The sequence below is a fragment of the Cronobacter sp. HA18006 genome, assembly GCF_011605445.1.
In the GTDB taxonomy this organism is placed as follows: Bacteria; Pseudomonadota; Gammaproteobacteria; order Enterobacterales; family Enterobacteriaceae; genus Cronobacter; species Cronobacter sakazakii.
Genome location: NZ_JAANQB010000020.1, coordinates 57672 through 114083, shown reverse-complemented (window position 1 = coordinate 114083; position 56412 = coordinate 57672). Strand labels below are relative to the sequence as shown.

Below are 56412 nucleotides of genomic sequence, written 5' to 3'. Positions count from 1 at the left end.
TTCATTCATGCTCTCCTGAAGCAGCCGCCAGGCGCTGCGCAGCACCAGGCACGACACCAGAATGGAAAGAATCGGGTCGATTGGCGTCCAGCCTGTCCAGAGAATAACCACCGCCGCCACAATCGCGCCGACGGAGCCCAGCAGATCGCCCAGCACATGCAACGCTGCCGCGCGCACGTTCATGTTTTTCTCATCGCTGCCGCGATGCAAAATCCAGAATGAGAGCAGGTTCGCTACCAGCCCCGCAATGGCGATACCGAGCATCGGCGCGCCCGCGACAGGCTCCGGCGTAATAAAACGCGCGATAGCCTCCCAGACGATAATCACCGTAATCACCAGCAGCGCCAGTGCGTTCACAAACGCGGCAAGGGTGGTTAAACGCAGCAATCCAAAGGTGTGACGCGCATTCGGGCTGCGGCGGGCGAATCGCACCGCCATGAGCGCTACCAGCAGCGCAGCGGCGTCGGTAAACATATGGCCCGCGTCGGCGAGCAGCGCCAGCGAGCCGGAAAGCAGGCCGCCTGCAATCTCCAGCACCATAAAAATGGCAGTGATGAGAAACGCAATCAGCAGGCGTTTACTGTTGGAGTTGTTATGGGAATGCTCGTGGGGCTCGTGTGAATGAGAATGGGTATGGGAATGGGCCATAGCGTGTGTCGCTCAACATTTTTGTGATTATCAATTTCAGTTAATTGCGCGGCCATCGCGCGCTACCACAATAGCAAAAATAAAGGAGAGCCGAAGCTCTCCTTTTGTATTCAGGCTTTAAATGCGATTACTGGGAGGTGCTGCCAGACGTGCTCGGGCAGGCATCGCCAGTACACTGTACGCTGCCGGTAGTACCGGAGGTGCTGCTGCCGGTCGCGCCCGCTTCACCGCTGGTGCTATGCGCGGTGCCGGAAGAGGTGCCGGTCGCGGTACCGGTGCCGGTATTCACGCCGCTGTTTGCGGAGTTAGTGCCGGAAGTGTTGATATTGTTGTTATCCACGCCGTTCGGAGCGACATTCTGTTTAGCGTCCGGCGCTACCTGGCCTGCGTTAGCGGCGGCGTTTGCTGAGCCGGTGTCGCTACCGCCAGTCGATGAGCCGGAATCGGCGGCAAGCGCCGCGCCGCTGGCCAGAGTCAGAGTGGCGGTCAGAAAGAGTGAAGTCAGTTTATTCAGTTTCATAGTCATGCTCCTGTTCTGGTCGTTATTGCTGGATAACTTCTTCCAACAGTGCACTGTGAAAAAGTTGATCAGCGCGTGTGTTGCGGTCGAATAAACCACACCATCGCCCAAAGGCAGCAGGTGATTCGGTAAAATGTATAAAACAGAGTGCTAACAATTAAAAAGTGTAGACTCGATCTCTCTTTACGCTACTTTCTGGCGTTTTTAAGTTAACTTCCAGGAATTTTCCGTGCGAAGTGTAAATGCGTGTTTACACTACTGGCGCGACAAGATAGATTGAGGGGATTGCTTTCCCACAAAACTGCAGGGCCTCCTGGAACCATCATGACTTATCAGAACGACGATTTACGTATTAATGGCATCAATGAGTTACTCCCACCTGTCGCACTCCTGGAAAAATTTCCCGCTACTGAAAAGGCTGCCGAGACGGTTTCTGCGGCGCGCCAGGCGATTCATCAGATTTTGCATGGCGACGACGATCGTCTGCTGGTGGTGATTGGCCCCTGTTCTATTCACGACCCGATGGCGGCGAAGGAGTATGCCTCGCGTCTGCTGCCGCTGCGTAAGGCGTTAAAGAATGAGCTGGAAATCGTTATGCGCGTCTATTTTGAGAAGCCGCGCACCACGGTAGGCTGGAAGGGGCTTATCAACGATCCGCACATGGATAACAGTTTTCAGATTAACGATGGGCTGAAGATTGCGCGTAAATTACTGCTGGATATCAATGACACCGGCCTGCCGGCGGCGGGCGAGTTCCTGGATATGATTACGCCGCAGTATCTGGCGGATTTAATGAGCTGGGGCGCTATCGGCGCGCGTACCACCGAATCCCAGGTGCATCGCGAGCTGGCGTCCGGGCTTTCCTGTCCGGTTGGTTTTAAAAACGGCACCGACGGCACCATTAAAGTGGCGATTGACGCTATCAACGCCGCCAGCGCGCCGCACTGTTTCCTGTCGGTCACCAAGTGGGGCCACTCGGCAATCGTTAACACCAGTGGGAACAGCGATTGCCATATCATCCTGCGCGGCGGTAAAACGCCGAACTACAGCGCGGCGCACGTCGCTGAGGTGAAAACCGGTCTTGAGAAAGCGGGCCTGAAGCCGCAGGTGATGATCGATTTCAGCCATGCTAACTCCAGCAAGCAGTTTAAAAAGCAGATGGAGGTCGGCGCGGATGTCTGCGCGCAAATCGCAGGTGGCGAAAGCGCCATCATGGGCGTGATGATTGAAAGCCATCTGGTGGAAGGCAATCAGAGCCTTGAGAGCGGTGAGCCGCTGGTGTATGGCAAGAGCGTGACCGACGCCTGCATCGGCTGGGAAGATACCGACGCCATCCTGCATCAGCTTGCCGAGGCCGTGAAAGCGCGTCGCAGATAAATTCGTGTTGGTGGGTGCGCTAACGCTTACCCACACTACAGACTTCTCGCACCGTAGTAGGGCGGGTAAGCAAAGCGCACCCGCCATGCCACGTGAAACGCCTTATGCCGTAGGACGGGTAAGCAAAGCGCACCCGTCATGCCACGCGAAACGCCTTATGCCGTAGGGCGGGTAAGCGCAGCGCACCCGCCATATCTGTCTCACGCACTCGCCATGCTAACCCGCTATCACGCCCCAATAAAAAAGGCGTGGTCTTCACCACGCCTTTTGCACATCTTACGGTTGCGAATTACTTCGCTTTACCCTGGTTTGCGACAGCCGCCGCTTTCGCTGCGATCTCGTCAGCGTTACCCAGATAGTAGTGCTTAATCGGTTTGAAGTTTTCGTCGAACTCATACACCAGCGGCACGCCGGTCGGGATATTCAGCTCAAGGATCTCTTCTTCGCTCATGTTATCCAGGTATTTCACCAGCGCGCGCAGGGAGTTACCGTGAGCGGCGATAATTACGCGCTCACCGCTTTTCAGGCGCGGCAGAATGGTTTCATTCCAGTAAGGGATAACGCGATCGATGGTCAGCGCCAGGCTCTCAGTCAGCGGCAGTTCCTGCTCGCTCAGTTTCGCATAACGCGGATCGTGGCCCGGATAGCGCTCGTCATCTTTGGTCAGCGCCGGCGGAGTCACCGCGAAGCCGCGACGCCACTGTTTCACCTGCTCGTCACCGTATTTTTCAGCGGTTTCAGCTTTGTTCAGACCCTGCAGCGCGCCGTAGTGACGCTCGTTCAGTTTCCAGGATTTTTCAACCGGCAGCCAGGCCTGATCCAGCCCGTCCAGGATGTTCCACAGCGTGTGGATGGCACGTTTCAGCACGGAGGTATAAGCAAAGTCAAAGCTGTAGCCTTCGTCTTTCAGCAGCTTGCCTGCGGCTTTCGCTTCGCTGACGCCTTTCTCAGACAGGTCAACGTCGTACCAACCGGTAAAGCGGTTTTCGTTGTTCCACTGGCTTTCGCCGTGACGAACCAGAACCAGCTTAGTAACAGCCATAGTATTACTCCTTCATAAGCCTGATTGAATGATAACAGTTATCATTATATTGCCGTGTTGAAGTTAGCGGCAACGTAAACCTTTAACATAGCGAAAATAGCGGTGCAGTGTAAGGCGCATGTGAATCGGCCGTGATTTTTTTGTCAGTAACTGGCGGTAATAACAGCAAAATGGCGAAAAAAAGCCCTCTTTGAAGAGGGCTTTGCGTTACTGAGGAATAAAGTGGTACTGCGTGATGCTCTGGTATTCCTGGTCCGGGCGCAGAATGCAGTCCGGCTGCGGCCATTCCGGGTGATTAGGGCTGTCCGGCAGAAATTCGCTCTCCAGCGCCAGCCCTTGCCAGGCGCTGTACGTACCCTGTTCGCGCGCAGGCGTGCCTTCCAGATAGTTGCCAGAGTAGAACTGCAACGCAGGGGCGGTGGTATAGACCGTCATTTTGAGCTTTTCATCGCTCGACCAGACATGCGCCGCCGGCTGATTCACATCGCCTTTCGCGTCCAGCAGCCAGGCGTGGTCATAGCCTTTCACGCGCTGCTGGCCTTCGTCTTTCAGGAAATCCTGCGCGATTTTTTTCGGCTCGCGGAAATCAAAACCGGTTCCCGCCACGTCCGCCAGCCCCTCACGCGGAATGCCCTGCTCATCAACCGGCAGATAGCGTTCGGCGAAGAGTTGCAGGCGATGATCGCGCACGTCGTTCTGCTCGCCGTCCAGGTTGAAATAGGCATGGTTCGTGAGGTTGACCGGGCACGGTTTATCCACGCGGGCGCGGTATTCAATGCTGATGCGGTTATCGTCGGTCAGGCGGAAATGCGCGGTGGCGCGCAGCTCGCCAGGATAACCCTGATCGCCATCCTGCGAATCCAGCGTATAAAGCACTTCCTGCCCGTTCTGGCGCACAATGCGCCAGCGGCGTTTATCGAACCCTTCCGGGCCGCCGTGCAGCTGGTTTTCGCCCTGGCTTGGCGTAAGAGAATACGTCTCGCCATCGAGCGTAAAGCGTGACTGCGCGATGCGGTTGGCGTAACGGCCTACCGACGCGCCGAGAAACGCGGTCTGCTCCAGCCAGATTTCCGGGCTCGGACAGCCCAGCAGCGTTTCGCGCACGCTGGCGTCTTTCATCGGGACGCGGGCCGACAGCAGCGTCGCGCCCCAGTCCATCACGGTGACCACCATCCCTGCGGCGTTGCGCAGGGTGGAGATACGATACGGCTGGCCATCCGGGGCCAGTTGTGGCGTCTCTTTTAGCACAGACCTGCTCCTTCTGAAGGTTTGCACACGTAAAACGTTTCTTTAATACCGGTGCGCGCCTCATATTGCGCTTTCACGGCAGCCTGCACTTCCGGCACGAGGGCTTCCGGCACCAGCGCCACGACGCAGCCGCCGAAGCCGCCGCCCGTCATGCGCACGCCGCCTTTGTCACCGATAACCGATTTCACAATTTCCACCAGAGTATCGATCTGCGGAACGGTAATTTCAAAGTCGTCGCGCATGGAGGCGTGAGATTCCGCCATCAGCTCGCCCATGCGGGTCAGATCGCCTTTCGCCAGCGCATCAGCCGCTTCGACGGTGCGGGCGTTTTCAGTCAGCACATGGCGCACACGTTTAGCGACGATCGGGTCAAGCTCATGCGCCACGGCGTTAAACTGATCCAGGCTCACGTCGCGCAGCGCTTTTTGCGTGAAGAAACGCGCGCCGGTTTCGCACTGTTCGCGGCGGGTGTTGTACTCGCTGCCGACCAGCGTACGTTTGAAATTACTGTTGATAATAACGACCGCCACACCCTGCGGCATCGGCACCGCTTTGGTGCCGAGGCTGCGGCAGTCGATAAGCAACGCATGGTCTTTTTTACCGAGCGCGGAGATAAGCTGATCCATGATCCCGCAGTTGCAGCCGACGAACTGGTTTTCTGCTTCCTGACCGTTCAGAGCGATCTGCGCGCCGTCGAGCGAAAGGTGATAGAGGTGGCGGAACACGGTGCCGACCGCCACTTCCAGCGATGCCGAAGAGCTTAAGCCCGCGCCCTGCGGCACATTGCCGCTGATCACCAGATCGGCACCGCCGAAGCCAGGATCGCGCTGTTGCAGATGCTTCACCACGCCGCGCACATAGTTCGACCACTGCTGGCTGTCGTGCGTCAGGATCGGCTCATCGAGAGAAAACTCATCGGTTTCGTTATCGTAATCGGCGGCAACGACGCGCACGCGGCGGTCGTCACGCTTTGCGCAGCTGATCACCGTCTGGTAATCGATAGCGCACGGCAGCACGAAACCGTCGTTATAGTCGGTGTGCTCGCCAATAAGATTAACGCGGCCCGGTGCCTGAATGTGGGTGGTCGCAGGGTAGCCGAATTTTTCGGCAAACAGGGCGTGTGTCTTTTCTTTCAGGCTCATTGTTATTCTCCGGATTCGCGAAAATGGACGTCGCTGACGGCGCGCAGACGCTCTGCCGCCTGTTCGGCGGTTAAATCGCGCTGGGTTTCCGCCAGCATTTCATACCCCACCATAAATTTACGTACCGTGGCGCTGCGCAGCAGCGGCGGGTAGAAGTGGGCGTGAAGCTGCCAGTGCGTGTTCTCTTCACCATTGAACGGCGCGCCGTGCCAGCCCATCGAGTAGGGGAATGAGGTCTGGAACAGGTTGTCGTAGCGGCTGGTGAGTTTTTTCAGCGCCACCGCAAGGCAACTGCGCTGCGCGTCAGTCAGGTCGGTCATGCGCAGAATGTGCGTCTTCGGCAGCAGCAGCGTTTCAAACGGCCAGGCCGCCCAGTATGGCACTACCGCCAGCCAGTGTTCGGTTTCAACTACCGTGCGGCTGCCGTCTGCCAGTTCACGCTGTGCGTAATCCACCAGCATCGGCGAGCCTTGCTGTTCGAAATACTCGCGCTGCAGCCGGTCTTCACGCTCGGCTTCATTCGGCAAAAAGCTGTTAGCCCAGATCTGACCGTGCGGATGCGGGTTGGAGCAGCCCATCGCCGCGCCTTTGTTTTCAAACACCTGTACCCACGGGTAGGTTTTGCCAAGTTCGGCGGTCTGCGTCTGCCAGGTGTTCACCACCTCTTCGAGCGCGGGCAGCGTCAGCTCCGGCAGCGTTTTGCTGTGATCCGGCGAGAAGCAGATCACGCGGCTGGTGCCGCGGGCGCTCTCAAGACGCATCAGCGGATCGGCGCTTTGCGGCGCGTCCGGCGTATCGGTCATCAGCGCGGCGAAATCGTTGGTAAACACATAGGTGCCGGTGTACTGCGGGTTTTTATCCCCGGTAACACGGGTGTTGCCGGGGCAGAGAAAACAATCGGGATCGTGCTGCGGCAGCGTCTGTTTCGCAGGCGTTTCCTGCGCCCCCTGCCAGGGGCGCTTGGCGCGATGCGGCGAAACCAGAATCCATTGTCCGGTCAGCGGGTTATAACGACGGTGCGGATGATCCACGGGGTTAAACTGTTCCATCTGACTTCCTTTAATCGGGATAACCTTGGGGATGACGTGACTGCCAGCGCCAGGTGTCGTCCGCCATTTCCTGTAATGAACGCGTCACGCGCCAGTTCAGATCCTGGTCTGCTTTGGTGGCGTCCGCCCAGTACGCGGGCAGGTCGCCGTCGCGGCGCGGCGCGAAGTGATAATTGATAGGCTTGCCGCAGGCTTTGCTGAACGCGTTCACGACATCCAGCACGCTGCTGCCGACGCCCGCGCCGAGGTTGTAGATATGCACGCCCGGCTTGTCGGCCAGTTGTTGCATTGCGGCCACGTGGCCGTCGGCAAGATCCATCACGTGGATATAGTCGCGCACGCCGGTGCCGTCTTTGGTCGGGTAATCATTACCGAAAACCGCCAGCGATTCGCGACGACCCACCGCCACCTGCGCGATATACGGCATCAGGTTATTCGGGATGCCTTGCGGATCTTCGCCCATATCGCCCGACGGATGCGCGCCGACCGGGTTGAAATAACGCAGCAGCGCGATGCTCCACTCCGGGCAGGCTTTTTGCAGGTCGGTCAGGATCTGCTCGACCATCAGCTTGCTTTTGCCATACGGGCTTTGCGGCGTGCCGGTCGGGAAACTTTCGACATAAGGGATTTTCGGCTGGTCGCCGTAAACGGTCGCGGAGGAGCTGAAAATAAAATTGGTAACGCCCGCGGCGCGCATCGCAGAGATCAGGCGCAGCGTACCGTTGACGTTGTTGTCGTAATACTCAAGCGGTTTCGCGACGGATTCGCCGACCGCCTTCAGACCGGCGAAATGGATCACCGTGTCGATGGCGTAGTCGTGGAAAATCTCGCGCAGCAGCGCTTCATCGCGGATATCGCCATCGATAAACGTCGCGGCTTTACCGCCCAGACGCTCAATCACCGGCAGAACGCTGCGCTTACTGTTGCAGAGGTTATCAAGGATGACCACATCATGATTGTTTTGCAGCAGTTGCACACAGGTATGACTTCCGATGTAACCGCTACCACCCGTTACCAGAACTCGCATATTTGGCTCCATTACGCTTATGGTATGTATTAACCATAGCATAACAGAGCGCTAAAAAGTGTGACATGGGATAAATTAGTGGAATCGTTTACACTGCTTTTCACTCCGTTAGCTGACAACGCTAAGCCATTGTAAAACAAAACGCGAAGCGCGCATTTGCAGCTAATCTGAAAGTGAAAGCGGGGAGTATGGGCCGGAAAACGTCCGGCCCGTCTGAATGCGCTGTGTTAACGCAGCGTATCGAACTGATAACGATAGCTGTCGCCGTCAGGAATGAAGGTTAAACGGTGGGTCATGCACTGCGGCGCGTCTTCGGCGTGGTGCGAGACAAACAGCAACTGCGTTTCGCCTTCGCTAATCAACACATCCACAAAACGGCGCACCAGCTGGCGGTTCAGCGGGTCGAGCCCCTGCAACGGTTCATCAAGGATAAGCAGCGTCGGGTGTTTCACCAGCGCGCGTACAATCAGCGCCAGCCGCTGCTGACCCCAGGAGAGGCTGTGAAACGGCGCGTCGGCGGTGGCGTCGTCCATGCCGAGAATATCGAGCCACTCGCGCGTCAGCTGCTGCTGGCGGTCCGAGACGGCCTGATAAATCCCGATGGAGTCGAAATAACCGGAAAGGATCACGCTGCGCACCGAGGCACTGACGCGGTAATCAAGATGCAAACTGCTGCTCACATAACCGATATGCTTTTTGATATCCCAGATGGTTTCGCCGCTGCCGCGACGACGGCCAAAGAGCGTAAGGTCATTGCTGTAGCCCTGCGGATGATCGCCTGTCACCAGACTTAAGAGCGTCGATTTCCCCGCGCCGTTGGGGCCGACAATCTGCCAGTGTTCGCCGGGGTTGACCGTCCAGCTCAGGTTGTTAAGGACAGGGCGATCGTTGTACGAAACCACGCCGTTTCGCAGCACAATGCGCGGCTCGCTGGCATTGAGCGTGTGGCGCGCCGCGGGGGCGTCCGCCTCCGGCAGTTTCACGCCGGATAATCGCTCGCTGTGGGCCAACTGCGCCACCAGCGCCTGGTTCAGCAGTGTGGCTTTATCGCCCGTCTCCACCAGCGTGCAGTCCGCCACTACGCCTGCGTGCTGCACAAAATCGGGAATTTCATCAAAGCGGTTCAGGATCAGCACCAGCGTCAGGCCTTGCGCGCTCAGCTCGCCAAGCAGCTGCGCGAGCTGTTCGCGTGAGGCGACGTCGAGGCCGTCAAACGGCTCATCGAGGATCAATAAATCGGGCTGCGACATCAGCGCCTGACAGAGCAGCGTTTTGCGGGTTTCGCCGGTGGAGAGATATTTAAAGCGCCGCGCCAGCAGCGCATCGATGCCGAAGCGCGCCGCGAGTGCTGCACATCGCGCCGGATCATGGATTTCATCCTGAATAATCTGCGCGGTGGTGCGCCCGGTGTCGTCTTCGTCGGGGCTCAGCATATCGGTGTTATTGCGCTGCCACTCGGCGCTGACCAGCTTTTGCAGCTGTTCAAACGAGAGCAGGGCGATGCGGGAGAAGTGACAAACGCGCTCGCCTTTCTCTGTGGTGAGCTCGCCCGCCAGCGCCCGCGCGAGGGACGATTTGCCGCTGCCGTTAGCGCCGACAAACGCCCAGCTTTCGCCTGCGTGGACAGTCAGATCCTCAATATGAAGCGCGCGCGTATCGCTAATGCGAAACGTGCCTTGCATAATTTGCAACGTTGTCATCCCGTATCCCATTTTTTGCAGCGTAAAACCACAGGGATACGTTTTTCACGGCGCAATGTCAACGACGCGCGTTAACAGAGGGTGGCGAGGATCACGCTGTCGGCGTTAAACCAGGCCGTCACCGCCAGGCCTTCCTGCGGGTCTAACGCCTGCGCGGCTTCCGGCGTCAGCGTGGCGCAGAGCGTCTGGCCGTCATTAAGCGTCAGGAGAATTTCGCAGTGCTGCGGGGTACGGGCGATATGGCTGATGGTGCCGGCGAGCTGGTTATCGGCGTGAGCGGCCTCCTGCGGATCGCGGGCGAGATGCACCCACGGCGCTTTGACGAGCGCCAGCACCTCTTTACCCGGCGAAAGCGCCAGCCGCTCGGCGCTCTGCGTGGTGACCGCGGCGTTGATTCGCGTGCCGCTCCCGGCGAGTGCAATCTCAATAGTTTCCTGAACCGGGCAGGCGTCGCGGCTGACGACTTCGCCGAACCACTGGTTACGGGCGCTGGTTTGCAGCGAGAAGCGGGCGATGGCGGCCAGCAGGCTGTCCAGCGGCAGCGCGTCGTCAGAAAGCGCGTCAAACGCCTTTTGCTGGATCTGCCCCAGCAGATCGTAGAGCGCGATAAGCCGCTCACCGTAAGGCGTCACCTGCGCACCGCCGCCACCTTTACCGCCGGTGGCGCGTTCCACCAGCAGTTTATCACCAAGCTGATTCATCTCATTGATGGCGTCCCACGCGCTTTTATAGCTGATGCCCGCGAGCTTCGCGCCCTGGCTGATAGAGCCCGTCAGCGCCACCTGTTTCAGCAGGTTGATACGCCGTGGGTCGGCAAAAATTTTGTCGTGCAGTTTAAGCGTAAGGAGAATATCGGCCTGCATGGTGGCCTCCAGCCGGGCAAAAGGCTATTGTGAAGGAAAGCGGCGGGTCGGCGCAAATGGCACAAAAGGGCAGGATGTTTCGCGCGGATCCCGCTAGAATGACGGTTTACTGTTTTCAGGAGGCAACCATGTTCGAGTTGTTGAAAAGTCTGGCATTTGCCGTGATTATGGTGCCGGTGGTGATGGCCGTGATCCTGGGGTTAATCTGGGGCCTCGGTGAAGTGTTCAATATCTTCTCCGGCATCGGTCACAAAGACCAGTCTAAACAGCACCGCTGATTCCCCCCGCGCCCGGCTTTGCCGGGCGTTTTCCTTTCTCTACCCTCAAGCCGCCGTTTTTTTTGCCGATAGATAATTGCTGGGAAAACCCTGCCCACAGCGTTATATTGTCTTATATATAACGAAACGGTAAGGAATGTCTCATGGCACAATTATGGTTAAAACTGGCGCTCGGCGTCACCTTAAGCGCGGGCGCGGTGGGCGCTTCTCTGGCGCAGGACAACACGGTCACCGTGTTCGCCGCCGCGTCGCTGACCAACGCGCTGCAGGATATCGCTAAAGACTATGCCAAAGGGCATCAGGTGAAAGTGGTCTCGTCGTTCGCGTCCTCTTCCACGCTCGCACGCCAGATTGAAGCGGGGGCGCCGGCGGATATTTTTATCTCCGCCGATCAGAAGTGGATGGATTACGCCGCCGATAAAAAAGCGATTGACGCGCCGAGCCGTAAAACGCTGCTCGGCAATAGTCTTGTGGTGGTGGCAGCGGCGAAAAGCACGCAGGGCGATATCGTGATTAACCGCAGCACCGACTGGAAAAGCCTGCTGAAAGGCGGCCGTCTGGCGGTGGGCGATCCGGCGCACGTGCCTGCCGGAATTTACGCCAAAGAGGCATTGCAAAAACTCGGCGCGTGGGAGACGCTCTCCGCACAGCTTGCGCCTGCGGAAGATGTGCGCGGCGCGCTGGCGCTGGTGGAGCGCGACGAAGCGCCGCTGGGCATCGTGTATGGTTCTGACGCCGTGGCGAGCCACGGTGTGAAAGTGGTTGGCACCTTCCCGGAGGATTCCCATCAGAAAGTGGAATATCCGCTGGCGATCATCGACGGGCATAACAACCCGACGGTCAGCGCGTTTTACCGCTATCTGCAGGGCCCGGAAGCTGCCGCAGTGTTTAAACGATACGGATTTACAACCAGCCAATGATGTTGACGGAACCCGAATGGCAGGCGGTACTGCTTAGCCTGAAAGTCTCTACGCTTGCGGTACTTATCAGTTTGCCCTTCGGGGTTCTTCTCGCCTGGGTGCTGGTGCGCTGCACCTTCCCGGGCAAAACGCTGCTGGACGGCGTGGTTCATCTGCCGCTGGTGCTGCCGCCCGTGGTGGTCGGTTATCTGCTGCTGGTGGTGTTTGGCCGCCGCGGTCTGATAGGCGAATGGCTCTACGATCTCTTTGGCATCACGCTCGCGTTTACCTGGCGCGGAGCTGTGCTCGCCTCGGCGGTAATGGCGTTTCCGTTGATGGTGCGCGCCATTCGCCTGGCGCTGGAGGCGGTGGATATTCGTCTCGAGGCGGCGGCACGCACGCTGGGTGCCAGCCGCTGGCGTGTTTTTTTCACTATCACGCTGCCGCTGACGCTGCCGGGCATTATCGTCGGCACCGTGCTGGCCTTTGCGCGTTCGCTCGGCGAATTCGGCGCTACCATTACCTTTGTTTCCAATATTCCGGGCGAAACCCGCACGCTGCCGTCGGCGATGTATACGCTTATCCAGACGCCGGGCGGCGAGGGCGCCGCTGCGCGCCTGTGCGTTATCGCCATTGTGCTGGCACTCTGTTCGCTGATGTTTTCTGAATGGCTGGCGCGCCAGAGCCGCCGCCGTCTGGGGGCGTCCTGATGCTGGAACTCAATTTCACCCAAGTGCTCGGCAAGCATCGCCTGACGGTTAACGAAACTCTGCCGGGGAGCGGCATTACCGCCGTGTTTGGCGTGTCGGGCGCGGGCAAAACCTCGCTGATTAACGCGATAAGCGGACTGACCCGCCCGCAGCACGGACGCATTGTGTTAAACGATCGCGTGCTGAGCGACACCGAAACCGACACTTTTCTGCCGCCCGAGAAACGCCGCGTCGGCTATGTCTTTCAGGATGCGCGCCTCTTTCCGCACTATAAAGTGCGCGGCAACCTGAAATATGGCATGGCGAAAGAGATGGCGTCGCAGTTTGACAAACTGGTGACGCTGCTTGGCATTGAGCCACTGCTCGATCGCTTGCCGGGGACGCTTTCGGGCGGTGAAAAACAGCGCGTGGCGATTGGCCGCGCGCTGCTGACGGCGCCGGAATTGCTGCTGCTTGACGAACCGCTCGCCTCGCTCGACGTGCCGCGCAAGCGCGAACTGTTGCCGTACCTGCAACGGCTGGCGCGCGAAATCAATATCCCGATGCTCTACGTCAGCCATTCGCTGGAGGAGATCCTGCATCTGGCCGATAAAGTGCTGGTGCTGGAGCAGGGCGAGGTGAAAGCGTTCGGCAGCCTGGAGGATATCTGGGGCAGCAGCGTGATGCACCCCTGGCTGCCGCCCGAGCAGCAGAGCAGCGTGCTGAAAGTCACGGTGCTTGAGCATCATCCGCACTACGCGATGACGGCGCTGGCGCTGGGCGATCAGCACCTGTGGGTTAACCGTATCGAAAAACCGCTCCAGACGGCGCTGCGCATTCGCATTCAGGCGTCTGACGTGTCGCTGGTGCTACAGCCGCCGCTGCAAAGCAGCATCCGCAACATTCTGCGCGCCCGCGTCGCGCAGTGTTACGACGACAACGGGCAGGTGGAAGTGCAACTGGAGGTGGGCTCGCGCACCCTCTGGGCGCGCATCAGCCCGTGGGCGCGCGATGAGCTGGCCATCAAGCCTGGCCTGTGGCTCTACGCCCAGATAAAAAGCGTGTCGATAACGACTTAAAGCACCCACTGACGCAGCGCGTCGGCAATGCTGGCCTCGCTATTGGGGCCAATGACTTTGTCGGCGTGCGATTTCACGATGTCGTCGGCGTTGCCCATGGCGATGCCAAGCCCCGCGCGCTCCAGCATGGAAATGTCGTTATGGTTATCCCCGAACGCCACCACCTGATCCATCGATAATCCCTGCGATTCCACCCACTGCGCCAGGCGTTTGCCTTTGCTGTTGCCGGGGGCGGCCACATCCACCTGATCGTGCCATGACCACTCGCAGGCGAGGCCCAGCTCGCGCTCAATGGTCAGCGCGAGGTTTTGCAGGCGCGGAATGTCTTCTCCGGTGAGCGCGAATTTCCAGATATTTTCCACCGAGCGGGCCGCTTCGCGCAGCGAATCAACCTGACGGAACACCGGGCGCTGCGCTTCGGGCAGGCGCAGCGCCCAGTTCTGAGTGCGCTCGATATGGCCGCAGGCGTGTTCATACAGCATCGCGTCATCCATATACATCAGCGCCGGAATCCCCGCGTCGCTCAGTAATTCCAGCAGCCTTTCAGCCTGTTGCGGGCTCATTGGATCGGCCGTAATGACCTTTTCCGCTTGATAATCATACAAATAAGTGCCATTACAACAAATGGCAGGTGTATCGAGCGCCAGTGCCTGATAAAAAGGGTGGATGGCATTATGGTGGCGCCCGGTGACGATCACCGGTTTCAGCCCGGCGGCTTTCGCGCGCGCCAGCGCATCGAGGGATTCCGGGAGGATGGTTTTTTGAGCGGTTAACAATGTGCCGTCTAAGTCGAGAGCGATTACGCGAAAAGTCATGCAGGTTTCCAGAGTCGTCAGTCAGAATATTCGGTTGATGGTACACCGCGACAGACATCGCGCGAAACCCGCAAGGCCTGCGTCGGCACAGGAAGATAAAACGCGCTACCCTTGAAACAGTCTTTCAGGCTCAGTGAAGCAAGGAGTATTCATGAAACAAACCGTTTATACCGCAAGCCCGGAGAGCCAGCAGATCCACGTCTGGCGTCTGGAGCCGCAGGGCACGCTGACGCTATTGCAGGTGGTGGATGCGCCAGGGCAGGTTCAGCCGATGGTCATCAGCCCTGACAAGCGTTTCCTGTACGTTGGCGTGCGCCCGGAGTTTCGCGTTATCGCGTATCGCATCGCCGCCCATGACGGCACGCTCAGCGAGGCGGGCGAAGCGCCGCTGCCGGGCAGCCCGACGCATATTTCGACCGATCATACCGGCCGTTTTCTGTTCAGCGGCTCCTATAACGCGGGCAGTGTAAGCGTGGTGCGCCTGAACGATGGCCTGCCGGGCGAGACTGTCACGGTGGTAGAAGGGCTGGAAGGCTGCCACTCGGCGAATATCTCTCCGGATAACCGCACGCTGTGGGTGCCTGCGCTGAAGCAGGATCGCATCTGCCTGTTCACGTTGACCGACGATGGCCACCTTGAGTCGCAAACGCCAGCGGAAGTCACCACCGTCGCGGGTGCCGGGCCGCGCCATATGGTCTTCCACCCGAGCAAACCGTTTGCCTACTGTGTGAATGAGCTGAACAGCTCGGTGGATGTGTGGGCGCTGAGCGATCCGCACGGCAATATCGAATGCGTACAGACGCTGGATATGATGCCGGCCGATTTCTCCGACACCCGCTGGGCGGCGGATATTCACATTACGCCGGATGGCCGTCATCTCTACGCCTGCGATCGCACCGCCAGCGTCATTACGGTCTTCACCGTTTCTGAAGATGGCAGCGTCCTGGCGGTGCAGGGGCACCAGCCAACCGAAACCCAGCCGCGCGGTTTTAACATCGACAACAGCGGGCAGTATCTGATTGCCGCCGGCCAGAAATCGCATCACATTGCGGTTTACGGCATTGAAGGCGAACAGGGGCTGCTCGCGGAGAAAGGCCGTTACGCGGTAGGCCAGGGGCCGATGTGGGTCGTGATTAACGCCTTCGATGCGTAAAAATAAAAAACCTCGCCGCGGCGAGGTTTTTTATGGGCGGTGGTGAGCCACCCTGCACGTCTGTTGTTCTCAACGCCCTTATCATACGGGCCGTAACCGTCAGGCGATTGCCTTACGTCAACAAACGGGCAAAGAAAAAGGGGGATTGCTCCCCCTTTTTTCTGATGCCTGACAGATGCCGTGCGATTACGTTTTCGGTTCGGCAACCACTTTGCTGCCCAGCCCGCGGTTGTTGTATTCCCACAGACGGTTGGCGTTCGCGTCGTTCAGATCGCGCTGGATATTGCCTTTGTCGTCCTGCGCGCCGGTGTTGCCGGTGAACGGACGCTGTGAGCCCAGCGCCGGGCCCCACGGCTGCGCGGTGTTGAAGCCGGCGTCAATCACGCTGTCGCGGATAACAACCTGACCGTTTGGCGTCTGGCCTGGGGTATAACCGTTGGCGCTCGCGTCCATATCCCATGCGCGGCCAAGCTGCGCCACGCCTTCACCGGCCGCGACAAAGCGGCTGTTCACGGCGAGGAAGCCGTAATAGAAGTTCGGCATGGTCGCTGGCGCAAACACATAACCTTCTTTCTGGGTACGGGTGTTCACTACGCGGAATTCGGTGTTATCAAACACCACCGCGCCGCGGCCCGCGACCAGATCCACATCGCCTTCCACGTAGCTGTTCGTCACCTGCGTGCGGGTGAGACGATCCGGCGTGAAGCGGTTGCGGATATCGCTGTTGGTCACCAGGAACGGATTCTGGCGGCCCAGAACATTCACTTTGTTGATCTGCACGCGGTCGCCGTCGGTGCGCAGCGCGACAGCCTGGTGCTGACCTTCGCCCGCGGCGTCGCCGAGGCTGTTTTCAATGGTCAGGTTTTGCAGTTGCAGGCCATTATTCTGCGACCAGAACACCGCGGAGCACATCAGGCCGACACTGCCGTTGCGGCGGTTCTGGCAGTTATCGAACATATACCAGGCCGGTTTGCCGGGCATATATTTGCCGGACGGGTTCACGGTACGACGCCAGGTGTTGGCATCCATTTCGCTGTCCAGCGCGGCGCTGATTTTCACATCCAGCGGTTTTTCGCCGGTGCCGTAAATCGTCACGCTGCCCGGTGCCGCAGGCACATAAACGGTGCCTTCGTAAGTGCCGGGGAGTACAGCGATGTACTGACGTGCCGTCGCGTGACGCGCAATCGCGGCGTCAACGGCGGCCTGAATGCTGGTGTGGGTCACGCCCTGCTCGCCCGCCTGGCCGACCACGAAGTCCGCTTTTTCAGGCAGTCGAATCGGGGAGGGTGACCACGGCGCGGCATTCGGATCGATATTGGCGAAATAGCGGGCCGGGACGAAATTTTTCGCTTCATCCGCAGACAGCACCGGGCGAGCCGACGTACCCGGCGCGCGTTGTTCAGAAGGACGTTGGTCCGGTGGCGTTGAGCTGCATGCAGTCAGTGTCACGCCAAAAGCGAACGCCAGCGCCAGACGGGAAACCGAAAATGTGTTCAAGGGTTGCTCCTTGCTAAGCCTGTTTAAAATGGGGGAACGCACAAGAGCCTGCTTTTTTATACTAAGTTGAGCGAAACGGGAAGCCGATTGTGATAACCGGCTTCAAAATGATTCAGATGTAGTGCGCCGTCAGCGAGGCGCTGGCGAGCCGGTGGAAGTGCACATTAAACCCGACCATCGCGCCGCTGGCGTTTTCATCAACGTCAATGCGCTCTACATCCAGCGCGTGCACGGTGAAAATATAGCGGTGTGTTTCCCCTTTTGGCGGGGCCGCGCCGCCGTAGCCTGCAGTGCCAAAATCGGTGCGCGTCTGGATGGCACCGTCCGGCAGGTCAGCCTGACCAGACCCCGCGCCCTGCGGCAGCACGCGGGTATCGGCGGGCAAATTCGCCACAACCCAGTGCCACCAGCCGGAGCCGGTGGGCGCATCCGGATCGTAACAGGTCACCACAAAACTTTTGGTGCCGGGCGGCACGTCATCCCAGGTGAGATGGGGCGAAATATTATCGCCCTCGTAACCCATGCCGTTAAACACGTGGCGTGCGGGGAGCTTATCCCCGTCGTTAAAATTCACACTGATTAACTTCATGCTGTTTCCCCGCTTACAGATGAAGCAATTTTAACAGCGCTTCGGCGGTGGCGGCGGAAGACGCCGGGTTCTGGCCGGTCACCAGATGGCCGTCAACAACCACATGCACGCCCCAGTCATCGGTGCGCTCAAACTGGCCGCCCGCCTCTTTGAGCGCATCTTCCACGAGGAACGGCACGACATCGGTCAGCCCGACCGCCTCTTCTTCGCTGTTGGTAAAGCCCGTGACGCGTTTGCCTTCTACCAGCGGGCTGCCGTCGGGCTTTTTCACATGACGCAGCACGCCCGGCGCGTGGCACACCGCTGCGACGGGCTTGCCGCTGCCCCAGTAATGTTCGATAAGCGCGATAGAAATCGGGTGATCGGCGAGATCCCACAGCGGGCCGTGGCCGCCCGGATAAAACAGCGCGTCATACTCGTCGGCGTTGATTTCATCGAGCCGCACGGTATTCGCAAGCGTGGCCTGAGCCTCATGATCTTCACGAAAGCGCCGGGTGTCGGCGGTTTGCGCGTCCGGCGCATCGCTTTTCGGATCGAGCGGCGGCTGGCCGCCCTGCGGCGTGGCGAGCGTCACGTCAATCCCCGCGTCGCGAAACACAAAGTAAGGCGCTGCAAACTCTTCCAGCCAGAAGCCGGTTTTTTTCCCGGTATCACCCAGTTTGTCGTGGGAAGTCAGTACCATCAGAATCTTCATCGCGCTCTCCTGGTTGTTTATCGCAAATCCTGAAAGTGTAGTGCATCCCTCACGGCTTGCCGGGCGCTCACTGTCTGAAAAACGGCGGGTTTTTCACAGCCTCGCACACCGCGCGGGTGAGCCGCGTGAGCTGTTCTGGCGTGATGATATAGGGCGGCATCAGGTAGATCAGGCGGCCAAACGGGCGCACCCAGACGCCCTGTTCCACGAAAAAGCGCTGAAGCGCGGCCATCTCGACCGGCGCGGTGGTTTCCACCACGCCGATAGCGCCGAGCACGCGCACATCGGCGACCTGCGGCAGCTCACGACACGGCGCCAGCTCGTCACGCAACTGCCGCTCTATGGTCGCCACCTGCGCGCGCCACTCGCCGGTTTCCAGCAGCGCCAGGCTCTCGGCTGCCACTGCGCAGGCAAGCGGATTGCCCATAAACGTCGGGCCGTGCATAAAACAGCCCGCCTCGCCGTTGCTGATGGTGTCGGCGACATGCCGCGTGGTGAGGGTGGCGGAAAGCGTCATCGTGCCGCCGGTCAGCGCCTTGCCGAGGCAGAGAATATCCGGCGTCACGCCCGCGTGCTCGCAGGCGAACAGCTTGCCGGTGCGGCCAAAGCCGGTCGCTATCTCATCGGCGATAAGCAAAATGCCTTCGCGATCGCACATGCGGCGGATGCGCTTAAGCCACTCCGGGTGATACATCCGCATGCCGCCCGCGCCCTGCACAATCGGCTCAAGAATGACGGCGGCTATCTCCTGGCGGTGCGCGGCCAAAAGACGGGCGAACGGCGCGAGATCGCGCTCATCCCACTCGCCGTCAAAGCGGCTCTGCGGCGCGGGCGCGAAGAGGTTTTCCGGCAGGTACCCCTTCCAGAGACTGTGCATTGAGTTATCCGGATCGCACACCGACATCGCGCCGAAGGTGTCGCCGTGGTAGCCGTGGCGGAAGGTCAGGAAGCGCTGACGCGGCTCGCCGCGGGCGTGCCAGTACTGCAACGCCATCTTCATCGCCACTTCCACCGCCACCGAGCCGGAGTCGGCAAGAAACACGCACTCGAGCTTCTCCGGGGTCATTGCCACCAGCTTGCGGCACAGGGCTATCGCGGCGGGGTGGGTAATGCCGCCGAACATGACGTGCGACATCGCGTCAATCTGGGTTTTCATCGCCGCGTTGAGGCGCGGATGGTTATAGCCGTGAATTGCCGCCCACCACGACGACATGCCATCCACCAGCCGTTCGCCGCTCGCCAGATGCAGTTCGCAGCCGGCGGCATGCGTCACCGGGTAGACCGGCAGCGGCGCGCTCATGGAGGTGTAAGGGTGCCAGATATGGTCACGATCGAAGGCGAGATCGGCAGGAGTTATCATGACTTGTAAACCAATTTAAAAAGATTTAGGTTTACAAGTATATCCATAACCCAGATAAATAAAACCCTTTGGAGACGCCCGATGGCTTACCTTTCACGCTGGACTTTGTCGCAAGTCACTGAACTATTTGAAAAACCGCTGCTGGATCTGCTGTTTGAAGCGCAGCAGGTGCATCGCCAGCACTTCGATCCGCGCCAGGTGCAGGTCAGCACGTTGTTGTCGATCAAAACCGGCGCCTGCCCGGAAGACTGCAAATACTGCCCGCAGAGCGCGCGCTACAAAACCGGCCTTGAGGCCGAGCGCCTGATGGAAGTGGAGCAGGTGCTCGATTCCGCGCGCAAGGCCAAAGCGGCGGGTTCGACGCGTTTCTGCATGGGTGCTGCCTGGAAAAACCCGAACGATCGCGATATGCCGTATCTGGAGCAGATGGTGCAGGGCGTTAAAGCGCTGGGCCTCGAAACCTGCATGACGCTTGGCACGCTGAGCGACGATCAGGCGCAGCGCCTCGGCGAAGCGGGCCTTGATTACTACAACCACAACCTCGATACCTCGCCGGAGTTTTACGGCAACATCATCACCACTCGCACCTATCAGGAGCGTCTCGATACGCTGGAAAAAGTGCGCGAGGCGGGTATTAAAGTCTGCTCCGGCGGCATTGTGGGGCTTGGCGAAACCGTCACCGACCGCGCCGGGCTGCTGCTGCAACTCGCTAACCTGCCAACGCCGCCGGAAAGCGTGCCGATCAACATGCTGGTGAAGGTCAAGGGCACGCCGCTTGCCGATAACGAGGATGTCGACGCGTTTGATTTTATCCGCACTATCGCAGTGGCGCGCATCATGATGCCGACGTCCTACGTGCGCCTCTCCGCTGGCCGCGAGCAGATGAACGAGCAGACCCAGGCGATGTGCTTTATGGCCGGGGCTAACTCAATTTTCTACGGCTGCAAACTGCTGACCACGCCGAACCCGGAAGAGGACAAAGATTTGCAGCTGTTCCGCAAGCTGGGTCTCAACCCGCAGCAGACAGCGGTGCTGGCGGGCGATAACGAGCAGCAGGAACGCCTGGAGCATGCGCTGCGCGACGCGGACAACCAGCAATACTACAACGCGGCGGCGGTATGACCTGGCAGGCGAGAATCGATGCCGCGCTGAGCGCGCGCGAAGCCAGCCACAGCCTGCGCCGCCGTGTCGTTTGCACGCCAGCGCCCGGCGGCGCGCTGGTGCATCAGGGCGTGCGCTACCGTAACTTTTCCGGCAACGACTATCTGGGCTTAAGCCAGCACCCGGCGCTTATCGCGGCCTGGCAACAGGGCGCACAGACGTATGGCGTAGGGAGCGGCGCGTCCGGCCACGTCAGCGGCTACAGCGACGCGCATCAGTCGCTGGAAAACGCGCTGGCGCAGTGGCTCGGCTTTGACCGCGCGCTGCTGTTTATCTCCGGCTTCGCCGCCAATCAGGCGGTGGTCGCCGCGCTGATGCAGCAGTCTGACCGCATTCTCGCCGACCGCTTAAGCCACGCCTCGCTGCTCGAAGCCGCAAGCCACAGCCCGGCGACGCTGCGCCGCTTCGCGCATAACGATTCGGGCGCGCTCGCAGCCCTGCTGGGCAAACCCTGCGACGGGCTGACGCTCGTCTTTACCGAAGGGGTGTTCAGCATGGATGGCGACAGCGCGCCGCTGGCGGATATCGCGGGCATCGCGCAGGGCGGGCAGACGCTGCTGATGGTGGATGACGCCCACGGCGTCGGCGTACAGGGGCGCGAAGGGCGGGGCAGTTGCGATGTGGCGGGCATCCGGCCCGATCTGCTGCTGGTGACGTTTGGCAAAGCCTTCGGGCTCAGCGGCGCGGCGCTCTTGTGCAGCGCGCCGATGGCCGACTATCTGCTGCAAACCGCACGCCACCTCATCTACAGCACCGCGATGCCCGCCGCCCAGGCCTGTGCGCTGAACGCGGCCTTAACGGTTATTCGCGAGGGCGACGACTTACGCGCGCGGCTTGCACGCAACACTGCGCGGTTTCGTGCGGGCGCGGCGTCGCTGCCGCTGACGCTTGCCGATTCACAGACCGCCATTCAGCCACTGATTGTCGGTGAAAACAGTGCCGCGCTGACGCTTGCGGAAAAACTGCGTGAACGCGGCTGCTGGGTGACGGCCATTCGCCCGCCGACCGTGCCTGCGGGTACGGCGCGCCTGCGCCTGACGCTCAGCGCCGCGCATCAGGATGACGACATCGACGCGCTGCTGGAGGCGTTATATGACGGTTGCCGTTGATAAACGCGCGGTGGCGGCGGCGTTTGGTCGCGCGGCGCAAACCTATGACGATTTCGCGGCGCTTCAGCGCCAGAGCGCGCAGTTGCTGGCCGAACACTGCGGCGCGCAGGGCATTAACACGGTGCTGGACGCGGGCTGCGGCACCGGCGCGGGCAGTCTCGACTGGCGCGCGCGCGGCTGCGACGTAACGGCCTTTGATTTAAGCCCGGCCATGCTGGCGCGCGCCCGCGAACGCGGCGCGGCGCACCGCTACGTGCAGGGCGATATCGAGGCGCTGCCGTTTGCCGACGGCAGTTTTGATCTCGTGTGGAGCAATCTGGCGGTGCAGTGGTGCCAGAGCCTGTCAGAGGCGCTCGCCGGGATGCTGCGCGTGGCGCGCCCTGGCGGACGCGTGGCGTTCAGCACGCTGGCGCACGGCTCGCTTGATGAGCTGCATCAGGCGTGGGCGGCGGTGGATGACCGCCCGCACGCCAACCGTTTCGCCAGCGCCGAAGCGGTTCATGCAGCGGCTCCGGCGGCGCGCATGACGTTGCGCCAGCATCCGGTGACGCTGCTCTTTGGCGATGCGCTCAGCGCCATGCAGTCGCTCAAGGGCATCGGTGCCACGCATCTGCACGCCGGGCGCGACAGCCGCACGCTCACGCGCCGCGAGCTTCGCAGGCTCGAAGACGCCTGGCCGCGTCAGGACGGGCATTTCCCGCTGACTTACCAACTGATTTCTGGAGTAATTGAACGTGACTGAACGCTGGTTTATTACCGGAACTGACACTGAAGTGGGTAAAACTATCGCAAGCTGCGCGTTGCTTGAAGCCGCGAAAGCCGCAGGCTTTAGCACGGCAGGCTACAAGCCGGTCGCCTCCGGCAGCGATATCACGCCGCAAGGGCTTCGCAACAGCGATGCGCTGGCGCTGCAGCGACACAGCAGCGTGGCACTGAGCTACGAACAGGTGAATCCGCTGACGTTCGAAGAGCCCACCTCGCCGCATATCGTCAGCCAGGAGCAAGGGCTGCCGATTGACTTCACGGTGATGTCCGCTGGCCTGCGCGCGCTGGAGCCGCTCGCCGACTGGGTGCAGGTGGAAGGCGCAGGCGGCTGGTTTACGCCGCTCTCTGACGACGCGACGTTCGCCGACTGGGTGCAGCAGGAGCGCCTGCCGGTGATTTTAGTGGTCGGCGTTAAGCTTGGCTGCATCAATCACGCGCTGCTGACCGCGCAGGCGGTCCAGGCCGCGGGCCTGCGTCTCGCGGGCTGGGTGGCAAATGACGTGCAGCCGCCAGGCCGCCGTCATCAGGAGTATCTCGCCACGCTTGAGCGTCTGTTACCGGCCCCGATGCTCGGCGAAATTCCATGGCTGGGGGCCGAGCCTGACGTGACGCCTGCCGCGCAGTGGATCGATCTCAGCAAACTGGCGCGCTAGGGCGCTATCCAGTGCATAAGACGCGCATCGGTTAACTGCGCCGCGCTACCGCGGGCCACGGCGCGCCCGCGGTGCAGCAGGCAGAAGCGATCCGCCACCCGGCGGATAAACGACAGATGGCGCTCCACTACTAACAGGCTCATTCCCCATTCGCGGCTAAGCCGTGTGAGCAGATCCGCAAGCCTCGGAATGAACGCCTGCCCGAGGCCGCGCGTCGGTTCATCGAGGATCAGCAGACGAGGCCGCGTGACCAGCGCCTGGGCGAGCGACAGCTGCAGCGCCAGCTCCGGCTCAAGCCCCGCGGCCTGCGTGTGGCGGTTCGTCCAGAGCGTCGGGAACAGATCAAACACCGGCTCCGGGCTGGCCGCATTTTCAGGCTGCGCGCGCAGCGCGATATGCAGATTTTCTTCCACCGTCAGCTGTGAAAAATAGCGCCGCTCCTGGGGCACGTAGCGGATGCCGAGCGCCGCGCGGGCGTCCGGGCCGACGCGCATTAACTCCTGCGGCGCGGTGCCAGCCTCGTGCCAGAGCATGCTGCCGCTCTTAACCGGCAGATAGCCTGCCACGCAGTTCAGCAGCGTGGTTTTTCCCATGCCCGGCGCGCCGATAACGCAGGTGCACTCGCCGGGCAGAAGATCGAGGCTGACATCCCACAGCGTGTGCTGCGTGCCGTAAAAGTGGTTAACCGCGTGCAGACTTAACATGGCGCTTCTCCTTCAGACAGGGTATCGGAATACAGCATGGGTATATGCGCTCTGACGCCCGCATATACAGTGACTTCCCCGGCCTGCCCGCGCGTCCTGCTGTCGCTTCCCGCCAATGACGGGAAGAGGGTGTAGTTCCGGTAAACGGGATACTGCAATTCTCTTGCCAGCCAGTGAAATACCCTTCGATCGCGCCTGAAATTGAGACTAAACCTGAAAGCCTGCGTCAGGCGCAGTGGGTTATCCTGGAAAAAGCCGGGCGGCGTGCACATTTTGAGTGCTGGTCAGGGCGTGGTTTTGGTGCAACGTTGCGCAAAAGTAAAGCAAAAATGTGTGAAAAGGATCGCGCAAAGCGCCGCGCGGAAAGCAAGGGAAATTCTTCAAAACCGGCCGGGAAAATTTTTTTCTGAGCCAGACGAGGGCACATCGAGCCAGGCGGCGACGCGGCGCGCTTTCAGGGCTGGACGCAGTTATCCACTATTCCTGTGGATAACCTTGTGTATTAGAGTTAGAAAACGCGCCGTAAGCGAGAGCCGATGCGGCTTGCACCCGATCTGGCGCGAAAGCCGTCTTTTCAGGAAAACACTTTAAAATTAACAGGTTAATTAAAATCAAGCACTGAAGAAAAAGTGTCATCTGCTGCAACAAAAGTATCACAGCGTCGCTTGACAAATGTTAAAGGATAAAAAATTTTGGGGATAACCGCCCTTGTATAGTGTTTTATCCGGCGCAGGGGCAAATTTACTTCATACCAGATGGTAAAAATGCGCTGTGAACAAAATCCGCTAACCTGCCACTGATTTTATATCCAGTATTTATCGCTGGCAAAAATCGCTGTGACGAGTAAAATTAACGCTCTGTCCGCGCAAATCTTCATCAGGTGTTTCTTCATGAGCAAACCGTTCAAACTCAATTCCGCTTTCAAACCTTCCGGCGACCAGCCTGAGGCTATCCGCCGCATCAAGGAAGGGCTGGAGGACGGGCTGGCGCACCAGACGCTGCTGGGTGTGACGGGCTCGGGGAAAACGTTCACCATGGCGAACGTCATCGCCGATTTGCAGCGCCCGACGATGGTGCTGGCGCCTAACAAAACGCTGGCGGCGCAGCTCTATGGCGAGATGAAAGAGTTCTTCCCGGAAAACGCCGTGGAATATTTCGTCTCGTACTACGACTACTACCAGCCGGAAGCCTATGTGCCGAGCTCCGATACCTTTATCGAGAAGGACGCGTCGGTAAACGAGCACATTGAGCAGATGCGTCTGTCAGCCACCAAAGCGCTGCTGGAGCGGCGCGATGTAGTCGTGGTGGCGTCGGTCTCCGCTATCTATGGTCTGGGCGACCCGGATCTCTACCTGAAGATGATGCTGCATCTCACCAAAGGGATGATCATCGACCAGCGCGCCATTCTGCGTCGCCTGACGGAGCTGCAATATACCCGCAACGATCAGGCGTTCCAGCGCGGCACCTTTCGCGTGCGCGGCGAGGTGATTGACATCTTCCCGGCGGAATCGGACGAGCTGGCGCTGCGCGTTGAGCTGTTCGACGAAGAGGTGGAGCGGCTGTCGCTGTTCGATCCACTCACCGGCACCGTTGATTCCATTATCCAGCGTTTCACCGTCTACCCGAAAACGCACTACGTCACCCCGCGTGAGCGCATTGTGCAGGCGATGGAAGAGATCAAAGTAGAGCTGGCGGAGCGCCGCAAAGTGCTGCTGGAAAATAACAAACTGCTGGAAGAACAGCGCCTGACCCAGCGTACCCAGTTCGATCTCGAAATGATGAACGAGCTGGGGTATTGCTCCGGCATTGAAAACTACTCGCGCTATCTCTCTGGCCGTGGCCCTGGCGAAGCGCCGCCGACGCTGTTTGACTATCTTCCGGCGGATGGCCTGCTGGTGGTCGACGAATCACACGTCACCATTCCGCAGATCGGCGGGATGTATCGCGGCGACCGTGCGCGTAAAGAGACGCTGGTGGAATATGGTTTCCGCCTGCCGTCGGCGCTGGATAACCGCCCGCTGAAGTTTGAAGAGTTCGAGGCGCTGGCACCGCAGACGGTGTATGTCTCGGCGACCCCCGGCAACTACGAGCTGGAAAAATCGGGCGGCGAGATCATCGACCAGGTGGTGCGCCCGACCGGTCTGCTCGATCCGATTATCGAAGTGCGCCCGGTGGCGACCCAGGTGGACGATTTGCTGTCGGAAATCCGCAAGCGCGTCGCCATCAACGAGCGCGTACTGGTGACGACGCTCACCAAGCGTATGGCGGAAGATTTAACCGAGTATCTGGAAGAGCACGGCGAGAAAGTGCGCTATCTGCACTCGGATATCGACACCGTGGAGCGTATGGAGATTATCCGCGATCTGCGTCTTGGCGAGTTCGATGTGCTGGTGGGTATCAACCTGCTCCGTGAGGGGCTGGACATGCCGGAAGTGTCGCTGGTGGCTATTCTCGACGCCGACAAAGAGGGCTTCCTGCGCTCCGAACGTTCGCTTATTCAGACGATTGGCCGTGCGGCGCGTAACGTGAACGGCAAGGCGATTCTCTACGGCGATAAAATCACGCCGTCGATGGCGAAGGCGATTGGCGAAACCGAACGCCGTCGTGAGAAACAGCAGGCGTATAACGAAGAGCACGGCATTGTGCCGCAGGGGCTTAACAAGAAAGTGGTCGATATTCTGGCGCTTGGCGAGAATATTGCGAAAACCAAGCCGAAAGGACGCGGAAAAGGGCGCACCGTGGCAGATGCCGAAGCCGCTGAACTGGCGCTGACGCCAAAAGCGTTGCAGCAGAAAATTCATCAGCTTGAGGCGCAGATGGTGCAACACGCGCAGAACCTGGAGTTTGAAGAGGCGGCGCAGTTGCGCGATAAGCTTCATCAGTTGCGCGAGCTGTTTATCGCTGCCTCGTAAGTGCTTCTGGTTGTGACGGGGGTTGTGGTGAAGCCGTAGTGTGATTTTCTGTGGTTTGGTTTGGTTTGGTTTGGTTTGGTTTGGTTTGGTTTGGTTTGGTTTGGTTTGGTTTGGTGGGTGCGCTTCGCTTACCCACCCTACATTCCCCATTAACGCCTGCTCCGTGGGCCGTGTGGTGGGTGCGCTTCGCTTACCCACCCTACATTCCATCAACGTCCGCTCCGTGGGCTGTGTGGTGGGTGCGCTGCGCTTACCCACCCTACATATCATCAAAGCCCATTGCGGGAGCCGTAGGGCGGGTAAGCGAAGCGCACCCGCCGTAACCGTCACCCTCGCACCCGCCGTAACCCCATTGCACCCATAGCCCTTACCCCAGCGCCTGAATCGCCTTTTCCAGCGCTGCGCGCAACAGGTGGCGGTCGTGGCGGTAAGGAATATCGCTCGCTTCCAGCGGCTCCTGAATCACGATTCTGTCCTGCGCGCCGCTCACGTCCACCTTCGGGCCAACGACCACGGCGTCCACCACGCGTTTACCGATATGCGCTTCCATCAGCGCCAGCTTCTCTTCAAGCCTGAGCGCAGCAGCGGCCGGGCTTAACTCGCGGCCTAAATTGCCGATGTAAACCATCGGCGCAGGCGTGCGGCGCAGCGCTTTGGCGAGATCGTCAAGCAGCAGCAGCGGCATCAGGCTCGTGTAAAAACTGCCGGGGCCAATCACAATCAAATCCGCTTCGGCAATCGCCTCAACGGCCTCGCGCGTCGCCTGCACGGCAGGGTAGAGCATCAGCTCTTTCGGTGGATGGCTCAGCAAATCGATATTCACTTCGCCATACACTTCGTTATCGTCGCGATCGATAGCCATCAGATCGACCGGTTGCTCAGACATTGGGATCAGGAACGCGTCCACTTTAAGCAGATTACGAATAAGATTAATCGCCTCTAAAGGCCGCACGCTCAGGTGATCCAGCGCCTTTAACATGAGATTTCCGAGGTTATGCCCCGAAAGTTCCCCATTACCCCCAAAACGGTACTCAAACATCGCCGACGCGACGCTCGGTTCAGTAATTAACTGGTTAAGACAGTTGCGCATATCGCCCCAGGCGATGCCGCCTTCCGAGCGACGAATACGGCCCGTCGAGCCGCCGTTATCGGTCGTCGTGACAATGCCTGTGAGGCGCGAACCCAGAGAAGAGAGCGAGGACATAACGCGTCCTAAACCGTGACCGCCGCCGAGCGCCACCACCCGGTCGAGATCCGCAAACGTGCGATTGCGCATACCTAATCCTTATTATTTAAAACTCGCCTACGTTAGCTGAAAAGCGCGAGAAAAACGATCTGCTGGCGCTGAAAATGACACACATCAAAGTGAAACCGTGATTTTTACGTATTCTGGTGCCCGTTACGCGAAAAATGCCGTTATGTATCAATTTATACAGCGAAATCGCGCGTGGCGAAAACCGCGATAACGCGCTACTATCGCCGCTGGCAGGTTTAATAACCTGAAAATGACACTCAAGCCTTTGCGCCTACGTTTTTAAGAAATATGGTGCTCTGGCCGTGGCGAAACGCCACCAGGGTGCAGGAAGAAATGACTGCATCTCCCGATTTGGAAAGGTGTACATGGCTTCTCAACTTACCGATGCGTTTGCGCGTAAGTTCTATTACTTGCGCCTGTCAGTGACTGACGTCTGCAACTTTCGTTGCACCTATTGCCTGCCGGATGGCTACAAGCCCGCAGGCGTCACCAACAAAGGTTTCCTCTCGCTCGACGAAATTCGTCGCGTGACGCGCGCGTTCGCGAATCTCGGCACGGAAAAAGTGCGGCTGACCGGCGGCGAACCGTCGCTGCGCCGCGATTTTTGCGACATCATTGCCGCCGTGCGTGAAAACCCCTCTATTCGCCAGATTGCCGTCACAACCAACGGCTATCGCCTGGCGCGCGATGTCGCGCAGTGGCGCGAGGCCGGGCTGACGGCGGTGAATGTCAGCGTCGACAGTCTCGACGCCCGCCAGTTTCACGCGATCACCGGCCAGGACAAATTCCGCCAGGTGATGGCGGGCATCGACGCCGCTTTTGACGCGGGCTTTGAAAAAGTTAAGGTCAACACCGTGCTAATGCGCGACGTGAACCATCACCAGCTCGACACCTTCCTCAACTGGATCCAGTCCCGCCCCATCCAGCTACGCTTTATTGAACTGATGGAAACCGGCGAGGGGAGCGATCTCTTTCGCAAGCACCATATTTCTGGCGCGACGATCCGCGACGAACTGCTTAAGCGCGGCTGGATCCATCAGTTGCGCAGCCGCGCCGACGGCCCGGCGCAGGTCTTCTGCCACCCCGATTATCAGGGCGAAATCGGCCTGATCATGCCGTATGAGAAAGATTTCTGCGCGAGCTGCAACCGCCTGCGCGTGTCGTCGGTCGGTAAGCTTCACCTGTGCCTGTTTGGCGACGGCGGCGTGGATCTGCGCGATCTGCTGGCCGAAGAGGGGCAGCAGGCGGCGCTGATGGCGCGTATCGAAACGGCGTTGCTCGGCAAAAAGCAGACGCATTTCCTGCATCAGGGCAACACCGGCATCACCCAGAATCTGTCCTATATCGGCGGCTGACGCCGCGTACAAGGAGTCACTATGAGTCAGGTTAGCGCAGAGTTTGTGCCGGCGCGCGTCGCCATTCTTACGGTGTCCAGCCGTCGCGGGGAAGAGGACGATACCTCCGGCCATTTTTTGAGAGACGCCGCTCACGAAGCGGGCCATCAGGTCGTGGATAAAGCTATCGTCAAAGAGAACCGTTACGCCATTCGCGCAGAAGTCTCCCGCTGGATTGCGAGCGACGACGTACAGGTGGTGCTGATTAACGGCGGCACCGGTTTTACCGCAGGCGATCAGGTGCCGGAGGCGCTACAGCCGCTGTTCGATCGCGAAATCGCGGGCTTTGGCGAAATGTTCCGTATGCTCTCGTTTGAAGAGATTGGCACCGCGATGATGCAGTCGCGCGCGGTGGCGGGGATGGCTAACGACACCCTGATTTTCGCGATGCCGGGCTCGACGCGCGCCTGCCGCACCGCCTGGGAAAACATCATCGCGCCGCAGCTCGACGCCCGCACGCGCCCCTGTAATTTTCATCCCCATCTGAAGAAATAAGTTATGTCGCAACTGACCCACATCAACGCCGCGGGCGAAGCCCATATGGTGGATGTCTCCGGCAAAGCGGAGACGGTGCGCGAGGCGCGCGCCGAAGCGTTTGTTGAAATGCGCCCCGAGACGCTGTCGATGATCGTAAGCGGCAGCCATCATAAAGGCGATGTGTTTGCCACGGCGCGCATCGCCGGTATTCAGGCCGCCAAACGCACCTGGGAGCTCATCCCGCTCTGTCATCCGCTGCTGCTGAGCAAAGTCGAAGTGCAGCTTTTCGCCGACGAAGCGCGAAGCCGCGTGCGGATTGAATCGCTGTGCCGTCTCACCGGTAAAACCGGCGTCGAGATGGAAGCACTCACCGCCGCGTCGGTGGCGGCGCTCACAATTTACGACATGTGCAAAGCGGTGCAGAAAGATATGGTCATTGGCCCGGTGCGGCTGCTTGCGAAGAGCGGCGGCAAGTCGGGCGATTTTCAGGTGGATGCTCATGATTAACGTGCTTTTCTTTGCGCAGGTGCGCGAGCTTATCGGCGTGGACGCCGAGCGGGTAGCGGCGGAATTTGCGACCGTTGAGGCGCTGCGTGAACATTTTGCGGCGCGTGGCGGCCGTTACGCGCTGGCGCTGGAGTCGGGCAAGCTGCTGGCGGCGGTTAACCAGACGCTGGTGCCGTTTGACCATCCGATCGCCGATGGCGATGAAGTGGCCTTTTTCCCGCCGGTGACCGGAGGCTGAAATGAGTGAAACCCGCATCCGCGTCGGCCATGAAAATTTCAGCGTCGGCGATGAGTACCAGTGGCTGTCGCAGTGCGATGAAGACGGCGCGGTCGTGACCTTTACCGGCAAAGTGCGCAACCATAATCTCGGCGATAGCGTGAGCGCGCTGACGCTTGAGCACTACCCGGGCATGACGGAAAAAGCGCTGGCGGAGATCGTCGCCGAGGCGCGTGAACGCTGGCCGCTGCAACGCGTGTCGGTTATCCACCGCGTGGGCGAGCTGTGGCCAGGCGATGAAATTGTTTTTGTCGGCGTGACCGGCGCGCACCGCAGTCAGGCGTTTGACGCGGCGCAGTTTATTATGGATTACCTGAAAACCCGCGCGCCGTTCTGGAAGCGCGAGGCCACGCCAGAAGGCGACCGCTGGGTGGAAGCGCGCGACAGCGATCAGGCGGCGGCGAAGCGCTGGTAATGACATCACAGGAAATTTGTTCCAGGATTAACAGCGGGGAGGCGCATGTTACCTGCGCCTCGACAGAAGTTAACTGACTGAATGAGGCAGCGTCATGGATCGATTCCCACGCTCAAATGAAAGCATTGTGCAGCCGCGCGCCGGGCTGCAAACGTTTATGGCTCAGGTGTATGGCTGGATGACCTGCGGTCTGTTACTGACCGCCTTTGTTGCCTGGTATTCGGCCAACAATGAAAACCTGATGATGTATATCTTCTCCAGCCGGTTTGTGTTCTTCGGGCTTATCATCGCCCAGCTCGCGCTGGTGTTTGTTCTCTCAGGGCTTGTGCATAAGCTCAGCCCGGCGGTCGCCACCGCGCTCTTTATGCTCTATTCGGCGCTGACGGGGCTTACGCTCTCATCTATTTTTCTGGTCTATACCTACGCGTCCATCGCCAGCACGTTTGTGGTGACGGCGGGGATGTTCGGCGTGATGAGCCTGTATGGCTATACGACTAAGCGCGATCTCAGCGGCTGGGGCAATATTCTGTTTATGGCGCTGATTGGGCTGATTATCGCGTCACTGGTGAACTTCTGGCTGAAAAGCACTGCGCTGATGTGGGCGGTGACGTATATCGGCGTTATCGTGTTTGTGGGCCTGACGGCGTATGACACGCAGAAGCTGAAAGCCCTGGGCGAGCAGATTGATGTGAACGACCACGGAAATCTGCGCAAATATTCGATTCTCGGCGCGCTGACGCTGTATCTCGATTTCATCAACCTGTTCCTGATGCTGTTGCGGATTTTTGGCAACCGCCGTTAACCAGATTTGAAACAATAAAAACCCTCTGCGGAGGGTTTTTTTATGGGCGGGGGGCACGGCGGGTGCGCTTTGCTTACCCGCCCTACACTTAAAGTGAGCGTTAAGATGATGGTTTTGCTCCGGCTCAAAAAAATCGGCCTCGCCGTTTCGCCGCAGGCCGGGACGCACCGGAGGGACCCGGTGCGAGGGCATGACAATACAGGGATGTATTGTCATGCCCGACCCGTGGCCGGAGGGAATAAGGCGAGGCTTACCCGAAGGGGCGATTTTCTGCCGGGAGCCGGGATTGCAAAGGGGGCGGCGGCGAGCCCCCTTTGCACGTTCGCGTGAGAGAAATACACATAGGGAGATGACGTAATGGCGAACGGAACGATTTCACCGTCTCTCACATATTTACCTCGTCCTTACCCCTGGCGGGAAATAAAACTTTATGCTGCGTCTGCCATAAAAGGCGGGTGCGCTGGCGCTTACCCGCCTTACAGTGATAATGCTGATGTCCGGTTTTGCATGGCGGATGCGCTGCGCTTACCCGCCTTACAGTGATGAGGCTGATGTCCGGTTTTGCATGGCGGGTGCGCTGCGCTTACCCGCCCTACGAAAATGCGTGATGTGTGATGTTGTAGGGTGGGTAAGCGCAGCGCACCCACCAGTTCCCACAAACCCACCAGCACCTAAAAATCCATCACTTCTCCTTCGCGAGACTGAGCGAAGGCTCTCCATCCTCCTCACGCACGCTGTCAGAACCCTGTACTTTCGCGAGCTTCTGCTCGTTTTTGGCGCGCAGCTTCTTCGCGCGGCTCTCAAGCACCAGATAGATAACGATAGCCAGCAGCAGCGGGGCGAAGAAATAGAGCATACGGTAGGCGAGCAGCGCCGCGATAATCGCGCCGTGGCTCACATGCTCGCCGCCAAGCAGCGCGATAAACACCGCCTCCAGCACGCCGATGCCCGCCGGAATATGAATAATCACCCCGGCGATACTGCTCACCAGTAACACGCCCAGCACGAAGAAATAGTTAATTTCCTGGCCCAGCAACAGCCAGATAATCGCGCCCATCGCCATCCAGTTGGCGCTGGAAATCACCATCTGCGCGATAGCGAACTTCCATGACGGCAACACCAGCTTCTGGCCTTTGATCGTCACATGGCGGCGCTTCGCGAACGCGCAAAACCACATATAGACCGCGATCACGGCAAGCAGCGCGATGCCGATAATGCGCAGCGTCATCTCGTCGATATACCAGTGCGCCGGCAGCTTCACCACGCCAAAGGTGAAAATCACGCCGCCGAGCAGGATATAACCGAGCCAGTTGGTCGTAATACTCAGCGAGAAAATACGCGTGATGGTACTTCCCGGCAGCCCCAGGCGTGAGTAAAGCCGGTAGCGCATCCCCACGCCGCCCACCCAGGTGCTGAGCGTCAGGTTAAACGCGTAGCAGACGAACGAGACCAGCATCACCTGCCGTTTGGCAAGCTTATGCCCGCAATAGGCGCGGCCCAGCAAATCGTAACAGCCATAGAGCAGATAACTCAGGATAACCAGCGCCACCGAGATAAGCAGGGCGGTGCGGTCGTAATTCTTAATGACCTTCCACACTTCTTCCCAGTCGACTTTTTGCGCATACATCACAATCAGCACGACGACGGCGATAAAAAACACCCACGTGAGGATTTTCTTCGCGATGCGCCACTTCAGATGCGATTTCGCCATTACGGTTTCACTCCCGGATTTTCAGTCTCCACCCGGTCCTGGGTTTCGATTTCAGGTTGTACCGGCGGCGGCACCTGCGCGAGCTTCGGCGTATGCGCGGGCAGCCAGCCCACCATCGCCGGAAAGTGGCGCAGGAAGTGGAACACGATGACGCTCTTGGCGAGATTCCACCAGGTGCGCTTTGGCATCATGCTCTCATCCACCTGTTTACAGTCTTCGCGGATCAGACGCGTCAGGTTATCGCGCAGGGTCTGGTTAAACTGCGTGTCGTGAATAATCAGATTCGCCTCCAGGTTAAGCGACAGGCTCAGCGGGTCGAGGTTGCTGGAGCCCACCGTCGCCCAGTGATCGTCCATCAGCGCCACCTTGCCATGCAGCGGGCGGCGCAGATACTCGTAGACTTCGACGCCGCCCTTCACCAGATAGTTATAAAGCAGGCGCGCGCCTACCTTAACGATAGGCATATCCGGCTCTCCCTGCACAATCAGCTTCACTTTCACGCCGCGGCGGGCGGCGTTGCGCATCGCGTGCAGCAGGCGGTAGCCGGGGAAGAAATAGGCGTTGGCGATGATCACCTCTTTTTTGGCGTTCGCCAGCATCTTCAGGTAATGCCGTTCGATATCGTCGCGGTGATCGTTATTGTCGCGCCAGACAAACAGCGCCTGCGCCTCGCCCGGCGTGGTGTTCTCCACCGCCTGCTGATAGTGGCGCTGCCACCAGCGGCTGACGCGCTCTTCGCCAAGATTGCTGAGCACAAAATGGTAGATATCCTGCACCACTGGCCCTTCGACGCGCACCGCGTAATCCTGTTTCGCCTCCGGGCCGTAATCGCTCATATGCTCGGCGGAGTAGTTAATGCCGCCGACGAACGCCACTTCGCCGTCAATCACTACGATTTTGCGGTGCATGCGGCGGAACACATTGGTGCGCATGCCCATCGTGCGCGGGCGCGGATCGTAATAACGGAACATCACGCCCGCCGAGGTCAGCGTGCCGACAAACTCGTCGCTGAGATCGGGCGAGCCGTAGCCGTCCAGCAGCACTTCAATGCTGACGCCGCGTTGGGCGGCATTCAGGATGACGTCATGCAACTGGCGGCCCACGTTATCATCAAACCAGATAAAGGTTTCGAGAATGACTTTGCTGCGCGCCTTATCGATGGCGTCAAACACGGCGGGATAAAACTGGTCGCCGTTCTCTAACAGCTCAATATGGTTTCCGTCACGCCAGGTCGTTTTCATAGATGGATCTCCACTGCCAGCGGGGCATGGTCGGAAAGATGGCGCCAGTTACGCAACGGCAGCGCGGTCGGCGCGCTCGCCGAGGCGTTTTTCACATAGATTCGGTCAAGGCGCAGCAGCGGAAAGCTCACCGGAAACGTGCGCGCCGGGCGGCCGTGGGCGCGGGTAAACACCTCATCAAGCCCGGCCTCATTGCGCAGAATACGGTTAGCCTGCTGACGCCAGTCGTTAAAATCGCCCGCCACGACCACCGGCTCGCCTTCCGGCAGGCTATTGACCAGTTCGGCCAGCATCGTAAGCTGCGCCTGGCGATGCGCCTCTTTCAGCCCCAGATGAACGCAAATCACATGAATCGCTTTCGGAAAGCCGGGCGGGGTAATACGGCAGTGCAGCACGCCGCGCTTTTCGGTGCCGGGCACCGAAACGTCGCGGTTTTCGTAATGTTCAATCGGGTAGCGCGACAGCACGGCGTTGCCGTGATGACCTTCCGGGTAAACGGCGTTGCGCCCGTAGGCGTAGTCGCTCCACATGGTGTCGGCCAGAAATTCGTAATGCGTGGTGTCCGGCCAGTTCTCCACATGCAGCGGGTGGACTTCGTGCGCGCCCATCACTTCCTGCAGGCAGACAATATCCGCCGACACCGTGCGAACCGCGTCGCGCAGTTCCGGTAAAATAAAGCGTCGATTAAAAGCGGTAAAACCTTTGTGGGTATTAATCGTTAAAACGTTAAATGAAAATCGCTGTGTATTATCTGCCATGTTTCCCCAGCCACTTCTTATTCTCCTGATGTGTTTAAAGTGTAGTCTCAGTCACAAAAAGCGGCGGGGATACGGAATTTTCCGTAAACTGCGGTACTCTGAAGAATGCGTTGAAAATTCCACAGGAGTGCGGCCATGAAGTGGCAACAATATATTCGCGTGGTGACGGGCCTGAGCTGCTGGCAGATTATGCTGCATCTGGCGGTTGTGGCCCTGCTGGTGATGGGCTGGATGAGCGGGTCGCTGGTGAAAGTCGGCCTGGTATTATGCGCGCTTTATGCGCTTACCGTGGTGCTGATGCTGGCGTTCCAGCGCCACCACGACGGCCTCTGGCGCGAGGTGGGGGATTTCCTCGAAGAGCTGACCACCACCTGGTATTTTGGCGCGGCGCTGATTGCGCTCTGGCTGCTCTCCCGCGTCCTGCATAACAACCTGCTGCTGGCGCTCGCGGGTGTGGTGATCCTGGCCGGGCCGGCGCTGCTTTCACTGCTGGTTAAAGAGCGCAAGCGCGATTCAGCCAATTTTTCGTCGAAACATGGCATACGCCGCTAGGCCCGTTGTGGCCGTAATCACTATCAACGGCCACACGCTATGCCAGATGATATCGAGACTGGCATCCTTGAGATAAATCGCCTTCGTAATATCGGTAAAGTGCCGGATCGGGTTAATCCACGTCAGGTTTTGCAGCCAGACCGGCATATTCTCCACCGGCGAGACATAGCCTGAGAGTAAAATCGCGGGCATCATAAAGACAAACACCCCGATAAACGCCTGCTGCTGGGTCGAGCAGAGCGCCGAAATCAAAAGCCCGAACCCCACCAGCGACAGCCCGTAAATCACCATGGTGAAATAAAAGAGCGCAAGCGACCCGGCGAAAGGGATCTGATAGCCCCAGATACCAATCGCCAGCACGATTGTCGCCTGGAAAGTGGCGACAATCAGCGCCGGCACCGCTTTACCGATGAAAATCTGCCAGGTGGCAAGCGGTGAGACTAACAGCTGATCGAGCGTGCCCTGTTCGCGCTCGCGGGCCACCGACAGCGACGTCACAATCATCACGCCGATAGTGGTAATCATCGCAATCAGCGACGGCACCACAAACCATTTGTAGTCAAGATTCGGGTTATACCAGTTACGCACAATCAGCTCGCTGTTGTTGGGCTTCGCGCGGCCTGCGAGTAGCTCCTGCTGATAATCTTTGACGATCTGCTGAAGGTAATTAGCCGCGATTTGCGCGCTGTTGGAGTTGCGCCCGTCGAGCAGAATTTGCAGCGTCGCGGGTTCGCCGCGCGCCAGCTTGCGGGAGAAATCGGGTGGAAAGTTGATCGCCAGCAACGCCTTCTGCGCATCAATAGTGGGGCGGATCGCCTGTTCGCTGTTAAGCAATGTCACATGACTAAATGCGCTGGCGCGGGCGAAGCGCTGGGTCAGCTCCACCGCGTGCGCGCCGTTATCCTGGTTATAGATGGCGATGGTGGCGTTGGTCACTTCCAGCGTCGCCGCGAACGGAAACAGCAACACCTGCAAGACGACAGGCAGGATCAGAATCGCGCGCGTCTGCGGCTCGCGCAGCAGCGACTGCAACTCTTTGCGGATAAGCGTCCATAAGCGGTGCCACATAGCGTCTCCTTAATCGAGGCGGCGTCGGGTATTCACCCACGTCAGCCCGATAAACATGACGGCGGAAGCCAGCAGAAACAGCACGTTGACCAGCAGCACGCCCGGCAGCGTGCCCGCGAGAAACAGGCTTTGCAGCGTACTGACGAAATAGCGCGCCGGAATGATATACGTCACCGCGCGGATCACGGCGGGCATACTGTCTATCTGGAAAATAAACCCGGAAAGCATGACCGAGGGCAGAAACGCTGCGTTCAGCGCCACCTGGGCGGCGTTAAACTGGTTGCGGGTGAGCGTTGAGATAAGCAGCCCCATGCCGAGCGTGCTCAGCAGAAACAGGCTGGAGATAAAAAAGAGCGCCAGCAGCGAGCCGCGATACGGCACGCCGAGAATAAACACCGACACCAGCATACAGAGCAGCATCGCCAGCATACCGAGGAAATAGTAGGGAATGAGCTTGCAGAGCAGCAGTTCGCCGCGCGTGACTTCGGTTGAGAGCAGCGCCTCCATAGTGCCGCGCTCCCATTCGCGGGCGACCACCAGTGAGGTGAGGATCGCGCCGATAACCGTCATGATGATTGTCACCGCGCCGGGAATAATAAAGTGCTGGCTTATCGCCGCCGGGTTAAACCAGTAGCGGAGCTGCACATCAATCAGCGGCTCAAACGTCTCGCCGCGGTCTTCTGCGCGTTCCGCCTGCCAGAGCTGCCAGATGCCCTCCATATAGCCGCGCACAAAGTTGGCGGTGTTGGGTTCGCTGCCGTCGGTGATCACCTGAATCGGCGCGCTGTCGCCGGGGCGCGCCATCCGCGCCGCGAAATCGACCGGAATGACCACCAGCCCGCGGATTTTCCCGGCCTGCATCAGCGAAATCAGGTGCTGGCGGTTGTCGCTGACCGTCGGGGCGATAAACGGCGAGGCTGTAATGGCGTGCGTGAAGTCGAGCGCCTCTTCGCTGCGCTGCTCCAGCAGGACGCCGACATGCAGGCGGCTGGAGTCGAGATTAATGCCGTAGCCGAAAATAAACAGCAGCAGCAGGGGAATGACCACCGCGATAAGCCAGCTACTCGGGTCGCGCAGGATCTGACGCGTCTCTTTCACGCACAGCGCGCGCACGCGCCGCAGTTTCATCATTGGCTGTGCTCCTTATCCCAGGCCTCGATAAGGCGAATAAACGCTTCTTCCATCGTCGGCTCGTCGTTTGCCTCGCGCGCCGCCTGGCGCTTTAAGTCGTCCGGCGTGCCGCTGGCGATAAGTTTGCCGTGATAGACAAGCCCGATGCGGTCGCAATACTCCGCCTCATCCATAAAGTGGGTCGTGACCATCACCGTCACGCCTTTCTCGGGCATGCTGTTGATGTGCCGCCAGAATTCGCGGCGGGTCAGCGGGTCGACGCCGGAAGTCGGCTCGTCGAGAAACAGAATATCCGGCTCGTGCATCAGGGCGCAGGCCAGCGCCAGTCGTTGCTTAAAGCCGAGCGGGAGCGCGTCCGTCGGCTGGCTGGCGATGCTTTTCAGCCCGAACGCCTCGCTCATGCGCGTCATTTTTTCCTGCTGCGCCCGGCCGCGCAGGCCGTAGACGCCGGAGAAGAAATGTAAGTTCTGCTCGACGGTCAGATTGCCGTACAGCGAAAACTTCTGCGCCATATAGCCGAGCCGCTGGCGCGCCTTGCCGGAGTCGGTTTTTAAATCGAGGCCCAGCACCAGCGCCTGGCCGTCGCTTGGTTTCAGCAGCCCGCACATCATCTTAAAGGTGGTGGATTTGCCCGCGCCGTTCGGCCCGAGCAGGCCGAAAATCTCGCCGCGCCGCACGGTAAAATTCACATGGTCGGTCGCGGTGAAATCGCCGAAGGTTTTGGTGAGTTCGCGCGCCTCAATGACCACATCGTCGCGGCTGCCGGGAATATCATGCAGAATGGCACCGAGCGGCGATTCGCGCAGCGCGGTACCGCCCGCCAGATCGATAAACGCATCCTCAAAGCGCGGCGCGGTTTCACGAAGCGTCGCGCCGGGCAGGGCGCGCAGGGCGTCTGCACCGGCACCCTCTTTTAAAATCACCCGCACCGCCGCGCCCTGAATGGTGGCGTCGCCGACGTCCGGGCGTTGCATCACCTCACGCAGCAGCGCGCGGTTATCGCCGTTATCCGGGCGCAACAGCAGGCTGCGGCCCGCCATTTGCTCGGTGAGCGCCTGCGGCGCGCCCTGATACAGCAGCTCGCCTTCATTCATCAATAGCACCTCGCGGCATTGCTCGGCTTCATCGAGGTAAGAGGTACTCCAGAGAATTAACATCCCGTCGCCCGCCAGCTCATGCACCATCTGCCAGAGCTCGCGGCGGGAGATCGGGTCAACGCCGACGCCCGGTTCATCCAGCAGCAGCACCTTCGGCTGGCCCACCAGCGTGCAGGCGAGGCCGAGCTTTTGCTTCATGCCGCCGGAGAGTTTGCCCGCGAGTCGCCCGGTGAACGGGCCGAGCGCGGTGAATTCCAGCAGCCGGGCAAATGTCTGCTCACGCACCGCGCCGGTGACGCTGCGCAGATCCGCATACAGATTAAGGTTTTCCTGAACGGTGAGATCTTCATACAGGCCGAATTTCTGCGGCATGTAGCCGAGCACCGCGTGCAGCGCGTTTTCCTCGGCAATCGGGTCCAGCCCGAGCACCTGCACGCGGCCGTCGTCCTGGCGCATCAGCCCCGCGAGGATACGCATCAGCGTGGTTTTCCCCGCGCCGTCCGGCCCCACCAGCCCGGTGACGCTGCCTGCGCGGATCGTCACGCTGAGCGGCGCGAGCGCCGGTTTTTCGAGGCCCGGAAAGCGTTTGACCAGGCCATCGAGCACAATGCTGTCGTTAGCGGTTGCCATCCGCCGCCTCATCCTGGAAACGCAGCGTGACCGGCATCCCCTGGCGCAGCGCGTCGTCGGCGTCGTTCACCACAATACGCAGGCGGTAGACCAGCTCGGTGCGCAGATCTTCGGTTTCGACCGTTTTCGGCGTGAACTCCGCGGTCGGCGAGACAAAGCCTATCTGGCCGTGGTACGGCCTGTCGGGGCGGCCATCGGTATAAATCAGAATGTGGCTCCCCGGCACGGCACGGCCCAGATTCACCTCATCAATGTAAGCGCGTATCCAGACCGGGCGGGTCAGCGAGAGCGTGAACACCGTACTGCCCGCATTGAGCATCGAGCCGGGCTCCACCGCGCGCGTCAGGATGGTGCCGTCGGAAGGCGAAATCAGGCGCGTGTCTTGCGCGTTAAGCTGCGCCTGGGCCAGCTCCGCCTGCGCCTGTTCAAGAGCCGCCTGCGCCTGCGCGATTTCCTGCGGGCGGTTACCGGCGCGGTACTGGCTGAGCTTATCCTGCGCGGATTTCAGCTGCGCCTGCGCCTGATCGCGCGCCGAGCGGGCGTTTTCCAGATCGTTGGCGGAGATAACTTTGGTGCGCCACAGCCCCTGCTGGCGCTGATAAAAATTCTGCGCGTAGTCATACGCGGCCTGCGCCTGATGCACGGCGGCAGCGGCCTGGGCTATCTCTTCATCGCGAAAACCGGCGACGGTAAGATCATATTTGGCGCGCGCGGCGGCGACGTTCGCCTGCGCCTGGCGCAGCGCGTTTTGCTGCGGCGTCGGGTCGAGATCGCCGAGCGGCTGGCCTGCGCGCACCGCGTCGCCTTCATCGACGGCAAGCGACGCCAGACGACCGCTGACGCGAAAGCTTAAATTCACGGTACGAATATCGACATTGCCGTAGAGCGTCAGCGGCGTGTGGCGCGCGGCGTACCAGCGCCACCCGGCAATAGCCGCAACGATAATGACCACCACCAGCGCCAGTAGCGCGACGCGTTTTTTATTCATCACTCAGGCTCCCTGAAAGACCCGCGAGGATCCAGTCGATATGCAGCGTGACCACCCGGTGGATCTGCGCGGCTTTGTCGTCGTCGAACCCGCGCCATCCGGCGCGCAGCAGAATGGTTTCACGCCCGAGGCGGAACGCGAGGATTTCACCAATCAGTGCGTGGGTGTGAAGCACCGTTTCGGTGGCCTCCGGATCGGCACCCGTCAGTCGGGCGATAAGCCGCGTAAAGTGGTGATGCAGCGGCGCGATGACCTGCTCGTGAATCAGCTGATACGCGGGCGACGGGGAGAGCTGCTCGCGGGAGATAAATTTGCTGACGCTCAGCGTCTCGTCGGCAGTCATCAGCTGGATCATCTGGCGGCAGGCGTCGTCAATCAGCGCGCGCATCGCGGCGGGCGACGGCTTGGGCTCGCGAAGCAGCGTTTCGGCGGCATCGGCGTGGGGCTGAAAATGGGTGCGGATGAAATCGGCTATCCACTGCGCCGAGGCCATGTAGAGATCTTCTTTTGAGCCAAAGTAGTAAGGAATGGCGGCGATATTCTGCCCGGCGGCGGCGGCGATATCCCGCGTGGTGGCGTGCAGGCCGTACTCGCCGAACTGGTTAATCGCGGCGCTGATGAGCTTCTCTTTGGCCTGTTCGCCGCGCGAAGTGGGCGGCGTGACGGAGAGCGACATATCGATGAAGTCCATAAAAGTTAATCAATCGATTGATTAACTTTATAACTAAAAAATACCCTTGTCGAGATGAACAAAGCCGCGATGCACAGGTACACGCGAGAATTTATGCGGTAGTTCACAAAAACTGTTACACTCCGTTCCTCTGCGACATTGTGGTTTATGTCCCTTCTCCGGCCAGACGGCCATTAGACTCCCTGAAACTACACCCTTTGCGGTCGGGACGAGTCAGGAATAACTATGTCTTTTGATTCACTGGGCTTAAGCCCTGAGATCCTGCGCGCCATTGCCGAGCAGGGTTACAACGAACCGACTCCGATCCAGCGCCAGGCCATTCCGGTGGTGCTTTCAGGCAAAGATTTGATGGCCAGCGCCCAGACCGGCACCGGCAAAACCGCAGGCTTTACGCTGCCGCTGCTGCAACGCCTGACGGCGAACCAGCCGCACCCGAAAGGCCGTCGCCCGGTGCGCGCGCTGATCCTGACCCCGACGCGTGAACTCGCAGCCCAGGTGGGCGAGAACGTGCGCGAATACAGCAAATATCTCGACATCCGCTCGCTGGTCGTGTTTGGCGGCGTGAGCATCAACCCGCAGATGATGAAACTGCGCGGCGGCGTGGACGTGCTTATCGCAACGCCGGGCCGTCTGCTCGATCTCGAACACCAGAACGCGGTGAAGCTCGATCAGGTGGAAGTGCTGGTGCTGGATGAAGCCGACCGTATGCTGGACATGGGCTTTATTCACGATATCCGCCGCGTGCTGGCGAAGCTGCCGCCGAAGCGTCAGAACCTGCTGTTCTCCGCGACCTTCTCCGACGACATTAAATCGCTCGCGGAAAAACTGCTGCATAACCCGGAAGAAGTGGAAGTGGCGCGCCGCAACACCGCCTCTGAGCAGGTGACGCAGCATGTGCATTTCGTGGATAAAAAACGCAAGCGGGAGCTGCTTTCTTATCTGATTGGCGACGGCAACTGGCAGCAGGTGCTGGTGTTTACCCGCACCAAACACGGCGCTAACCATCTGGCGGAACAGCTGAATAAAGACGGTATTACCGCCGCGGCTATCCACGGTAACAAAAGCCAGGGCGCCCGTACCCGCGCGCTGGCGGATTTCAAAACCGGCGGCATTCGCGTGCTGGTGGCAACAGACATCGCCGCGCGCGGTCTGGATATCGAAGAGCTGCCGCACGTGGTGAACTATGAGCTGCCGAACGTGCCGGAAGATTACGTTCACCGTATCGGCCGTACCGGGCGCGCCGCCGCGACCGGCGAAGCGCTGTCGCTGGTGTGCGTCGATGAGCATAAACTGCTGCGCGATATCGAACGTCTGCTGAAGCGCGAGATCCCGCGCATGGCCATTCCGGGCTACGAGCCGGATCCGTCTATCCCGGCGGAGCCTATCGTGAACGGTCGCCAGAGCCGCGGCGGACGCGGTGGTCAGGGCGGCGGCGGTCGTGGTCAGGGCCAGCCGCGTCGTCAGAACGGCGAAGGTAACCGTTCATCGGGCGAACGCAGCCGTCCGGCCGGTGAACGCGGTCGTCGTCAGGATGGCGAAGGCAATCGTCCGTCCGGTGAGCGTTCACGTCGCCCGGCAGGCGAGGGCAACCGCCCGGCAGGCAACAAACCGCGCACCCGTCGCGCGCCGCGTAAAGCGGCCGGGGATTAATCCACGGGTGTGTTAGCAGCGCCTGACAAGGCCGGTGAGTAAAAAGGGTGTGCGCAAGCGCACCCTTTTTTATGGTTAAGCGGCGGAACCGGGCGGTTAATCTCATGCGTAGGGTGGGTAAGCGCAGCGCACCCACCTCTGGAAAATTAAAAGCCAACGCCGGTGCCGGGTGTTTTCCCTTGCGGCTGCCCTTTGGCCGCGAGCCGGGATTGTTAAGGGGGCGGCGGCGAGCCCCCTTAACACGTTCGCGTGAGTAAACGTGACAGAGGGAATCAGCGTTGTGGCGAACGGAACGGGTAACCGGGCGCACATATTTATGGGCCCAGCGGTTCCCCCGTGTAGCGCAGATAACACCTTTCATTTATGACGCCGCTGGCGGCGGGTGCGCTGCGCTTACCCGCCCAACAAAAACCGGTCACGTGCTGCGCGACGGCGGGCGCGCTTCGCTTACCCGCCCTACAAAAACCGGTCACGTGCTGCGCGACGGCGGGTGCGCTTACGCTTACCCGCCCTACAAAAACCGGTCACATGCTGCGTGACGGCGGGTGCGCTTACGCTTACCCGCCCTACGAAAACCCTGCCCCCTAAAGCCGCTCGCCGTTGCTTGCGATCACCTGCTGATACCACGCGAAGCTGCGCTTCCTGCGTCGCGCGAGGGTGCCGTTGCCCTCGTTGTCTTTATCGACATAAATAAACCCGTAGCGCTTTTTCATCTCGCCGGTGCCGGCGCTCACGATATCAATCGGCCCCCACCAGGTGTATCCCATGATGTCGCAGCCGTCCGCCACGGCTTCGGCCATCTCCTGAATATGCTGGCGGCCATACTGAATGCGCGCCTCGTCGTTAAACTCGCCGTTTTCATCGGCGATATCCTCGCCGCCGTAGCCGTTTTCCACGATAAACAGCGGTTTCTCGTAGCGGTCGGCCAGCTCATTACACACCAGCCGTAGCCCGACCGGATCAATCGGCCAGCCCCAGGCGGTTTTTTCAAGGTATGGATTGTCCTCGCCCATCGCGCCGCCGGTGTCCAGGCGAAGCTTTGCACCCGCTTTATGCAGCACGCTGCGGTAATAGCTAAAGCCGAGATAATCCGAAGGGTATTGCGCCAGCAGTTCGGTATCGCCGGGGTGAATATCCAGATGAATGTTGTTATCGCGAAACAGCCGCTGCGCGTACGCCGGATAATGCCCGCGCATCATCACGTCGGCGTAAAACAGCGAACGGCGGCGCAACTGATACGTGGCGAACACGTCATCCGGGTTGCAGGTGGCCGGGTAGACCGTGCTTAACGACAACATGCAGCCGATTTTCGCCTGCGGGATAATCTCATGGCACAGCTTATTGGCGAGGGCGTTGGCGACAAACTGGTGATGATTGGCCTGGTAAATCGCCTGCGGCGATGCGCCTGCCTCTACCGCGCCGGTGGCGAACGGCATCCGGTTCATGTTGTTCAGCTCGTTAAAGGTCATCCAGTATTTGACCTTATGCTGATAGCGGCGAAACACCGTCTCGCAGTAACGCGTGAAGAAATCGATAAGCGCGCGGTTCTGCCAGCCGCCGTATTCCTCAAACAGCGCCAGCGGCGTTTCGTAGTGGGAAAGCGTAATGACCGGTTCAATGCCATATTTCAGCAGCTCGTCAAACAGCGCGTCGTAAAAGGCGAGGCCCGCTTCGTTCGGCGTTGGCTCATCGCCGCGCGGGAAGATACGCGACCAGGCAATCGACGTGCGAAAGCATTTAAAGCCCATTTCGGCGAACAGCGCCACATCCTCTTTGTAGCGATGATAAAAATCGATGGCCTCGTGGCTCGCGTAATAAAGCGCCGGGTCAATGGTCGCGTCGTGTTTGCCGGAGGCGATGCCGCCGCGCACCACGTCGGCGATGGACGGCTCTTTGCCGTCCGCATTCCACGCGCCTTCGGCCTGATTGGCGGCAATCGCGCCGCCCCATAAAAAGTTATCCGGGAAAATCGCCATGTCTGCTCCTTAATCGCTGAGATCCGCGCCGTTCGAGGCGATGACTTTTTTGTACCAGTAGAAGCTTTTCTTGCGCGAGCGCGCCTGGGTGCCGTTGCCCATGTCGTCCTGATCGACGTAGATAAAACCGTAGCGTTTGGAGATCTGCGCGGTACCGGCGCTCACTACATCAATCGGCCCCCACCAGGTGTAACCAAAGAGCTTCACGCCGTCGGCAATCGCCTCCTGCATCTGGCCGATATGCTGGCGCAGATACTCAATGCGGTAGTCGTCGTTGATGGTGCCGTCGTAGGCGGGCGTATCTATCGCGCCGAGGCCGTTTTCGGCGATAAACAGCGGCTTCTGGTAGCGGTCATAAAGCTGGTTGAGCGCCAGGCGCAGCCCTTGCGGATCTATCTGCCAGCCCCAGTCGCTCTGCGCCAGATACGGGTTGCGAATGCCGCCGGTGATGAGATTGCCGGTCACGCCCTCAAGCTGCTCCGGGTGCGCGCTGACGGTGCTCGACATGTAATAGCTGAACGAGACGTAATCGACCGGATAAAGGCGCAGGATTTCGTCGTCGCCCACCGCTTTTTCCAGCCGGACGTTTTTTTCCGCGAACATGCGTTCGGTCCAGGCTGGGTAGTAGCCGCGCGCCTGCACATCGCTGAAGAACAGCGAGACGCGCTGCTCCTCTTCGCACGCCTGCAAATCGTCCGGGTGACAGGTGTGCGGGTAGAGCATCTGGTAGCTAATCATGCAGCCCACCTGCGAGCCGGGGATTATCTCGTGGCACGCTTTGGTCGCGAGCGCGCTCGCCACAAACTGGTGGTGCGCGCCCTGGTATTTCGCCTGCTCCAGATGCGGGTGATCTTCTTCAATCACGCCGACGCTGACGTACGGGTGGTGCTTCACGCAGTTGATCTCGTTGAAGGTCATCCAGTATTTGACCTTTTTACGGTAGCGGGTGAAGACGGTGGTGGCGAAGCGCACATAAAAATCCACCAGCTGGCGGTTGGGCCAGCCGCCGTAATCGGTGACCAGCGCGAGCGGCATTTCGTAGTGCGAAAGTGACACGATCGGCTCGATATTGTGCTTTCGCAGCGTGTCGAAAACGCGGTCGTAAAAGGCGAGGCCCGCCTCGTTCGGCTCTGTTTCGTCGCCGCGCGGGAAGATGCGCGTCCAGGCGACAGACATGCGAAAGCATGTAAAGCCCATTTCGGCAAACAGCGCGATATCTTCTTCGTAGCGGTGATAGAAATCGTTGCCTTTGCGCTTGGGGTAATATTTCGTGCTCTCAGGGTCCTGCGCCTCCGCCACCTGGCGGTGGGTCATGCCGAGCCACTGATCGAGCCAGCGCTCTTTGGGCGTGCTGACGTCAAAGGTGTAGACATCAGAGACCGACAGCCCCTTGCCGTCGACGTTCCACGCGCCTTCAAGCTGGTTAGCGGCGGTCGCGCCGCCCCACAAAAAATCCTCAGGAAATGTTCTGGAAAAGGCCATGCTGTTCTCCCTTAAGCCGCCGCGGCGGTCAGTTTCAAAAAGGCTTCACGGGGTGCCACGTCGCCCTGTTTTAACGGGCTTATCTCGCCGTAGCAGTCGGTATTGGTGACAATAACAATGACGCTCGGATCGATGTGGAGCGCGTTGAGCGCCGCCAGATCAAAGCTAATCAGCGGCTGTCCGGCCTCGACGAACGCCCCGTTCTCCACGTGGCGGGTAAAGTGCTGGCCGCCAAGTTTCACGGTGTCGATGCCGATATGAATTAAAACCTCAGCGCCGCAATCGCTTCTGAGCGTCAGCGCATGATTGCTGTCGAAAATCGCTTCGATGCGACCGTTCACCGGCGAGAGCAGCTCGCCGCTCTCGGGCACGATGGCGATGCCTTTACCGAAGATTTCATCGGCGAAAACCGGATCGCTGAGGGAAGAAAGGGGCGTGAGGCGGCCACTCACCGGCGCGAAGAGTTGCTCCTCGCGGGCGAGCGCCACGGGGCTGATTCCCGCCACCACCTCCGGCTCTGCCGGCGCTTCGGCGGATTCCTCAAAGCCCAGCATTACGGTGATGAGCGCCGCCGCACAAAAGGCAATCGCCAGGCTCGCCAGCGCCCACAGGAACGTGGGGCCGACCAGCGCCGGAATACCCGGAATGCCGCTTAAGGCGAAGGCGTACGTTTTTACGCCGAGCGCCATCGCAAACGCGCCGCCGCAGGCACCGCCGATGAGCGCCGCGGCGAAAGGGCGCTTAAAGCGAATGTTAATGCCGTACATCGCAGGCTCGGTGATGCCCATCGCGGCGCTGAAGCTCGTGGAGAGCGCCAGCGTTTTGATTTTTTTATTGCGGGCTCGCAGGAAGACACCGAACGCCGCGCCCGCCTGGCCCATATTGGCGACGTAAAAGAGGATTTTGAACGGGTCGTAGCCGAGCTTGCTGATGTTGTTGATAACAATCGGCACCAGCACATAGTGCATACCGGTAATAATCATCAGCGACAGCGTGCCGCCGACGATAACCCCCGCCAGCCAGCCCATGTTCGCCACCAGCCAGATGATGCCGCCGGAGAGCGCGTTGCCAAGCAGAATACCGGCCGGACCAATGGCGATAAGCGTAACCGGCGCGACAATCACCAGGCTCAGCAGCGGCACAAACATCGTTTTCAGCACGGCGGGCATCAGGCGGTCGATAAACCGCTCGACATAACTGAGCAGCAGCACCGCCAGCAGAATGGGAATCACCGACGAGGCGTAAGAGACGCTGGAGACCGGCAGGCCGAGAAACGCCACCGGCGCGCCGGATTTCAGCAGCGTGGTGAGCGTCGGGTGAAACAGCGTGGCGGCGAGCGCCACCGCCACATAGGGGTTGGCACCGAATTTATTCCCGGCGCTGAAGGCGAGCACCAGCGGCATAAAGAAAAAAACGCCGTCACTTATCGCCATCAAAATTTGGTACGTCTGGTTGCTGGCCTGCACCCAGCCGAGCGCGAGGCAGAGCGACAGTACGCCTTTGAGAATCCCTGCGCCGGCGATGGCCGGAATAATCGGCGAAAAGATCCCCGCGAGCCCCTCCAGCACCACGGAAACCGGGTTGCGGCGCTTTGGCGGCGCGGCTGCTTTTTTAGCCTCAAGCCCCGGTAACTGCGCGAGAATGGCCTGGCAGAGCGGCGCGACCTCGCTGCCGATAATCACCTGGAACTGATCGCCTGAAAGATTGACGCCCATGACGCCGTCGAGATGTTCAAGCGCCGTGCGGTCGACCTTTTCAAGCGAGACCAGCGAAAAACGCAGGCGGGTAATACAGTGATAGAGCGAAAGAATATTCGCCTCGCCGCCGAGAAGGGTAATTATCTGGCGGGCGGTATGCGGGTAGTTCATGGCTATTCCTCTCCAGAATGAAACCCTGCGGTTTCATTAAACAGTCGCCGGTATGATGACCGGCACGTTGCTGCCTCTGGGGTTTGCCTGAATGAACAGTAACAAGCCTAAAGGGAATGCGCTAAACGGTGTACGACATTATCGATATGCACCGTTAAATAGAGTTTTTCCGAATGCGTCATCGCGTGGCGATAATTCTTTTCCACAAATTCGCTAATGGCTTCCACGCACGCCACGGTATTTTTATACCGCTGCTGTACCATCGCGAATAATTCGCTGTCGTCGTTTTCCAGCCGCTGGCCCTCTATTACCCGCTGAGCGAAAAATTTCACGTGGGTAACAAAGCGCTGGTAATTAAGCGACTGTTCATCGGGGCCGACGGCGAACCAGTATTTTACAATATTCTGGATCTGATAAATCAGCCGGGTAATGTCGTTGATTTTGCCTTTCGGATCGTTAAGCCCGGCGTTCACAATATGCAGCGCGATGCTGCACGCCTCGCTGTCCGGCATCAGCACGCCGGTGCGCGCGGCAATCAGCGCCAGCGCCTGACGCCCGATGGCGTATTCTTCCTGATAAAAATGTCGCACTTCCCACTGTAACGGGTTGGCGATTTCAATGCCTTTCTGGCGGCGCTCAATGGCGTAAAAAAGATGATCGGCGAGCGTGACATAAATGCCTTCGCTTAATTTGATGCCGGGCGTCTGGCGCGCCAGTGCGACAATATCATCAGTGAGCTGAACGATTTCTACCGGTATTTCATCCAGCAAAACTTTAAAGCGCGCCGAGACGGTATCGTCATGCAGACGAAACGTTTTCTCAATGTGACTACTATTGACCGTTTCGCCCACGCGGGCGTTAAAACCGAGCCCACGGCCGGTGACAATCACTTCCTGGCCGCGTTCGTCGACGGCGCTGACGACATTATTATTAAGGATTTGCTTAATGATCATCGCCGACTCCTGAAAGCAAAAACGGGCAAAACATAAATACAGACGCCAGGGAATTTCCCGGGGCTGCATTCAGGTTTTGCCCGCCGAACGGTAACAAGCACAATGCAATGTTAAAAAACCTAACACCCGCCTGGTATTCGGTCAATGAATGACCCGCGATTTATGATTAGCGTGACGATAATTTGTGATCTGTCTTGCGAATCGGCTCCTGCCGCGCGGGTAAAAAAAGGTTCAGCTGGCGGTGGAAAAGTGCCACAATAGTGGCTGTTTATACAGTATTTCAGGGCTTCAGATGGCATTAACCGCCGCGCAGAAATCGCAAATCGCCGCCTGGTATAAGGCGCTTCAGCAGCAAATTCCGGACTTCATTCCCCGCGCCCCGCAGCGGCAGATGATTGCGGAAGTGGCGAAAACCCTCGGCGGCGATGAAGGGCGGCATCTGGCTATCGAGGCGCCGACCGGCGTTGGCAAAACGCTCTCGTATCTGATCCCCGGTATCGCCATCGCCCGCGAAGAGCAAAAAACGCTGGTGGTGAGCACCGCCAACGTGGCGTTGCAGGATCAGATCTTCAGTAAAGATCTCCCGTTGCTGCGCAAAATTATCCCGGAACTGCGCTTTACCGCCGCGTTCGGGCGCGGGCGTTACGTCTGCCCGCGCAACCTCGTGGCGCTCTCCACCGACAGCGCCTCGCAGGGCGATCTGCTGGCGTTTCTTGATGATGAGCTGACGCCTAACAGCAAAGAGGAGCAGCAGCGCTGCGCGAAGCTCAAAGCCGATCTTGACAGCTACAAGTGGGACGGCCTTCGCGATCACACCGACCAGGCGATTGACGATAACCTCTGGTCGCGGCTCAGTACCGATAAAGCGAGCTGCCTGAACCGCAACTGCCACTACTACCGCGAATGCCCGTTCTTTGTGGCGCGCCGTGAGATTCAGGAAGCCGAAGTGGTGGTCGCCAACCATGCGCTGGTGATGGCGGCGCTGGAGAGCGAATCCGTTCTGCCGGAGCCAAAACATCTGCTGCTGGTGCTTGATGAAGGCCACCATCTGCCGGACGTCGCCCGCGACGCGCTGGAGATGAGCGCCGACATCAGCGCGCCCTGGACGCGGTTGCAGCTCGATCTCTTTTGTAAGCTTGTCGCCACCTGCCTTGAGCAGTTCCGGCCAAAAACCGTGCCGCCGCTCTCCACGCCGGAGCGGCTTAACAATCACTGCGAAGAAGTCTACGAGCTGGTCGCCAGCATGAACCGTATCGTCGGGCTGCTGCTGCCGCCGGGCGAGGAGAGCGAGTTTCGCTTCCCGATGGGCGAACTGCCGCAGGAGGTGATGGAAATCTGCGAGCGGCTGGCGAAGCTCACCGAAAACCTGCGCGGGCTGGCGGAACTCTTCTTAAACGATCTCAGCGAAAAAACCGGCAGCCACGACATCGTGCGCCTGCACCGGGTGCTGTTGCAGATGAACCGCGCGCTCGGCCACTTTGAAACGCAAAGCAAGCTCTGGCGGCTCGCCTCGCTGGCGCACGCCTCCGGCGCGCCGGTCTCGAAATGGGTGACGCGCGAAACCCGCGAAGGGCAGCCGCATATTTTCTTCCACTGCGTGGGCATTCGCGTCAGCGATCAGCTCGAAAAACTCATCTGGCGGCAGGTGCCGCACGTGGTGGTGACCTCCGCCACGCTGCGTTCGCTGAACAGCTTCGCGCGGCTGCAGGAGATGAGCGGCCTGCGCGATAAAGCAGGCGACCGCTTCGTGACGCTCGATTCGCCGTTTAATCATATTGAGCAGGGCAAACTTGTGATCCCGCGCCTGCGCCATGAGCCGCTGATGGAGCATGAAGAGGCGCACCTCGCCGAGATGGCGGCCTATTTCCGCGCGGAATATAAAAAGGGCGAGCACAAAGGGATGCTGGTGCTGTTCGCCAGTAACCGCGCGATGCAGACCTTTTTGTCCTTTGTGCCTGACCTGCGCCTCGGCCTGCTGGTGCAGGGCGATCAGCCGCGCTACCGGCTTGTCGAGCTACACCGCAAAAAAATCGAGCAGGGCGAGGCGAGCGTGCTGGTGGGGTTGCAGTCGTTTGCCGAGGGGCTTGATCTCAAAGGCGAGCTGCTAAGCCAGGTGCACATTCATAAAATCGCCTTTCCGCCGGTGGACAGCCCGGTGGTGGTCACAGAGGGCGAATGGCTGAAAAGCCTCAACCGCTATCCGTTTGAAGTACAAAGCCTGCCCGCGGCGTCGTTCAACCTCATACAGCAGGTGGGGCGGCTTATCCGCAGCCATAGCTGCTGGGGCGAAGTGGTGATTTATGACCGCCGCCTGCTCACTAAATCCTACGGCAAGCGGCTGCTGGACGCGCTGCCGGTGTTTGCGATTGAACAGCCCGAAGCGCCAGAGGCGTTAATCAAAAAAGCGCCCGCAAAGCGCGCTGCGCCAGGCCGCAAGGGCGCGCCCGCCCGGCGACGCAACGCTTACCGGTAAGTAAACGTCACCTGTACGGCGCTTTCAAACGTGCCGGGTACCAGCGGCTCTGTGGTACGGACATAGCGTGCGCGCAGCTGAAACGTGGCGCTGTGCGTGGCCTCGCCCACTGTTTCGGTGTATTTATCGCCACCGGGTAACATGTACATATTGTTTTTACCGTCAACCAGTTGTAATGCCAGCCCTTTGCCGGTTCCGGTGCTCCTGTAAGCCGTACTGTTAGTCGGATCCAGTTCGCCGGAAAATGTCGCATCAACGGCCGTGGTGGCCACGGGGCAGTTCATCACGCTTAGTTCAAACGGTACCCAGGGGCCATAGGTAGAGGGTTGTGAAAACGCGTCAGCAGTCGCGATTCCCATATCGACCGTTTTGTTTTTGCTGGCACTTTCCACATCGCAGGCACTGGCAATAATCGCCCCGTTAACCTGCAGGTTGATATCGTCGGCCAGTGCCCGGTGTGCGCCAAGCGCAAACATTATCAGCAGCAGTAACTTTTTCATCACGGGGCTCCTACCGGTAAGACACGGTAATGGTCGCGACGGCGTTTGCAACGCCCGGCGTCACGGTGTCGGCAGTTTGATAGTACTGAACAGCAAACGGGATATTGAGCGTTGAGTTCGGACCCACTGCACCCACAAAGGTGTAATGGTCAAAATCGACATTTTGCCCAAAAAGCGTCATCTGAACGCCTATGCCGCTGGCGACGCCGGGTTCGGAAGTGAGTTTAATCACGGATGGCTCGGTGGATGCGTAGCCATTGGCGCTGGAGACTTTCACTCCGACTTGTACCGGATCGTTGCAGGTGGCGTTGACCTCAAAGCTGCTCCAGCCCGAGCTGCTGCCCACGCCTGTAAACACGCTGGCCGGCACGTTGCCGAGAGTGACGCTGAGATTGTTACGATCGACGGAACAGGTGACGGTTTTATAGGTTATGTCGCCTGCGTAAGCGATGGTATTGGGTGCGCCAATCCCGGTCTGGTTGTAAACCCCTACGCCGAACACCGTTTGCGCCTGTTCAAGCGACCCGCTATAGATCGTTGTCGATGTTTTGACGAGCGCAAGCGTCACGGTGAAGTCGAACGTATTGTTGCCATCGGTGGAGACATAGCCCAGCGGTGTATTACGCGTGTCGCAACCGACCCCGCCGCCGATGATGCGCTGGCCTTTATCATTCATCAGCGAAATGCCGATGCCTTCCACGCCTGTTTCGTAAACGCCCGGCATTCCGGACACTTCGTTGCCGCTGCCATAGTAGCAGGCGATGATCGGCTGGCCTGAATAGCCGTTGCAGGACCCGTGAATACTCACGAGCTCGTCAGTGCCTGGTATGGTTGCGCCGACCGGTAACGTACTGGAAACGGCGACATACGCGACTGAAACCGTATACGGCATCATGGGTGCCGTACAGGACGCTTTCGCATGAGGCATAAAGAACAGGCTACCGGCAAGTACCAGCAGCGCGCTTAATAATTTGATGAATCGCATAACAAATGTCCTGGTAACGCGCGTTAAAGGCATTGCGCGGAGAGGTTAATAAACTGGCTGTCGCCATTCCCGGTGGGGAGACGCCATGCGGCGGTGCAGCGCTGGCTGGCGTTAGCGCCCCAGCTCACCTGCAGCGTGCCTTTCGGCTGAAGACCGGTCAGATAAACCTGGCCATCTTCGCCGACGATAAATTCTTCTGCGGTATCATCCGCGGTTGCGGTCGCGCCAAACGGCACCGGGCGACCATCAGCCAGGTGCAGCGTCATCAGTACGCGCGCGCCGGTTCGGGTATCGAAACGGGCCCGTACTACTGCGCCGCGCGTGGGCGTTACGGTCTGTACCGCCTGCGTCACATCAGCGTCGGCGGGCAGCGTTTCGGTATCCAGCGCGACGGTATTGCGCCGGTAGGGACTGATAAACGGCAAAATGGTGTATCCACGACCATCGGTTCTGACGCCGGTCTGGTTGTGAATAGCGGTATCATTTGCGCCCGGCGCTTCGACCAGCGCCACCGTTTCACCCATCGGCTGGCCAAGTGTGATGCCGTTAGCGTGGGCGATAAGCCCGCCCTGAATGCCGTAATGGATTTGCCGCTGGCTGACATCCTGGCCGTAACCCGCGCTCAGTTCGCCGTAAGCGCCTTTGTAATCGGCATTAAGTGAGGTGTTACGCGTCTGGCCTTGACTGTCATGGCTCTGCTGGATATTCCAGTTGAGGTTGTTATCCGAAAGCGCCGTTCCGTTAAGGCCGATGTTCTGCGTGGTGCCCTGCTTGCTGTGGCTTTGGTTGTAGCTTGCCCAGGTATTGGGCAACCAGCGTTCAAGCGGAATGGAGAGGGTGAGAGAAAAGACGCTGTCCTTTTGATGCTCCGGTTCGCCGTAGCCATTTTCACTGGTATTACGGTTCAGGCTGTAATTAAGCCCGTAACTGATATCGTGCCAGCTATTGTTGTAACCGACGCTGAGTGAAGACATCGTTTTGCTGCTGTTCCAGTAATTTTCCTGAATCAGGCTGGCGTTCAGCGAACCCAGCGCGTCGCCCAGCGGCTGCTCAAGCGTCAGCTCTTCGCGGCTACGGCGATGCAGCGTGTCTGCCCACTGGTTATCGCGGCGCATCGTGTCAAAAACATCCTGCATGGCGTAATAGTTCTCGCTGCTAAAGCGGTAACCCGCCACTGAGAGCGTGGCGCCCGTCAGCGCGATATCCTTGCTGTAGCGGGCACGCCACGAACGGCCTTTCTGTGTCTCACCTGACGATAATGTGGCTTTCGCTTCAGTGACATCCAGCGAGAACGCGCCAAAATCCCCCACGTTTTCTCCGACGCCCAGCGCCAGCGAATGGTAGGGCTGGCTTGCCTGAATGCCGCCGTAAAGCGTAAACCCGTGTGGCAGGCCATAAACGGCCGTGCCTTGCATAAACGCAGTGGGTAAAACGCTTTCGTCATACGAACGGTAGCGCCCGCCGGTAAGGCTATATTTCAGCCGTCCTTCGCGTTGCAGAACCGGAACAGAAGCATAAGGCACGACAAAATGCTGTTCGCTGCCGTCGCTCTCTTTCACCGTTACGTTGAGATCGCCACTGCTACCGCTCGGATAGAGATCGTTAATTTCAAATGCGCCAGGCGCGACGTTAGTCTGGGAGATGAGATACCCGTTCTGGCGAATAATCACCTGGGCGTTACTGCGTGCGATGCCATGTACCACGGGGGCGTAACCGCGCAGGCTGTCAGGCAGCATGTCGTCGTCAGAGGCAAGCTGCGCACCGGTAAAAGGAATGCTGTCGAAGACATCCGCGGGTGAGCTGCTCTGGCCCAGGGTCAGCTCGCTTTTCAGAGCAACAATGTCGCGCTCTGCGTAGGTATAGACGCTGGAAAACTTCTCCTGCGTGCCCGAGTGGTCTTCGTTGCGGCTCCAGGTAGAGTAGTTGCGCAGCCGCCAGGGGCCGAGATTAATGCCCGGACGCAGGTTGGCGTAGAGATTGCGGCTGTCCTGCGCATCCGGCGTCAGCGCTTTCTGGCGCGAGCCGTTTACGCTGTAGTTAAACAACAGCGCGTTAATGCCTTCGTTAAATTCCTCAGGCGGTATATACCCCTGCGGCACCAGGCCCAGCGCGCTTTGCGCAATGCTAAGCTGGAGTTGCTGGCGGCCAACATCAAAACGCGCGCTGGCAGAGGGGATGGCCGAAAGGTCAACGCATTTCGCATCTGCGTCTAACGCATCAAACTCGTCAGTCTTCACTCCCAGGCTTTTCAAATCTTCGAGAGTGAAACAGGGTTGCAGCGTGCTGCTACCATCGGACGCGGTTTTAAGCGTAAATTCTATCTCACGGGTATCAATGCGTTCATTGTTAATATAAATATCGACGCGATATTTCCCAGGTGCCGCACCTGGACCTTTTTCATAAAGCGTTAAATCGGTTTTACCCTGCGAAGGATTATCAATATCCAGCAATGCCGGGTTGAAATAATCATCTGCCCTCGCTTGCACCAGCGGCAGGCCTGCACAAAGACAGGTTATTGCCAGCGCTAAGTGACGAGCGCGAAATACATTTGGCCGTCT

At 59.3% G+C, this 56412-nt stretch carries 52 protein-coding genes and 1 riboswitch (2 of these 53 running past the window's edge); of the genes, 21 read left to right on the top strand and 31 right to left on the bottom strand.

The annotated features are described in order from the left end of the window. Positions 1–648 carry the 5' portion of a CDF family zinc transporter ZitB gene (gene zitB / locus G9X48_RS09585; protein ID WP_012125322.1) on the bottom strand. Its footprint begins 315 nt before the window's first position, so only the first 648 of its 963 coding nucleotides appear in the window; the start codon lies at positions 646–648; the stop codon falls past the left edge of the window. Between the two features lie 127 nt (positions 649–775). Continuing rightward, a complete protein-coding gene (locus G9X48_RS09580; RefSeq protein WP_007865808.1) occupies positions 776–1168 on the bottom strand; it encodes a protein YbgS in 393 nt (130 codons plus the stop codon). Between the two features lie 324 nt (positions 1169–1492). Here G9X48_RS09580 and aroG point away from each other — a divergent pair, with 324 nt between their 5' ends. Next, on the top strand, positions 1493–2545 hold the full coding sequence (gene aroG, locus G9X48_RS09575; protein WP_097640667.1) for a 3-deoxy-7-phosphoheptulonate synthase AroG: 1053 nt from the start codon (positions 1493–1495) through the stop codon (positions 2543–2545). A gap of 289 nt (positions 2546–2834) precedes the next feature. Here the strand turns inward: aroG and gpmA are convergent, their stop codons facing one another. From gpmA to modE, 7 genes are all read right to left on the bottom strand, one after another. After that, complete coding sequence (gene gpmA / locus G9X48_RS09570; protein ID WP_004386744.1) at positions 2835–3587, bottom strand: 2,3-diphosphoglycerate-dependent phosphoglycerate mutase; 753 nt, start codon at positions 3585–3587, stop codon at positions 2835–2837. 207 nt (positions 3588–3794) lie between these two features. Continuing rightward, complete coding sequence (gene galM, locus G9X48_RS09565) at positions 3795–4835, bottom strand: galactose-1-epimerase (protein WP_004386743.1); 1041 nt, start codon at positions 4833–4835, stop codon at positions 3795–3797. Further along, positions 4829–5977 (bottom strand): galactokinase, encoded by a 1149-nt coding sequence (gene galK, locus G9X48_RS09560; RefSeq protein WP_014729292.1) that lies wholly within the window; start codon positions 5975–5977, stop codon positions 4829–4831. The genes galM and galK overlap by 7 nt, the downstream gene beginning before the upstream one ends. A 2-nt stretch (positions 5978–5979) precedes the next feature. Continuing rightward, the gene (galT, locus tag G9X48_RS09555) at positions 5980–7026 is read right to left on the bottom strand and encodes a galactose-1-phosphate uridylyltransferase (protein WP_015386877.1); all 1047 of its coding nucleotides are present in this window, start codon (positions 7024–7026) and stop codon (positions 5980–5982) included. Between the two features lie 10 nt (positions 7027–7036). Further along, complete coding sequence (galE, locus tag G9X48_RS09550) at positions 7037–8053, bottom strand: UDP-glucose 4-epimerase GalE (protein WP_032983216.1); 1017 nt, start codon at positions 8051–8053, stop codon at positions 7037–7039. Positions 8054–8280: 227 nt separating this feature from the next. Further along, a complete protein-coding gene (gene modF / locus G9X48_RS09545) occupies positions 8281–9753 on the bottom strand; it encodes a molybdate ABC transporter ATP-binding protein ModF (RefSeq protein WP_097640668.1) in 1473 nt (490 codons plus the stop codon). A 71-nt stretch (positions 9754–9824) separates the two neighbouring features. Continuing rightward, positions 9825–10616, bottom strand: coding sequence for a molybdenum-dependent transcriptional regulator (gene modE, locus G9X48_RS09540; RefSeq protein WP_097640669.1), 792 nt, complete (start codon positions 10614–10616; stop codon positions 9825–9827). Between the two features lie 128 nt (positions 10617–10744). On the opposite strand from modE, the gene G9X48_RS09535 reads away from it, so the two are divergent. From G9X48_RS09535 to modC, 4 genes are all read left to right on the top strand, one after another. After that, positions 10745–10894, top strand: coding sequence for an AcrZ family multidrug efflux pump-associated protein (locus tag G9X48_RS09535; RefSeq protein ID WP_004386739.1), 150 nt, complete (start codon positions 10745–10747; stop codon positions 10892–10894). A 143-nt stretch (positions 10895–11037) separates the two neighbouring features. Further along, a complete protein-coding gene (gene modA, locus G9X48_RS09530) occupies positions 11038–11814 on the top strand; it encodes a molybdate ABC transporter substrate-binding protein (RefSeq protein ID WP_097640670.1) in 777 nt (258 codons plus the stop codon). Then, the gene (gene modB / locus G9X48_RS09525; RefSeq protein WP_069683218.1) at positions 11811–12503 is read left to right on the top strand and encodes a molybdate ABC transporter permease subunit; all 693 of its coding nucleotides are present in this window, start codon (positions 11811–11813) and stop codon (positions 12501–12503) included. Before modA ends, modB begins: the two co-directional genes overlap by 4 nt. Further along, positions 12503–13561 (top strand): molybdenum ABC transporter ATP-binding protein ModC, encoded by a 1059-nt coding sequence (modC, locus tag G9X48_RS09520; RefSeq protein WP_004386736.1) that lies wholly within the window; start codon positions 12503–12505, stop codon positions 13559–13561. The genes modB and modC overlap by 1 nt, the downstream gene beginning before the upstream one ends. Here modC and G9X48_RS09515 read toward each other — a convergent pair. After that, the gene (locus tag G9X48_RS09515; protein WP_088275420.1) at positions 13558–14376 is read right to left on the bottom strand and encodes a pyridoxal phosphatase; all 819 of its coding nucleotides are present in this window, start codon (positions 14374–14376) and stop codon (positions 13558–13560) included. The genes modC and G9X48_RS09515 overlap by 4 nt on opposite strands. A gap of 151 nt (positions 14377–14527) precedes the next feature. On the opposite strand from G9X48_RS09515, the gene pgl reads away from it, so the two are divergent. Beyond that, on the top strand, positions 14528–15529 hold the full coding sequence (gene pgl, locus G9X48_RS09510; RefSeq protein WP_004386734.1) for a 6-phosphogluconolactonase: 1002 nt from the start codon (positions 14528–14530) through the stop codon (positions 15527–15529). A 186-nt stretch (positions 15530–15715) separates the two neighbouring features. On the opposite strand, the gene G9X48_RS09505 is transcribed toward pgl, so the two are convergent. The 4 genes from G9X48_RS09505 to bioA all read right to left on the bottom strand — a co-directional run bounded on the left by G9X48_RS09505 (position 15716) and on the right by bioA (position 19669). Beyond that, positions 15716–17026, bottom strand: a complete 1311-nt coding sequence (locus G9X48_RS09505; RefSeq protein WP_097640671.1) for a putative acyl-CoA thioester hydrolase — start codon at positions 17024–17026, stop codon at positions 15716–15718. A 112-nt stretch (positions 17027–17138) separates the two neighbouring features. Then, complete coding sequence (locus G9X48_RS09500; protein WP_087600255.1) at positions 17139–17615, bottom strand: kinase inhibitor; 477 nt, start codon at positions 17613–17615, stop codon at positions 17139–17141. Between the two features lie 13 nt (positions 17616–17628). Further along, positions 17629–18309, bottom strand: coding sequence for a type 1 glutamine amidotransferase domain-containing protein (locus tag G9X48_RS09495; RefSeq protein ID WP_097640672.1), 681 nt, complete (start codon positions 18307–18309; stop codon positions 17629–17631). Positions 18310–18376: 67 nt separating this feature from the next. After that, complete coding sequence (gene bioA / locus G9X48_RS09490) at positions 18377–19669, bottom strand: adenosylmethionine--8-amino-7-oxononanoate transaminase (protein ID WP_097640673.1); 1293 nt, start codon at positions 19667–19669, stop codon at positions 18377–18379. Between the two features lie 81 nt (positions 19670–19750). Here bioA and bioB point away from each other — a divergent pair, with 81 nt between their 5' ends. The 4 genes from bioB to bioD are packed head-to-tail and all read left to right on the top strand — an operon-like array spanning position 19751 to position 23357. Continuing rightward, on the top strand, positions 19751–20791 hold the full coding sequence (gene bioB, locus G9X48_RS09485; protein WP_097640674.1) for a biotin synthase BioB: 1041 nt from the start codon (positions 19751–19753) through the stop codon (positions 20789–20791). Beyond that, the gene (bioF, locus tag G9X48_RS09480; RefSeq protein WP_097640675.1) at positions 20788–21939 is read left to right on the top strand and encodes an 8-amino-7-oxononanoate synthase; all 1152 of its coding nucleotides are present in this window, start codon (positions 20788–20790) and stop codon (positions 21937–21939) included. Before bioB ends, bioF begins: the two co-directional genes overlap by 4 nt. Then, positions 21923–22681 carry a malonyl-ACP O-methyltransferase BioC gene (bioC, locus tag G9X48_RS09475; protein WP_097564622.1) on the top strand — a complete coding sequence of 253 codons (759 nt, stop codon included), beginning with the start codon at positions 21923–21925 and terminating at the stop codon, positions 22679–22681. Before bioF ends, bioC begins: the two co-directional genes overlap by 17 nt. Next, complete coding sequence (bioD, locus tag G9X48_RS09470; RefSeq protein ID WP_097640676.1) at positions 22674–23357, top strand: dethiobiotin synthase; 684 nt, start codon at positions 22674–22676, stop codon at positions 23355–23357. Before bioC ends, bioD begins: the two co-directional genes overlap by 8 nt. Here bioD and G9X48_RS09465 read toward each other — a convergent pair. After that, positions 23354–24061, bottom strand: coding sequence for an ATP-binding cassette domain-containing protein (locus G9X48_RS09465; protein WP_097640677.1), 708 nt, complete (start codon positions 24059–24061; stop codon positions 23354–23356). The genes bioD and G9X48_RS09465 overlap by 4 nt on opposite strands. A 173-nt stretch (positions 24062–24234) precedes the next feature. Between G9X48_RS09465 and G9X48_RS09460 the strand changes: the two genes are divergently transcribed. Both G9X48_RS09460 and uvrB read left to right on the top strand, forming a co-directional pair. Further along, entirely contained in the window at positions 24235–24471 is a 237-nt protein-coding gene (locus G9X48_RS09460) for a hypothetical protein (RefSeq protein WP_097640678.1), read from the top strand. A gap of 480 nt (positions 24472–24951) precedes the next feature. Further along, positions 24952–26973, top strand: coding sequence for an excinuclease ABC subunit UvrB (gene uvrB / locus G9X48_RS09455; protein WP_004386467.1), 2022 nt, complete (start codon positions 24952–24954; stop codon positions 26971–26973). A 367-nt stretch (positions 26974–27340) separates the two neighbouring features. On the opposite strand, the gene yvcK is transcribed toward uvrB, so the two are convergent. Continuing rightward, entirely contained in the window at positions 27341–28249 is a 909-nt protein-coding gene (gene yvcK / locus G9X48_RS09450) for a uridine diphosphate-N-acetylglucosamine-binding protein YvcK (protein WP_007848476.1), read from the bottom strand. A 221-nt stretch (positions 28250–28470) separates the two neighbouring features. Then, positions 28471–28606, top strand: a riboswitch (molybdenum cofactor riboswitch). On the opposite strand from yvcK, the gene moaA reads away from it, so the two are divergent. The 6 genes from moaA to G9X48_RS09420 all read left to right on the top strand — a co-directional run bounded on the left by moaA (position 28594) and on the right by G9X48_RS09420 (position 32100). Continuing rightward, positions 28594–29583, top strand: a complete 990-nt coding sequence (gene moaA / locus G9X48_RS09445) for a GTP 3',8-cyclase MoaA (protein ID WP_004387506.1) — start codon at positions 28594–28596, stop codon at positions 29581–29583. It overlaps the preceding riboswitch by 13 nt. A 21-nt stretch (positions 29584–29604) precedes the next feature. Continuing rightward, entirely contained in the window at positions 29605–30117 is a 513-nt protein-coding gene (moaB, locus tag G9X48_RS09440; protein WP_004387505.1) for a molybdenum cofactor biosynthesis protein B, read from the top strand. Between the two features lie 3 nt (positions 30118–30120). Further along, positions 30121–30606, top strand: a complete 486-nt coding sequence (moaC, locus tag G9X48_RS09435; protein WP_004387504.1) for a cyclic pyranopterin monophosphate synthase MoaC — start codon at positions 30121–30123, stop codon at positions 30604–30606. Continuing rightward, the gene (gene moaD / locus G9X48_RS09430; RefSeq protein ID WP_004387503.1) at positions 30599–30844 is read left to right on the top strand and encodes a molybdopterin synthase sulfur carrier subunit; all 246 of its coding nucleotides are present in this window, start codon (positions 30599–30601) and stop codon (positions 30842–30844) included. The genes moaC and moaD overlap by 8 nt, the downstream gene beginning before the upstream one ends. A gap of 1 nt (position 30845) precedes the next feature. After that, entirely contained in the window at positions 30846–31298 is a 453-nt protein-coding gene (moaE, locus tag G9X48_RS09425; RefSeq protein ID WP_097564633.1) for a molybdopterin synthase catalytic subunit MoaE, read from the top strand. 94 nt (positions 31299–31392) lie between these two features. After that, on the top strand, positions 31393–32100 hold the full coding sequence (locus G9X48_RS09420; RefSeq protein ID WP_004387501.1) for a Bax inhibitor-1/YccA family protein: 708 nt from the start codon (positions 31393–31395) through the stop codon (positions 32098–32100). A 682-nt stretch (positions 32101–32782) separates the two neighbouring features. Here the strand turns inward: G9X48_RS09420 and G9X48_RS09415 are convergent. From G9X48_RS09415 to G9X48_RS09405, 3 genes are read right to left on the bottom strand one after another with little or no spacing between them, the layout of a single operon-like run. Further along, on the bottom strand, positions 32783–33811 hold the full coding sequence (locus G9X48_RS09415; protein ID WP_097640679.1) for a YbhN family protein: 1029 nt from the start codon (positions 33809–33811) through the stop codon (positions 32783–32785). Further along, positions 33811–35052, bottom strand: a complete 1242-nt coding sequence (gene clsB, locus G9X48_RS09410) for a cardiolipin synthase ClsB (protein ID WP_007865906.1) — start codon at positions 35050–35052, stop codon at positions 33811–33813. The genes G9X48_RS09415 and clsB overlap by 1 nt, the downstream gene beginning before the upstream one ends. Beyond that, complete coding sequence (locus G9X48_RS09405) at positions 35049–35810, bottom strand: endonuclease/exonuclease/phosphatase family protein (RefSeq protein ID WP_004387497.1); 762 nt, start codon at positions 35808–35810, stop codon at positions 35049–35051. Before G9X48_RS09405 ends, clsB begins: the two co-directional genes overlap by 4 nt. A 135-nt stretch (positions 35811–35945) precedes the next feature. Here G9X48_RS09405 and G9X48_RS09400 point away from each other — a divergent pair, with 135 nt between their 5' ends. Then, on the top strand, positions 35946–36362 hold the full coding sequence (locus G9X48_RS09400; RefSeq protein WP_007865910.1) for a YbhQ family protein: 417 nt from the start codon (positions 35946–35948) through the stop codon (positions 36360–36362). Here G9X48_RS09400 and G9X48_RS09395 read toward each other — a convergent pair. From G9X48_RS09395 to cecR, 5 genes are read right to left on the bottom strand one after another with little or no spacing between them, the layout of a single operon-like run. Then, positions 36324–37430 carry an ABC transporter permease gene (locus tag G9X48_RS09395; RefSeq protein WP_054624823.1) on the bottom strand — a complete coding sequence of 369 codons (1107 nt, stop codon included), beginning with the start codon at positions 37428–37430 and terminating at the stop codon, positions 36324–36326. The genes G9X48_RS09400 and G9X48_RS09395 overlap by 39 nt on opposite strands. A gap of 9 nt (positions 37431–37439) precedes the next feature. Next, on the bottom strand, positions 37440–38561 hold the full coding sequence (locus tag G9X48_RS09390; protein WP_097582050.1) for an ABC transporter permease: 1122 nt from the start codon (positions 38559–38561) through the stop codon (positions 37440–37442). Next, on the bottom strand, positions 38558–40288 hold the full coding sequence (locus G9X48_RS09385; protein ID WP_097640680.1) for an ATP-binding cassette domain-containing protein: 1731 nt from the start codon (positions 40286–40288) through the stop codon (positions 38558–38560). Before G9X48_RS09385 ends, G9X48_RS09390 begins: the two co-directional genes overlap by 4 nt. Next, on the bottom strand, positions 40275–41276 hold the full coding sequence (gene hlyD, locus G9X48_RS09380) for a secretion protein HlyD (protein WP_097640681.1): 1002 nt from the start codon (positions 41274–41276) through the stop codon (positions 40275–40277). The genes G9X48_RS09385 and hlyD overlap by 14 nt, the downstream gene beginning before the upstream one ends. After that, the gene (cecR, locus tag G9X48_RS09375; RefSeq protein WP_097640682.1) at positions 41269–41967 is read right to left on the bottom strand and encodes a transcriptional regulator CecR; all 699 of its coding nucleotides are present in this window, start codon (positions 41965–41967) and stop codon (positions 41269–41271) included. The genes hlyD and cecR overlap by 8 nt, the downstream gene beginning before the upstream one ends. A gap of 225 nt (positions 41968–42192) precedes the next feature. Between cecR and rhlE the strand changes: the two genes are divergently transcribed. Further along, positions 42193–43617: an ATP-dependent RNA helicase RhlE gene (rhlE, locus tag G9X48_RS09370; RefSeq protein ID WP_012125292.1), complete on the top strand. Its 1425-nt coding sequence runs from the start codon at positions 42193–42195 to the stop codon at positions 43615–43617. Between the two features lie 584 nt (positions 43618–44201). Here rhlE and G9X48_RS09365 read toward each other — a convergent pair. The 4 genes from G9X48_RS09365 to G9X48_RS09350 all read right to left on the bottom strand — a co-directional run bounded on the left by G9X48_RS09365 (position 44202) and on the right by G9X48_RS09350 (position 49896). Then, a complete protein-coding gene (locus G9X48_RS09365; RefSeq protein ID WP_166499927.1) occupies positions 44202–45593 on the bottom strand; it encodes a family 1 glycosylhydrolase in 1392 nt (463 codons plus the stop codon). 9 nt (positions 45594–45602) lie between these two features. Further along, on the bottom strand, positions 45603–47075 hold the full coding sequence (gene ascB / locus G9X48_RS09360) for a 6-phospho-beta-glucosidase (RefSeq protein ID WP_097640684.1): 1473 nt from the start codon (positions 47073–47075) through the stop codon (positions 45603–45605). Between the two features lie 11 nt (positions 47076–47086). Further along, positions 47087–48943: a beta-glucoside-specific PTS transporter subunit IIABC gene (locus tag G9X48_RS09355; protein ID WP_097640685.1), complete on the bottom strand. Its 1857-nt coding sequence runs from the start codon at positions 48941–48943 to the stop codon at positions 47087–47089. A 107-nt stretch (positions 48944–49050) separates the two neighbouring features. Then, positions 49051–49896 (bottom strand): PRD domain-containing protein, encoded by an 846-nt coding sequence (locus G9X48_RS09350; protein ID WP_097640686.1) that lies wholly within the window; start codon positions 49894–49896, stop codon positions 49051–49053. A 292-nt stretch (positions 49897–50188) separates the two neighbouring features. Here G9X48_RS09350 and dinG point away from each other — a divergent pair, with 292 nt between their 5' ends. Further along, positions 50189–52369 (top strand): ATP-dependent DNA helicase DinG, encoded by a 2181-nt coding sequence (gene dinG / locus G9X48_RS09345; protein WP_097640687.1) that lies wholly within the window; start codon positions 50189–50191, stop codon positions 52367–52369. Here dinG and G9X48_RS09340 read toward each other — a convergent pair. The 3 genes in view from G9X48_RS09340 to G9X48_RS09330 are tightly spaced (at most 23 nt apart) and all read right to left on the bottom strand, a layout consistent with a single transcriptional unit that may run on beyond the window. Beyond that, positions 52360–52869 (bottom strand): fimbrial protein, encoded by a 510-nt coding sequence (locus tag G9X48_RS09340; RefSeq protein WP_097640688.1) that lies wholly within the window; start codon positions 52867–52869, stop codon positions 52360–52362. The two genes, dinG and G9X48_RS09340, sit on opposite strands and share 10 nt — an antisense overlap. 10 nt (positions 52870–52879) lie before the next feature. After that, positions 52880–53854 carry a fimbrial protein gene (locus G9X48_RS09335; protein WP_085046429.1) on the bottom strand — a complete coding sequence of 325 codons (975 nt, stop codon included), beginning with the start codon at positions 53852–53854 and terminating at the stop codon, positions 52880–52882. Positions 53855–53877: 23 nt separating this feature from the next. Beyond that, on the bottom strand, positions 53878–56412 hold the 3' portion of the coding sequence (locus G9X48_RS09330) for a fimbria/pilus outer membrane usher protein (protein ID WP_139156798.1). Its footprint extends 18 nt past the window's final position; only the last 2535 of its 2553 coding nucleotides appear in the window; the start codon falls outside the window, past its right edge; its stop codon occupies positions 53878–53880.

What these genes read in the sequence shown, in the direction of transcription:
- G9X48_RS09580 (WP_007865808.1), bottom strand. Translation starts at nt 1,168, where the DNA reads ATGAAACTGAATAAACTGACTTCACTCTTTCTGACCGCCACTCTGACT.
- aroG (WP_097640667.1), top strand. Translation starts at nt 1,493, where the DNA reads ATGACTTATCAGAACGACGATTTACGTATTAATGGCATCAATGAGTTA.
- gpmA (WP_004386744.1), bottom strand. Translation starts at nt 3,587, where the DNA reads ATGGCTGTTACTAAGCTGGTTCTGGTTCGTCACGGCGAAAGCCAGTGG.
- galK (WP_014729292.1), bottom strand. Translation starts at nt 5,977, where the DNA reads ATGAGCCTGAAAGAAAAGACACACGCCCTGTTTGCCGAAAAATTCGGC.
- galT (WP_015386877.1), bottom strand. Translation starts at nt 7,026, where the DNA reads ATGGAACAGTTTAACCCCGTGGATCATCCGCACCGTCGTTATAACCCG.
- galE (WP_032983216.1), bottom strand. Translation starts at nt 8,053, where the DNA reads ATGCGAGTTCTGGTAACGGGTGGTAGCGGTTACATCGGAAGTCATACC.
- modF (WP_097640668.1), bottom strand. Translation starts at nt 9,753, where the DNA reads ATGACAACGTTGCAAATTATGCAAGGCACGTTTCGCATTAGCGATACG.
- modE (WP_097640669.1), bottom strand. Translation starts at nt 10,616, where the DNA reads ATGCAGGCCGATATTCTCCTTACGCTTAAACTGCACGACAAAATTTTT.
- G9X48_RS09535 (WP_004386739.1), top strand. Translation starts at nt 10,745, where the DNA reads ATGTTCGAGTTGTTGAAAAGTCTGGCATTTGCCGTGATTATGGTGCCG.
- modA (WP_097640670.1), top strand. Translation starts at nt 11,038, where the DNA reads ATGGCACAATTATGGTTAAAACTGGCGCTCGGCGTCACCTTAAGCGCG.
- modB (WP_069683218.1), top strand. Translation starts at nt 11,811, where the DNA reads ATGATGTTGACGGAACCCGAATGGCAGGCGGTACTGCTTAGCCTGAAA.
- modC (WP_004386736.1), top strand. Translation starts at nt 12,503, where the DNA reads ATGCTGGAACTCAATTTCACCCAAGTGCTCGGCAAGCATCGCCTGACG.
- G9X48_RS09515 (WP_088275420.1), bottom strand. Translation starts at nt 14,376, where the DNA reads ATGACTTTTCGCGTAATCGCTCTCGACTTAGACGGCACATTGTTAACC.
- pgl (WP_004386734.1), top strand. Translation starts at nt 14,528, where the DNA reads ATGAAACAAACCGTTTATACCGCAAGCCCGGAGAGCCAGCAGATCCAC.
- G9X48_RS09500 (WP_087600255.1), bottom strand. Translation starts at nt 17,615, where the DNA reads ATGAAGTTAATCAGTGTGAATTTTAACGACGGGGATAAGCTCCCCGCA.
- G9X48_RS09495 (WP_097640672.1), bottom strand. Translation starts at nt 18,309, where the DNA reads ATGAAGATTCTGATGGTACTGACTTCCCACGACAAACTGGGTGATACC.
- bioA (WP_097640673.1), bottom strand. Translation starts at nt 19,669, where the DNA reads ATGATAACTCCTGCCGATCTCGCCTTCGATCGTGACCATATCTGGCAC.
- bioB (WP_097640674.1), top strand. Translation starts at nt 19,751, where the DNA reads ATGGCTTACCTTTCACGCTGGACTTTGTCGCAAGTCACTGAACTATTT.
- bioF (WP_097640675.1), top strand. Translation starts at nt 20,788, where the DNA reads ATGACCTGGCAGGCGAGAATCGATGCCGCGCTGAGCGCGCGCGAAGCC.
- bioC (WP_097564622.1), top strand. Translation starts at nt 21,923, where the DNA reads ATGACGGTTGCCGTTGATAAACGCGCGGTGGCGGCGGCGTTTGGTCGC.
- G9X48_RS09465 (WP_097640677.1), bottom strand. Translation starts at nt 24,061, where the DNA reads ATGTTAAGTCTGCACGCGGTTAACCACTTTTACGGCACGCAGCACACG.
- uvrB (WP_004386467.1), top strand. Translation starts at nt 24,952, where the DNA reads ATGAGCAAACCGTTCAAACTCAATTCCGCTTTCAAACCTTCCGGCGAC.
- yvcK (WP_007848476.1), bottom strand. Translation starts at nt 28,249, where the DNA reads ATGCGCAATCGCACGTTTGCGGATCTCGACCGGGTGGTGGCGCTCGGC.
- moaA (WP_004387506.1), top strand. Translation starts at nt 28,594, where the DNA reads ATGGCTTCTCAACTTACCGATGCGTTTGCGCGTAAGTTCTATTACTTG.
- moaB (WP_004387505.1), top strand. Translation starts at nt 29,605, where the DNA reads ATGAGTCAGGTTAGCGCAGAGTTTGTGCCGGCGCGCGTCGCCATTCTT.
- moaC (WP_004387504.1), top strand. Translation starts at nt 30,121, where the DNA reads ATGTCGCAACTGACCCACATCAACGCCGCGGGCGAAGCCCATATGGTG.
- moaD (WP_004387503.1), top strand. Translation starts at nt 30,599, where the DNA reads ATGATTAACGTGCTTTTCTTTGCGCAGGTGCGCGAGCTTATCGGCGTG.
- moaE (WP_097564633.1), top strand. Translation starts at nt 30,846, where the DNA reads ATGAGTGAAACCCGCATCCGCGTCGGCCATGAAAATTTCAGCGTCGGC.
- G9X48_RS09420 (WP_004387501.1), top strand. Translation starts at nt 31,393, where the DNA reads ATGGATCGATTCCCACGCTCAAATGAAAGCATTGTGCAGCCGCGCGCC.
- G9X48_RS09415 (WP_097640679.1), bottom strand. Translation starts at nt 33,811, where the DNA reads ATGGCGAAATCGCATCTGAAGTGGCGCATCGCGAAGAAAATCCTCACG.
- clsB (WP_007865906.1), bottom strand. Translation starts at nt 35,052, where the DNA reads ATGAAAACGACCTGGCGTGACGGAAACCATATTGAGCTGTTAGAGAAC.
- G9X48_RS09405 (WP_004387497.1), bottom strand. Translation starts at nt 35,810, where the DNA reads ATGGCAGATAATACACAGCGATTTTCATTTAACGTTTTAACGATTAAT.
- G9X48_RS09400 (WP_007865910.1), top strand. Translation starts at nt 35,946, where the DNA reads ATGAAGTGGCAACAATATATTCGCGTGGTGACGGGCCTGAGCTGCTGG.
- G9X48_RS09395 (WP_054624823.1), bottom strand. Translation starts at nt 37,430, where the DNA reads ATGTGGCACCGCTTATGGACGCTTATCCGCAAAGAGTTGCAGTCGCTG.
- G9X48_RS09390 (WP_097582050.1), bottom strand. Translation starts at nt 38,561, where the DNA reads ATGATGAAACTGCGGCGCGTGCGCGCGCTGTGCGTGAAAGAGACGCGT.
- G9X48_RS09385 (WP_097640680.1), bottom strand. Translation starts at nt 40,288, where the DNA reads ATGGCAACCGCTAACGACAGCATTGTGCTCGATGGCCTGGTCAAACGC.
- hlyD (WP_097640681.1), bottom strand. Translation starts at nt 41,276, where the DNA reads ATGAATAAAAAACGCGTCGCGCTACTGGCGCTGGTGGTGGTCATTATC.
- cecR (WP_097640682.1), bottom strand. Translation starts at nt 41,967, where the DNA reads ATGGACTTCATCGATATGTCGCTCTCCGTCACGCCGCCCACTTCGCGC.
- rhlE (WP_012125292.1), top strand. Translation starts at nt 42,193, where the DNA reads ATGTCTTTTGATTCACTGGGCTTAAGCCCTGAGATCCTGCGCGCCATT.
- G9X48_RS09365 (WP_166499927.1), bottom strand. Translation starts at nt 45,593, where the DNA reads ATGGCGATTTTCCCGGATAACTTTTTATGGGGCGGCGCGATTGCCGCC.
- ascB (WP_097640684.1), bottom strand. Translation starts at nt 47,075, where the DNA reads ATGGCCTTTTCCAGAACATTTCCTGAGGATTTTTTGTGGGGCGGCGCG.
- G9X48_RS09355 (WP_097640685.1), bottom strand. Translation starts at nt 48,943, where the DNA reads ATGAACTACCCGCATACCGCCCGCCAGATAATTACCCTTCTCGGCGGC.
- G9X48_RS09350 (WP_097640686.1), bottom strand. Translation starts at nt 49,896, where the DNA reads ATGATCATTAAGCAAATCCTTAATAATAATGTCGTCAGCGCCGTCGAC.
- dinG (WP_097640687.1), top strand. Translation starts at nt 50,189, where the DNA reads ATGGCATTAACCGCCGCGCAGAAATCGCAAATCGCCGCCTGGTATAAG.
- G9X48_RS09340 (WP_097640688.1), bottom strand. Translation starts at nt 52,869, where the DNA reads ATGAAAAAGTTACTGCTGCTGATAATGTTTGCGCTTGGCGCACACCGG.
- G9X48_RS09335 (WP_085046429.1), bottom strand. Translation starts at nt 53,854, where the DNA reads ATGCGATTCATCAAATTATTAAGCGCGCTGCTGGTACTTGCCGGTAGC.